General features: G+C 43.4%; 40 protein-coding genes, 3 tRNA genes and 3 pseudogenes. 19 read left to right on the top strand and 27 right to left on the bottom strand.

The annotated features are described in order from the left end of the window. Nucleotides 1-323: 323 nt before the first annotated feature. The gene (locus PseudUWO310_RS13995; protein ID WP_142602273.1) at nucleotides 324-1,943 is read right to left on the bottom strand and encodes an iron uptake porin; all 1,620 of its coding nucleotides are present in this window, start codon (nucleotides 1,941-1,943) and stop codon (nucleotides 324-326) included. Between the two features lie 1,212 nt (nucleotides 1,944-3,155). Here PseudUWO310_RS13995 and PseudUWO310_RS13990 point away from each other — a divergent pair. The 5 genes from PseudUWO310_RS13990 to PseudUWO310_RS13970 all read left to right on the top strand — a co-directional run bounded on the left by PseudUWO310_RS13990 (nucleotide 3,156) and on the right by PseudUWO310_RS13970 (nucleotide 12,127). Further along, a complete protein-coding gene (locus PseudUWO310_RS13990; RefSeq protein WP_142602271.1) occupies nucleotides 3,156-5,477 on the top strand; it encodes a ribonuclease R family protein in 2,322 nt (773 codons plus the stop codon). Nucleotides 5,478-5,626: 149 nt separating this feature from the next. Continuing rightward, on the top strand, nucleotides 5,627-7,666 hold the full coding sequence (locus PseudUWO310_RS13985; protein ID WP_142602269.1) for a chloride channel protein: 2,040 nt from the start codon (nucleotides 5,627-5,629) through the stop codon (nucleotides 7,664-7,666). A 52-nt stretch (nucleotides 7,667-7,718) separates the two neighbouring features. After that, nucleotides 7,719-8,309 (top strand): GUN4 domain-containing protein, encoded by a 591-nt coding sequence (locus PseudUWO310_RS13980; RefSeq protein WP_142602267.1) that lies wholly within the window; start codon nucleotides 7,719-7,721, stop codon nucleotides 8,307-8,309. Nucleotides 8,310-8,510: 201 nt separating this feature from the next. Further along, nucleotides 8,511-9,668: an Hpt domain-containing protein gene (locus PseudUWO310_RS13975; RefSeq protein WP_142602265.1), complete on the top strand. Its 1,158-nt coding sequence runs from the start codon at nucleotides 8,511-8,513 to the stop codon at nucleotides 9,666-9,668. Nucleotides 9,669-10,069: 401 nt separating this feature from the next. Then, on the top strand, nucleotides 10,070-12,127 hold the full coding sequence (locus PseudUWO310_RS13970; RefSeq protein WP_190316029.1) for a DUF3352 domain-containing protein: 2,058 nt from the start codon (nucleotides 10,070-10,072) through the stop codon (nucleotides 12,125-12,127). A gap of 527 nt (nucleotides 12,128-12,654) precedes the next feature. Here PseudUWO310_RS13970 and psaK read toward each other — a convergent pair. The 4 genes from psaK to PseudUWO310_RS13950 form a co-directional block, all read right to left on the bottom strand. After that, nucleotides 12,655-12,927 (bottom strand): photosystem I reaction center subunit PsaK, encoded by a 273-nt coding sequence (gene psaK / locus PseudUWO310_RS13965; protein ID WP_009627858.1) that lies wholly within the window; start codon nucleotides 12,925-12,927, stop codon nucleotides 12,655-12,657. A 365-nt stretch (nucleotides 12,928-13,292) separates the two neighbouring features. Continuing rightward, nucleotides 13,293-14,255 (bottom strand): hypothetical protein, encoded by a 963-nt coding sequence (locus tag PseudUWO310_RS13960; RefSeq protein ID WP_142602261.1) that lies wholly within the window; start codon nucleotides 14,253-14,255, stop codon nucleotides 13,293-13,295. After that, the gene (locus tag PseudUWO310_RS13955) at nucleotides 14,252-15,673 is read right to left on the bottom strand and encodes an AAA family ATPase (RefSeq protein WP_142602259.1); all 1,422 of its coding nucleotides are present in this window, start codon (nucleotides 15,671-15,673) and stop codon (nucleotides 14,252-14,254) included. Before PseudUWO310_RS13955 ends, PseudUWO310_RS13960 begins: the two co-directional genes overlap by 4 nt. Before the next feature lie 154 nt (nucleotides 15,674-15,827). Continuing rightward, entirely contained in the window at nucleotides 15,828-16,559 is a 732-nt protein-coding gene (locus tag PseudUWO310_RS13950; protein WP_142602257.1) for a type III pantothenate kinase, read from the bottom strand. 69 nt (nucleotides 16,560-16,628) lie between these two features. On the opposite strand from PseudUWO310_RS13950, the gene PseudUWO310_RS13945 reads away from it, so the two are divergent. Together PseudUWO310_RS13945 and PseudUWO310_RS13940 are read left to right on the top strand one after the other, a co-directional pair. Continuing rightward, nucleotides 16,629-16,853: a helix-turn-helix domain-containing protein gene (locus PseudUWO310_RS13945; RefSeq protein ID WP_142602255.1), complete on the top strand. Its 225-nt coding sequence runs from the start codon at nucleotides 16,629-16,631 to the stop codon at nucleotides 16,851-16,853. After that, entirely contained in the window at nucleotides 16,854-17,624 is a 771-nt protein-coding gene (locus PseudUWO310_RS13940; protein ID WP_142602253.1) for an LlaMI family restriction endonuclease, read from the top strand. Nucleotide 17,625: 1 nt separating this feature from the next. Here the strand turns inward: PseudUWO310_RS13940 and PseudUWO310_RS13935 are convergent, their stop codons facing one another. Continuing rightward, nucleotides 17,626-18,612: a DNA cytosine methyltransferase gene (locus tag PseudUWO310_RS13935; RefSeq protein ID WP_142602251.1), complete on the bottom strand. Its 987-nt coding sequence runs from the start codon at nucleotides 18,610-18,612 to the stop codon at nucleotides 17,626-17,628. 418 nt (nucleotides 18,613-19,030) lie between these two features. Here PseudUWO310_RS13935 and PseudUWO310_RS13930 point away from each other — a divergent pair, with 418 nt between their 5' ends. Beyond that, the gene (locus PseudUWO310_RS13930) at nucleotides 19,031-19,936 is read left to right on the top strand and encodes an RDD family protein (protein WP_142602249.1); all 906 of its coding nucleotides are present in this window, start codon (nucleotides 19,031-19,033) and stop codon (nucleotides 19,934-19,936) included. Between the two features lie 221 nt (nucleotides 19,937-20,157). Further along, nucleotides 20,158-21,846: an NAD(P)H-quinone oxidoreductase subunit 4 gene (locus tag PseudUWO310_RS13925; protein WP_142602247.1), complete on the top strand. Its 1,689-nt coding sequence runs from the start codon at nucleotides 20,158-20,160 to the stop codon at nucleotides 21,844-21,846. A 168-nt stretch (nucleotides 21,847-22,014) separates the two neighbouring features. On the opposite strand, the gene PseudUWO310_RS13920 is transcribed toward PseudUWO310_RS13925, so the two are convergent. Then, a complete protein-coding gene (locus PseudUWO310_RS13920) occupies nucleotides 22,015-22,908 on the bottom strand; it encodes a tetratricopeptide repeat protein (protein ID WP_055073752.1) in 894 nt (297 codons plus the stop codon). A gap of 225 nt (nucleotides 22,909-23,133) precedes the next feature. On the opposite strand from PseudUWO310_RS13920, the gene psb30 reads away from it, so the two are divergent. Continuing rightward, on the top strand, nucleotides 23,134-23,265 hold the full coding sequence (psb30, locus tag PseudUWO310_RS13915; protein ID WP_071590161.1) for a photosystem II reaction center protein Ycf12/Psb30: 132 nt from the start codon (nucleotides 23,134-23,136) through the stop codon (nucleotides 23,263-23,265). Nucleotides 23,266-23,439: 174 nt separating this feature from the next. On the opposite strand, the gene PseudUWO310_RS13910 is transcribed toward psb30, so the two are convergent. Further along, a complete protein-coding gene (locus PseudUWO310_RS13910) occupies nucleotides 23,440-25,041 on the bottom strand; it encodes a YcjF family protein (protein ID WP_142602245.1) in 1,602 nt (533 codons plus the stop codon). Nucleotides 25,042-25,625: 584 nt separating this feature from the next. Between PseudUWO310_RS13910 and PseudUWO310_RS13905 the strand changes: the two genes are divergently transcribed. The 4 genes from PseudUWO310_RS13905 (at nucleotide 25,626) to PseudUWO310_RS13890 (ending at nucleotide 32,163) form a co-directional block, all read left to right on the top strand. Further along, nucleotides 25,626-26,183 (top strand): shikimate kinase, encoded by a 558-nt coding sequence (locus PseudUWO310_RS13905; protein WP_142602242.1) that lies wholly within the window; start codon nucleotides 25,626-25,628, stop codon nucleotides 26,181-26,183. Between the two features lie 319 nt (nucleotides 26,184-26,502). Next, complete coding sequence (locus PseudUWO310_RS13900; protein ID WP_142602240.1) at nucleotides 26,503-29,157, top strand: adenylate/guanylate cyclase domain-containing protein; 2,655 nt, start codon at nucleotides 26,503-26,505, stop codon at nucleotides 29,155-29,157. Nucleotides 29,158-29,331: 174 nt separating this feature from the next. Then, nucleotides 29,332-31,023 (top strand): CTP synthase, encoded by a 1,692-nt coding sequence (locus tag PseudUWO310_RS13895; protein WP_142602238.1) that lies wholly within the window; start codon nucleotides 29,332-29,334, stop codon nucleotides 31,021-31,023. A gap of 246 nt (nucleotides 31,024-31,269) precedes the next feature. Continuing rightward, nucleotides 31,270-32,163, top strand: a complete 894-nt coding sequence (locus PseudUWO310_RS13890; protein WP_142602236.1) for an alpha/beta hydrolase — start codon at nucleotides 31,270-31,272, stop codon at nucleotides 32,161-32,163. Between the two features lie 193 nt (nucleotides 32,164-32,356). Here the strand turns inward: PseudUWO310_RS13890 and PseudUWO310_RS13885 are convergent. Then, nucleotides 32,357-32,700: pseudogene (locus PseudUWO310_RS13885) on the bottom strand (transposase); the annotation flags it as partial. A 65-nt stretch (nucleotides 32,701-32,765) separates the two neighbouring features. Then, the gene (locus tag PseudUWO310_RS13880) at nucleotides 32,766-33,116 is read right to left on the bottom strand and encodes a hypothetical protein (protein ID WP_411729038.1); all 351 of its coding nucleotides are present in this window, start codon (nucleotides 33,114-33,116) and stop codon (nucleotides 32,766-32,768) included. On the opposite strand from PseudUWO310_RS13880, the pseudogene PseudUWO310_RS13875 reads away from it, so the two are divergent. Then, nucleotides 33,105-33,695: pseudogene (locus tag PseudUWO310_RS13875) on the top strand (group II intron maturase-specific domain-containing protein); the annotation flags it as partial. The gene PseudUWO310_RS13880 and the pseudogene PseudUWO310_RS13875 overlap by 12 nt on opposite strands. Nucleotides 33,696-33,851: 156 nt before the next feature. Here PseudUWO310_RS13875 and PseudUWO310_RS13870 read toward each other — a convergent pair. Both PseudUWO310_RS13870 and PseudUWO310_RS13865 read right to left on the bottom strand, forming a co-directional pair. After that, nucleotides 33,852-35,249: a hypothetical protein gene (locus tag PseudUWO310_RS13870; RefSeq protein ID WP_142602232.1), complete on the bottom strand. Its 1,398-nt coding sequence runs from the start codon at nucleotides 35,247-35,249 to the stop codon at nucleotides 33,852-33,854. Between the two features lie 241 nt (nucleotides 35,250-35,490). Continuing rightward, nucleotides 35,491-36,228, bottom strand: coding sequence for a Uma2 family endonuclease (locus PseudUWO310_RS13865; protein WP_142602230.1), 738 nt, complete (start codon nucleotides 36,226-36,228; stop codon nucleotides 35,491-35,493). A 451-nt stretch (nucleotides 36,229-36,679) separates the two neighbouring features. Here PseudUWO310_RS13865 and PseudUWO310_RS13860 point away from each other — a divergent pair, with 451 nt between their 5' ends. Beyond that, nucleotides 36,680-38,056, top strand: coding sequence for an NAD(P)/FAD-dependent oxidoreductase (locus tag PseudUWO310_RS13860; RefSeq protein WP_142602228.1), 1,377 nt, complete (start codon nucleotides 36,680-36,682; stop codon nucleotides 38,054-38,056). A 31-nt stretch (nucleotides 38,057-38,087) separates the two neighbouring features. Here PseudUWO310_RS13860 and PseudUWO310_RS13855 read toward each other — a convergent pair whose 3' ends face one another. The 5 genes from PseudUWO310_RS13855 to bioU all read right to left on the bottom strand — a co-directional run bounded on the left by PseudUWO310_RS13855 (nucleotide 38,088) and on the right by bioU (nucleotide 42,212). Continuing rightward, on the bottom strand, nucleotides 38,088-39,692 hold the full coding sequence (locus tag PseudUWO310_RS13855; RefSeq protein ID WP_142602225.1) for a TROVE domain-containing protein: 1,605 nt from the start codon (nucleotides 39,690-39,692) through the stop codon (nucleotides 38,088-38,090). Nucleotides 39,693-39,759: 67 nt separating this feature from the next. Continuing rightward, nucleotides 39,760-39,895, bottom strand: a tRNA-OTHER gene (locus PseudUWO310_RS22625). A gap of 92 nt (nucleotides 39,896-39,987) precedes the next feature. Next, nucleotides 39,988-40,108, bottom strand: a tRNA-OTHER gene (locus PseudUWO310_RS22620). A gap of 352 nt (nucleotides 40,109-40,460) precedes the next feature. Further along, a tRNA-OTHER gene (locus PseudUWO310_RS22615) sits at nucleotides 40,461-40,584 on the bottom strand. Nucleotides 40,585-41,231: 647 nt separating this feature from the next. Continuing rightward, a complete protein-coding gene (gene bioU / locus PseudUWO310_RS13850) occupies nucleotides 41,232-42,212 on the bottom strand; it encodes a (S)-8-amino-7-oxononanoate synthase BioU (protein WP_142602223.1) in 981 nt (326 codons plus the stop codon). A gap of 181 nt (nucleotides 42,213-42,393) precedes the next feature. Here bioU and PseudUWO310_RS13845 point away from each other — a divergent pair, with 181 nt between their 5' ends. Continuing rightward, complete coding sequence (locus tag PseudUWO310_RS13845; RefSeq protein WP_055073606.1) at nucleotides 42,394-43,269, top strand: tetratricopeptide repeat protein; 876 nt, start codon at nucleotides 42,394-42,396, stop codon at nucleotides 43,267-43,269. Nucleotides 43,270-43,464: 195 nt separating this feature from the next. On the opposite strand, the gene fmt is transcribed toward PseudUWO310_RS13845, so the two are convergent. The 9 genes from fmt to PseudUWO310_RS13800 all read right to left on the bottom strand — a co-directional run bounded on the left by fmt (nucleotide 43,465) and on the right by PseudUWO310_RS13800 (nucleotide 50,758). Continuing rightward, nucleotides 43,465-44,430 carry a methionyl-tRNA formyltransferase gene (gene fmt, locus PseudUWO310_RS13840; protein ID WP_142602221.1) on the bottom strand — a complete coding sequence of 322 codons (966 nt, stop codon included), beginning with the start codon at nucleotides 44,428-44,430 and terminating at the stop codon, nucleotides 43,465-43,467. 133 nt (nucleotides 44,431-44,563) lie between these two features. Continuing rightward, nucleotides 44,564-44,944, bottom strand: coding sequence for a PIN domain-containing protein (locus PseudUWO310_RS13835; protein WP_142602219.1), 381 nt, complete (start codon nucleotides 44,942-44,944; stop codon nucleotides 44,564-44,566). A gap of 18 nt (nucleotides 44,945-44,962) precedes the next feature. Next, nucleotides 44,963-45,214: a hypothetical protein gene (locus PseudUWO310_RS13830; protein ID WP_142602216.1), complete on the bottom strand. Its 252-nt coding sequence runs from the start codon at nucleotides 45,212-45,214 to the stop codon at nucleotides 44,963-44,965. Nucleotides 45,215-45,305: 91 nt separating this feature from the next. Next, nucleotides 45,306-45,641 carry a ribulose bisphosphate carboxylase small subunit gene (locus tag PseudUWO310_RS13825; protein WP_009626922.1) on the bottom strand — a complete coding sequence of 112 codons (336 nt, stop codon included), beginning with the start codon at nucleotides 45,639-45,641 and terminating at the stop codon, nucleotides 45,306-45,308. A gap of 27 nt (nucleotides 45,642-45,668) precedes the next feature. Then, the gene (locus PseudUWO310_RS13820) at nucleotides 45,669-46,280 is read right to left on the bottom strand and encodes a chaperonin family protein RbcX (RefSeq protein ID WP_142602214.1); all 612 of its coding nucleotides are present in this window, start codon (nucleotides 46,278-46,280) and stop codon (nucleotides 45,669-45,671) included. A 66-nt stretch (nucleotides 46,281-46,346) separates the two neighbouring features. After that, on the bottom strand, nucleotides 46,347-47,777 hold the full coding sequence (locus PseudUWO310_RS13815) for a form I ribulose bisphosphate carboxylase large subunit (RefSeq protein ID WP_009626920.1): 1,431 nt from the start codon (nucleotides 47,775-47,777) through the stop codon (nucleotides 46,347-46,349). 716 nt (nucleotides 47,778-48,493) lie between these two features. Beyond that, nucleotides 48,494-49,255, bottom strand: a complete 762-nt coding sequence (locus tag PseudUWO310_RS13810; protein WP_142602275.1) for a DUF1350 family protein — start codon at nucleotides 49,253-49,255, stop codon at nucleotides 48,494-48,496. A gap of 188 nt (nucleotides 49,256-49,443) precedes the next feature. Next, the gene (locus tag PseudUWO310_RS13805) at nucleotides 49,444-50,133 is read right to left on the bottom strand and encodes a DUF3611 family protein (protein ID WP_142602212.1); all 690 of its coding nucleotides are present in this window, start codon (nucleotides 50,131-50,133) and stop codon (nucleotides 49,444-49,446) included. Beyond that, complete coding sequence (locus PseudUWO310_RS13800; RefSeq protein ID WP_142602210.1) at nucleotides 50,114-50,758, bottom strand: Mo-dependent nitrogenase C-terminal domain-containing protein; 645 nt, start codon at nucleotides 50,756-50,758, stop codon at nucleotides 50,114-50,116. The genes PseudUWO310_RS13805 and PseudUWO310_RS13800 overlap by 20 nt, the downstream gene beginning before the upstream one ends. A 330-nt stretch (nucleotides 50,759-51,088) precedes the next feature. Here PseudUWO310_RS13800 and PseudUWO310_RS13795 point away from each other — a divergent pair, with 330 nt between their 5' ends. Next, nucleotides 51,089-51,439, top strand: a complete 351-nt coding sequence (locus PseudUWO310_RS13795) for a hypothetical protein (protein ID WP_142602207.1) — start codon at nucleotides 51,089-51,091, stop codon at nucleotides 51,437-51,439. Between the two features lie 77 nt (nucleotides 51,440-51,516). On the opposite strand, the pseudogene PseudUWO310_RS23335 reads toward PseudUWO310_RS13795, so the two are convergent. Continuing rightward, a pseudogene (locus PseudUWO310_RS23335) lies at nucleotides 51,517-51,732 on the bottom strand (IS1634 family transposase); the annotation flags it as partial. Nucleotides 51,733-51,824: 92 nt separating this feature from the next. Between PseudUWO310_RS23335 and PseudUWO310_RS13785 the strand changes: the two are divergent. Next, the gene (locus PseudUWO310_RS13785) at nucleotides 51,825-52,268 is read left to right on the top strand and encodes an IS5 family transposase (RefSeq protein WP_142602206.1); all 444 of its coding nucleotides are present in this window, start codon (nucleotides 51,825-51,827) and stop codon (nucleotides 52,266-52,268) included. The last annotated feature ends 124 nt before the right edge of the window (nucleotides 52,269-52,392 follow it).

Genomic DNA, 52,392 nt, shown 5'->3' with positions numbered 1-52,392 from the left:
CGGTGGCGCGGCGGAGCCGCGCCACCGATTCTGGTTTTATATTTGGTACTTCATTAAATCGCAAGTCCCTTACTGTTTTTATACCAATTCATAAAAGTGTTGTCACACTTTCGTAAATTGGTATAAAACCCAAGAAGAGAATTGCAGCGCTTTGCGCTGCAATTCTCTTCTTGGGTTTTGATTTTTTTAACGCGAGTGGCGATCGCTATAAATAAAAAGAGGAGACCTGTAATGTCTCCTCTTTTTAGAAAGTTTTAGGCTAACTAAATGTTATTAGATAAGCAAAAAACTATTAGGTTTAGTTTGTTCTAGCAAATAAATTTTTAGAACGAGAAGGTGGTACGGATTACACCAACGGTAGCAGTTCCGTTAGCACTATCGCTACCTTGGTTGAATACAAAGAATACACCAGGAGTGATGCTGATATTCTTAGAAACACGGAAACGATAGAAGGCTTCCAACTGGTAAGGAGTGCTGGCACTACCTTGAGCAGATCCAGTGACGCTGGTTCTGAGCAAAGGCTGACCGAAGGAGAGAGCAGCAAGGTCGCCTTCACTAAAGATATCTTTCAAGGAAAGCGCAGCTAACCAGCTAGTAAAGGTAGTACCAGCGGTGGTTGTACCCGTGGAGTTAGCAAAGGTGTAAGCGCCCCAAGTGTTGAATGTGAACTTCTTGGTGATATCCCAAATCAAGCTACCTGCAACGGTATCTGAGTTGATTCCACTTACGCCAGGAGCACTTACTCCACCTAGAGAGTCAGCGTTTAGACTAGAGCTAAGGGTATTACCAACTGTATAGGCACGAGCATAACCAATACCGAGAGTAAGCGCATCAGAAGGCTTTGCTACCAACTGAGCAACAATCTTGGTATCTCCACCAGAGATGCCACCTTGACCAGAAGCAGCAGCAGCATTAGAAGCGCTGTAAGCAACTTGTAAACTAGCACTCTTGCTAAAGTTCCAGTCAAAACCAGCTACTGCTAGCCCTGAAGCACCACCACTAGAAGCAATGCGGATCAATGGATTGAAACGACCGAAACGAGAAATAGTGCCTTGGCTATCACTCTCAAGAGGATTAAGAGGATTGATGACATCTTCTACAGCACCGATGGGGGCGATGTAAGCAGTGAATTGATCGCCAACGGGGAACTTGTAATACAAGCGATTGATTTCAAAGTTATTCGCAGAGCTGCCAGTAAATCCATATCCATCAAAGGATAGGCGAGTACTGTTGCTATTTGCCAGTGCATTGTAGTTAGAAGTGTTGCTAGCTTGCAAACGGGTTCTTAATAAATCCTTGCCAGTGAAGCTGGTGTCTAGATTGAGACGAACGCGGTAGCTGAAAGTTGTGTTTGTGCTGCTAACGCCAGTTGAAGAAACGCCGTCGGTTCCAGAAGCAAGACCGAAGATTGCTTCTCCACGTAGTTTGGTGGTGGTGGAGAATTGCTGAGCTTCGAGCTTAGCGGTTTTTGCATCGAGGGCATCTACACGACCGCGAAGAGTTGCAAGTTCAGCAGCAAATTCTTCTTGAAGCTTTTGAAGGGTGGCGAGATCTTGCTTGCTAACCTTGTCAGCCAAACCTGCGGAGATGATTTCGTTAATCTTGTCCAAGCAAGCATTCAAACCAGCAGCAAATTCATAACGGCTAGTTGCTTGTTTGCCACGGAATGTGCGATCAGGGTAACCAGCGATACAACCGTAGCGCTCTACCAAGGATTGCAATGCGGTGAAAGCCCAATCGGTAGGGCGAACATCGCTAAGTTGAGATACTGAAGTAACATTTTGAGCGATCGCATTAGGACGTGCCAAGCTATCGGTACTTACTGAGCGGATTACTTCAGAGTTTTGAGAAGCTTGAGCATTAGCTCCACCACTGATGAGGGCGGATGCAGCAACAGCGGCCGATATGACTACGCTGTAATTTTTCTTGGAAAACTTAGACATTTAGATTACCGTTCCTCACAAAATAACAGTCTTAACACCTGTCTTAATTTAATGTAGCAATAATAGCAGCAAAAAGTTAAGTGTTAATCGATACATTGTTCATGTATTTACAATTCAACCTTACCTTGATTATGTTTTTTTGCGATCGCAAATAATCGCAAATAACTGTAATGAATACCAAAATAAATAGAAAAAGCTAATTCCTAAAAAAGACGGGGATGTGATAATTTTGGGAATCAGAGATGGCGGGCTGACTATGCTTGATCGAGTTGATCGAGATTAGCTGAAGCCCTATTTTTTTCGCCAATGATTACGATTTTGGACATTAATTGGACAGCAGTTATAGTCATGACCTCGATCTTCTGACAATCCCTAATAGTTTACCTTGGCAATTTACCTTGGTAATTTATTATGAGATTGCTTTTATAGCTATCGCCAAATGTACTAGGACATAAACCCCAATAATTGACTGGCGGCGCTTCGCGCCGCCAGTCAATTATTGGGGTTTGATTTGTCCTAATTCAAGTGACTGTAGCTATAAGTTTACTTATGCTGAACTACTTATGAGAGCTCTTATCGCCAGTTAGGGACTTGCGATTTAATGAAGTACCAAATATAAAACCAGAATCGTTGGCGCGGCGGAGCCGCGCCAACGATTCTGGCAAATCTGGATTGGTATCTTATTTCTCTCGCAAGTCCCTTACGATTTCTGAAGTAAAAAAATAATTAATATCCAAAATATTTGCTGGAGCAATTGGGCTAAAATATAAACAGCAGGGGAACACTATACAAGCTAACTTTGCAAATCCTTAAGCCGTCTAAGCCCTGTAATCATGGCAAAAGAGAGCTAAAACCCTACCGAAATCGTTGAAATTTCTTTGGGAATGCATCATAAAAACGGGGCAACCAAAAAATATGCGTTTCGATCCATATTTTTTCGCTATCCCATTTTTCTTGTTCTGTAATGATATCGCAGCGCTATCTGGATCGCCTCTAAAAAGATAAATCAACCTCTTTGGTTTCGTTTTGATAAGTCGAACCTATAGAAGTTGTTTTCCGTGATAATCATCGAAACTTTAGCTTTCGTTGGTTTGTGATATTGATTGCTGTTTGGCTCTCCCTACTGTGGCTTATGTTCGTAGGTTGCTATTTTGTTACCCCCCTCGTTCGATTTAATTTGCTCACCTTAAACAATCGCTTGATCTTCGCCTCATGGAATTCTCGATTAATCAACTGTTAGACAATTTCTCTGATGACAAACTAGTTACACCCAAAGCGATTGAAAAAAAACTTGGGATTGGTGATGACAGCAAAAGCGTGCGTCGACTCCAAGTTGCTCTTGATGCTCTCGAAAAAATTGGTGTCCTTGAAAAAGACAAGGGTCGATACCGACGCATTCACGAAGAGGGTTTGGTTGAAGGTCGTTTACGTTGTTCTAGTAAAGGCTTTTGCTTCGCAATTCAAGATGTTGAGGGTGCTGAAGATATCTATGTCAGAGAAAGTCGTCTGAGCAATGCTTGGAATGGCGATCGCGTTTTGGTGAGGGTAACTAAGGATGGTGTGCGACGGCGATCGCCTGAGGGTGAAGTCCGCTTGATCCTCGAACGCTCAAATCCTACTTTACTCTCAACCGTAAAGTTTACCGACGATAGCTATCGAGCCTTACCCCTTGATGATCGGCTGCTGTTTGAAGTGGAATTAGTCCCAGACGAAGAAACGCCCGATCTGAGTGTAGCGGTGGGGAAACTGGTGCATCTGGAAATGGTGCGGTTTTCTTTAGGCAATCATTTGCCTTTGGGTCGGATTTTGCAAATCTTGGGCGATGATGCGGAATCAACTAACGATATCGATCTGGTCTGCTGCAAACATAATCTACCCCGCAGATTTAGTGCGAAAGCTTTAACCGCCGCCGCAAGCTTACCTCGTGGGGTTAGAAAGGCAGATCTCAAGCATCGTCTTGACTTGCGCAAAACCCTGACGGTGAGAATTGGTAATGCTGCTGCGATCTCGATCGCTGAAGTGGAAACGGGCTGGGAATTAGGCGTGCATATCCCCGATGTCGCGACCTATGTTGCCTCAGGCTCGCCGTTGGATTTAGAAGCACAGAAGCGGTTGCGCTCATTTTTCCTTGGAGACACGGTTTTGCCGATGTTGCCTGAAATGAATGTATTTAATCAACCTGAATATCTAACGATGTCAGTGTTGATTAAGTTAGATCGCGATGGCAATATGCTTTCCTTTGAGATCCAGCCTTCCGCCGTACTAGTGCGGGCTAACTTGAGCTATCAAAGAGCACAGCAGATTCTTGATGGGAAGGTGGCTGTTGATGAAGATGCCCCCAGTCAAGAGATTGATACTGAGGTAGAAGAACTGGTGCATTTGATTGCTAAGGTGGGAACGCTACTGCAAAATCAGTCCAATGCGATCAGACTAGTTTTGCCCCAAATTCCCTCTCAAGAAGCGGATGAGGGAGTCAGGGGCTTAACGGTGATTCCTTTGACTTTACAGATTTCGGGTTCGGTAATGGAGGTAATGATCCTTGCAAATAAAGCGATCGCCTCCCACCTACATTCCCTTGCCGTTCCTTCAATCTATCTGCACCAAATCCCCCCCGATCAAGGCAAGGTCGATGATTGGACTAAGCTCTTGGAGAGCATAGGGATTGCCTCAAAGTTGGAAAATCCTGAACAGCTCCAAATTGCCGATCTGCATCGGATTTTGGGACAGGTAAACCAGCTCGAACAGGAAGCAACTCGCGACATTCTCAAATATTTGTTGCTGTCGATGTTTAAGACCAATGAGTATGTGCTTAAGCCTGCTATGCATTTTGGTCTGGGCTTAATCGACCAACCCTATGTGCATGGTGTGTTTCCTCAAAACCACTATGGCGATCTACTGATTCAACGCATTTTACATACCGTGTTTGAAGAAGGGCGAGATCGTCGTAGCATCAGGATTAAGGATGGGGTGAACCTGCGTAGTTCTAGCTCCCACGGTCAAGTCAATTGGAGTGTGCTGCCTCCTGAAACCGAACGCCAATTAATTGAAGACTTGGAAGCCGTCGTACCGAAACTTAATCAAGCTGACGCTCTATATCACCGTTCGATCGCTGATCTCGATGGATTGCGTAAGGCGGAGTTTATGCGATCGCACACGGGTGGTAACTTCTTCGGCATTATTACCAGCGTCCAGTCCTATGGTTTCTTTGTGGAGATCGAATCGCTATTAGTGGAAGGGTTAGTGCATGTCAGTTCTCTTAAGGATGATTGGTATGAGTTCCCCTTGATTAATGGTAAAGGTCGTGCGAGGGCTTCGACTTTGCTAGTCGGTCGCCGCAGTGGTCGCCAATATTGTCTGGGCGATCGCGTAGAGGTGCAGGTCAAGGGCGTAGATTACTATCGCCAGCAAATTGACTTAGTTGCGGTAGTAAATTCGGAAGGCGATCGCGATCCATCCAATACCACTGAGGCTAACTCAGAATCAGCTTTAGCAGAATTTTCTGAGGCAAACGACGACTCCGAAACTTTAGAATGATTAAATAGCTATTGACTGGAGTTATGCCTCGGTCAATAGCTATTTAATTAACCTTAATTAATCGCTCGTTTTAATTGCTTGTTTTAATTGCTTGTTTTAATCGGGCATTGACGCTAGTTTTATATCCTACTCTCCACGAGTTCTCCACCATGTCGCTTTCCCGCCTATTGGTGACCGTATTAAACCGTCTTCAGCCATCTGCGGAGACGGTTATGCTTATTTCGGCGATCGCTGTTGGCGTAATCAGTGGGACTGGGGTAACCCTATTTCGCAAGCTGATTTTAATCGCCCAAGAATTTTATTGGCATGAACTAGCCTTAGCTTTTATTGCCAAGTGGCATTGGGGCATTGTTTTCATCCCGATGATAGGAGCCGTAGTAGTTAGCATTTTGCGCTTCAAGTTAGATCGAGATGAAGCTAGTACTTCTAGCCGAGAATTAGCATTATCCTATTCACAGGTTCCGCTAAAAACGGTAGCAGCAGCGCTTTCTCTTGGGGCAGGAGCTTCGCTGGGACCTGAGGGACCAAGTGTGGAGCTAGGCAGCAATATTGGCTCTTTGCTCGGTCAAATGATGCAATTTTCTAGCGAAAGGATTAGGTTACTGATCGGTGCAGGGGGCGCGGCGGGTTTAGCGGCTGGGTTTAACGCACCGATCGCAGGTGTATTTTTTGCCCTAGAGGTCTTACTCCGCGATTCCTATCGCACCAATAAATCCAGCCCGAACTCTGATGTTAGTGTTGTAGTTATTGCTTCGGTAATTTCGGCTCTGGTTTCCCAGATCAGTCTGGGGGAAAGACCCGCTTTTAGTTTGCCTGTCTATGAAGTACGCAGCTATTGGGAGTTGCCGCTCTATCTTGGCTTGGGGGTACTAGCCAGTGCCGTTGCGTTAATGTTTACCCGTGCGATTAAGCTGGCAAAGAAGTTTTTTGCAGGGCAATGGAAGATCGCTCCCTTCATGCAAAAGCTGCCGATGCCGATCAAATTATTAATTGGGGGCTTATGTGTCGGCATTATTGCCTTGACCTTTCCTGAGGCGATCGGTATTGGGTATGAGACGGTGGAATCAATCTTGCAAGATACCCCATTCACCATTCCTCTACTGGCGATGCTGTTGGCGATCAAACTCGTACTAACGGCTATCAGCTCTGCTAGTGGTTTTGTCGGCGGAATATTTGCGCCTTCTATCTTCTTAGGAGCTGTATTGGGTAGTTTGTACGGACAGGCGATCGCTAGCTTTTTACCCGCATCGATTCCGATTGCGGCTTCTCCTGCCTATGCTCTAGTCGGTATGGCGGCAGTCTTGGCAGGAACGGTTCGCGCTCCTCTGACATCCGTATTACTACTATTTGAAATGACCCGCGACTATCGCATTGTCTTGCCGCTCATGGCAGCGGTGGGACTCTGTGCTTGGGTACTTGATCAACTCGATACATCTAAAGCCGATCGGATGATGATGCAATGGTCAGACCTGCCCGCCGATATTGAGGTGCTGGAAAAAATTAAAATTGCTGAGGTAATGACCCTCAATCCCGCATCGGTTAAATATTCGATGCCGTTACTACAAGCCGCCCAATTTATTACTAGTGGCTATCACCATAGCGCCTTAGTTCTTGATGACATTAACCATCTACAAGGTATCCTTACCACTCAAGATATCAAACGGCTTTTATCTAACACCGTGGTTGATCGCCCCCTTGAAGAAATGACCGTACAGAATATTTGTACTAAAGAAGTGCTCTATACCTTTGCCGATGAATCGCTTGCCGAAGCATTGAAACGTATGGCAACGAGAGATCTACGACAAATGCCCGTAGTCGATCGCCACCAACCTAAGCGCGTAATTGGTATGGTTGATCGTTTAGCAATTACGACAGCCTATAATACTGCTCTAACAAAACGAGCGATCGCTGCTAGAATTACAGCGACTAAGCCAACCGTAACTATTGCAACCGTTCACAGTAATACTGTAAATAATGGATCTAGTAATGGATCTAGCAATGGATCTAGTAATGGATCTAGCAATAATGCTAATGACAAGAGCAATGATAAAGACAATAATCTAAATGCAAACAATGTAAATAATGTAAGTAATTTAAACAATGCTCTAAGTAATAGCCTAGATAGCGCTTCAAACAATAATTTAAACAGAGAGTCAGATATACATAGTTCTGAGGCGGTTTCCTCTTAAAATTTACGCATAGATTGTCTAAATATCTGGCAAATAGCCCAAAAAGGATGTCATGGATAGCGAAGAAATACTAATTGAATTTGTAGCAAATGGCGATCGCCCCAAAGGTGTGTCGGTAAAATCGATTAGCACCACTAAGATTAAAGACAGTATCCAAAGACTTGCGAATCTAGTGCAGCAACTCGCAACCGACAGTTCTTCAAGTCATGCCAATGGATTAGCTCTAGATGAGGTCGAAATTTCACTGAAGCTCACGGATACGGGTGAGGCAATTTTATTAGGTGATGGACAAAGCAATGGGGCAATGACTTTGCGATTTCGGCGTGTAAGTAGTGCTGCGGCGATCGCCAGTCCTAACAATACTATACCAACGCAATCTCTTACCTCTAGTACGGGGGTCGACTATACTAAGCTGCGTGCTTTGTTAGCTGGTGGTAAGTGGCAAGAAGCAAACCAAGAGACATGGAATGTGATGTGTCATGCGGCGCGTAAGAATATTGGTTCGGTGTTGACATCTGAGGAAATTAAGCAAATCTCCTGTGATGATCTGCAAATCATTGACAAGCTTTGGCAGCAGCATAGTCAAGGACGCTATGGATTTAGCGCCCAAAATCAGGTTTATATGTCATCAATTCTGGGATAAATTCTGGGATAAAGATTTCTAGAAACTTCTAGGATATTCTGGAGATACTTTTGAGGTGTTTCTAGGATGATATTTGCAGGTTAGGTAATGTTGGGGCTTTACAGTGCTTTTCCTGATAAATAGACATTTTATCATTCATCAATTCATACAATCCATACACAATCCATACACAATCCATACTTGAAGGGGTCAGTCAGCATCATGGATCAGGACAAGCAAAAGCAGATTACAGGCTACTTTATTGAGGAAGCCAAGGAACATCTCCAAACTATCGAATCAGGACTGCTGAATTTGCAAACACTGATGGGAGATGCTGAAGCCGTAAATGAAATATTTCGTGCGGCTCATTCAATTAAGGGGGGAGCCGCAATGCTGGGATTTAGCAGCATTCAACATGTTGCCCATAACTTTGAAGATTATTTTAAGGTCATCCGCGAAAACACCAATTTTAAGGTCGATCAGGATCTCCAAACGCTTTTTCTTCAAGCTTTTGATAAATTGCAAGAGTTAGTCGAACATCTCCAAAGCCCCTATGGTTTGACTAAAGATGCGGTGGATGGAGTCATGGCTGGCTCCGATCAAATTTTTGCAAATCTTAAAGCCCATCTCCAAAACCTGATCTCTGGTAAACCCACTGAGAGCCAGCCTAAGAGTGCGATTAAGTCGGGAAGCAAAACGCCTAAGATCGATACAAAAGCAATGCTGACGGCTTTTCAGGCTGAGGTTCCACTCAAATTACGGAATATGCTGGAGCTGTTTAAGCAGCCTGATAGTCCTCGCAGTCGCCAGAACTTGGAATCGATCTGTACTCAGTTACAGGAAATTGGCGATCGCTTTGGTCTATCTCCTTGGTCAGCTTTAATGGAATCGGTACGCATTGCCGTTGCGAATCCCAATAATCAATTTCGTACGCTTGCACCGACTCTAATTAAAGAAATCAAGCAAGCTCAAGAACAGGTGCTGGCTCAGAAAATCGATCAAGTCAAGGCTTCCTCACAATTGCTGCAATTAATACCTGCAAGCTTGGTAGAAAAGGTGGATACCACCATTCCCACTAAAGTTATTAGTAGCAAGCCTGATAATACCTCCGCCGACGAGGTAAGTAAGATCTTTGGTGCGGTGATTGAGGAAGACAAGGCGATGAAGGGCTGGCAAACCTTTAGCGATCGCGTGGGATGGCGACAGAATGGAACTTGGATTGCTTCCAATGCTACTTCACCGCAATCGCCTCCTGAGGGACATTTCCCTACTCCTCTTTGGTTAGCAGCATGGCATCAATCTAAGGATTCTAAAGCAAAGGAGTTTCAGGCTCAGTATGCCGCGCTTTTGGCTAAAATTGCGAACTGTAATATCAATTAAGCAGTTACGCATAATTAAAAACCAAAACGAGAGTCTGCGCTGCCCGCGCAGCGGGCAGCGTAGACTCTCGTTTTATTATTTAACTATTCTGATGTACTTAAAACTGGTCTTACGTGGAAGCTTACAAGACCCTCACCCCTAGCCCCTCTCCCATTATGGGAGAGGGGAACCAGAAATTAGTCTTACTCCCCCTCTCCCATAATGGGAGAGGGGGGCTGGGGGGTGAGGGCGATATTCGTTCCACGTAACATCAGTGAATATACCAAATTAAGAAATGGCTACGCCATTTCTTAATTTGGTATAGCAAGAATGGGCGATACTATGTGTTGTGGGAATTGTCGTTTTTGCTAGTCCGTTCTCATCGCTAAGTCTTGTCATCAATTTCAGAGAGGTTTTATTCAGTGAGGAGTTTGTTTGCAGCTACGATTCTCGCGGTCAATGTCGGTAGCCTATCTACTCCTGCGATCGCCAATACGCTTAATGAGTTACCAGTTCCCAGCCCAAGCTCAAAGCTGAATATAATTGCGGCTCAGCCCAAAGCGATTCTTCAGAATTCAGGCTCCAATCAATTTGCGCGGCGCTCCCTCAATCTTGCTAAACAAATTCCCTCTGATGCGATCGGCTTTTTGATACTTGATATTGATCGCTCCTCTTGGCAAGTTTTAGGCTCTTCTTCCGTATCACCCGTTTTAGCTCTTGATAAATTACTGAGCTTTATAACCCTGTCTTCGGGTTTTTCTATTACTAAGGATGTCCAGCCTTGGTTAGGTAATGAATTAGCGATTTCCCTATGGGGCAATGGTGGCGATAGCGAATTATCGTTTGTGGCGCTTGCACCGATCGCTGATAGCCAAAAATTCGAGCTTTTCTTGCAAAAATTAAAGAAGCTCAACTTACCGAAACCAACTGAAATCCAATATCAAAATGTCAAAATCTTAGAGTGGCAATTTGAGGAGGAGAAGTTTGGTGATAGGAAGCCTGTGCTTTCGCAAAGGTTAAATTCACGAAAATATCTTTTATCGCATCTACAGGATAAAGCTTCAGAGCTCCAGAATGCCGATCTCCAGAATGCGCATCTCAAGAATAAAGATCTCCAAAATAAAGACGATTATCCTCCTAATTCTGGAGACAATGAGCCAATTATTCCTGGTTTTTTTGACTTCAGGTTGCAACGATTGGCGATCGCCCAACTGCCCAGTGGAGTTGCTGTGATCGCAACGGATCGCCAAGCTATTCAGAAGATGGTCGATCTGTCTGCGGTCAATTCCGAGCAGACTTTGCCCTCCTTGGCGGAGAACCCACTCTTTTTGCGATCGCTCAATCATCCGCTATGGGATCGCTCCCTGCTAGCTGGCTATGGAGATTTTAAAGGTTTGGGGCAGATTGCCGAAATCTTAGCGGCGGATCTGCCTGAGACTTCAGAGGTTCCGGGATTAAGCCGTTCCGAATATCTGCAAGGTTTGCAATACACCCTCGGACAGTACAGCAGTTTCGATCTGTTTACATGGCTCGATCCTAAGGGAGTACGCAGTCAAAGTAATAGTTATTTTGCGGAGGTGCGTCCCCCTGTACCTAAGGATAATGGAACTAGCGATCGGCTACTGTCCTACTTGCCCTCAAATATCTATGGCGCAATTACCAGTCGCAATTTCAGTCGCCAATGGCAATGGTTTGTGGAAGAGTCCAAAAAACAGCCTTCCTATAAGATCCTTGTGGATGGATTGCGAATGCTCTCTTCTTCGATTGCTGATCCTAATTTAGATCTAGACATTGAGAAAGATATCATTGCCTTGATGGATGGAGAATATGCCGTTACGATATTCCCCAGCGATCGCTCTCCATTTAAAGAATTTGGCAGTGATATCGCAGCGGGAATGCTCATCCGTACATCTAAGCCCGATGCTGTTAATAAGACATTGGGCAAAGTAACTAAGTACTTTAATAACTTTTTAGTTCCCAAAAACATTGCCCAAGTCAAAAAACGTCAGATTGGTACGACTTTGTTGACTAGTCTGGAGTTTCCTGACGATCGCGAAGTTGGGAAAACACAAAGTGCCTTTGCCTATGGGTGGCGCGATCCCCAGACTCTAATCCTCACAATCGGTTATCAAACCGTTGCGGATTTTATTCCCACGCCCAAGCCTGCCCTTGCGGATTCGGAAATGTTTCGAGATGCGATCACCGATATGCCCAAGCCCAACTTTGGCTATTTTTATCTCAATGCCAATGCGATCGCTAAGCAAATCGCTTTATTCTCTATTGCCTATTTCAGTGAACTTGAGGCTTCACCCAATCCCGAATCTCCCCAATCTGAAACATCAAGCCCCGATCAATCCACAAAAAAGGTTTTACCAGAACTACTCCAAAAAACGATCGATAGATTAGGAGGTGCGGTTTTTGTATATTCCGAAACTAGCGATCGCTTCCAAGCCGATTTCTTCTTGGGCTTAAAGCCATAAATATAGGCAATATCTTGCTATCACTGTGCTCTATAAAAAAATGTGGCGCGAAGTAGTGATAATTAGCTTTTAAAAGCGCAAGAGTAAAAGCCTTGCTAAGCAAGGCTTTTACTCTTGCGCTTTGAGAAAGGGTTTGCTGCGCAAACCCTTTCTCAAAGCCCGTTTCAAATTATCCCGAACTCACGTTTACTAAAAGAGGGCTGCTCAGCCCTCTTTTAGTAAACGTGAGTTATGACTTGATACAGTTGACGGCAGCTATATAATACCTATTCCCAAAAGTGTGGCTACACTTTTGGGAATTAAAAACCAAACCCAATAAGGGTTTTAAAATCACAAAATGGCTACGCCATTTTGTGATTTGGTATAAATTGGTAGTGCTAAATAGGTAAGGATGGGCGGCGCTTCGCGCCGCCCATCCTTACCATATAAATTCTTTCCTTTTTAGGACTGCCAATTATCAGGACATAAAACCCCAAAGAGAGTTGCCGCGCAGAGCGTGGTAACTCTCTTTACAAAACTGGCGGCAGCTATAACAAGCCTGCTTGGGCTAATCCTAAAATCAAACCAGCTCCAAGAACATGACCAAAGCTAGTAACTGCGAGTAATTCTGGCAAACCAAAACCTGCAAATAGTCCTGGAAGCTCTACAGGTAAGCTAGGACCAACACCCTTGACTTGGATACCATAACGAGCAACAACTAATGCAAATAAATTAGCGGTAATCATAATCAGAGCTACGCTGGGAGACCAGACTGGGGTTGTAGGTACGGCTGCTAATAAGTTCAGGGTTAGGTATGTCATAATTTTTTGCTTAAGTCTAATTACCTATAAAAATTTTTTTAATCAAAATAATCCTATGAGGTAATCAGACATCAAAAAATTCTTCTTAAGCTAAATTTATTAAACTTAGCAATCGTTTACAGTTATTCTCTTATATCAATTAACTGAAGTTCACTGAAGCGAGCCAACACTTCAGTTAATTAAAAGACAAATCCAGTAAGCTTTTGAGATTTCAAAAATAGCAACGCCATTTTGGGAATTGGTATAACTGTTTTTGCTAAGTATAGCAACGTAATCCCAAAACACAAGGCTACGCCATTTTGTGTTTTGAAAACCCTTACTGGGTTTGGTTTTTAATTCACAAAAGTGTTGTAATTATCATGCAGCTACCATGCATCAATAATTTTCAGCATGGTTTTTTCCGCAATTCCCTCAACCTTGGTGATATCGAGGATTGATTGGAATTTTTGATCGGGTTGCTGTAACCTTAGTTCGTAAATCGGTCTAGCAAACTTCTTACTTTTGGATTTTAATAGCTTATATTCTAAATCGCCAAAATTTAACGTATTCAATTCCCTAAGAACTTCGATTACTTTCGGGTCGCTTTCCTTGATAGCGGATTTTGTCGGAGATGATCCTGATGATCGAGTCTTGGGCTGATTCGTTCCTGTGGATTTACTGTTTTTCTTGGTTACTGTTTTTAAAGTGGTTTCCATGGGAGGTACTGAAGATTCGGTAATCTGATTGACCGAAGGAGTAACTGAAGGAGTAACTGGTGCTGATAATAGCGATCGCTTGATCTCCGATAAATGCATGTCCAACTGTTGTGTTATCTGGTTCGTTATCTGCTTGGTCATGGCTTGAAAGCTCGAACCAATTTTTTCTTCGACTATGCGCTCAATGGTGGCAGCAATTTTCTGGTCTAAGCGATTGGCAATGGCTCGTTCTATTGTTTGTTCTATTTTCTCTAAGTCGGATTGCCTTTCGCTAGGGTTAATTAGTAAGGAATCTATCTTTTCGTTTGCAGGTGGAGTGGATAGCGATCGCAAAAATTGATACTGATTGAGAATCGCTAACTCGCGATCGGGTGGAACTACATAGGCGCGAATAGCTGTGAATTGATCATCTATTTCCTGTGCTTTCATCGCTGCATAATATTCAAAATATCCTTCCAAAATCTCAAAGGAGATTGGTGAGATTCTCCTTAATATGATTGGTCGGACTGTGTCACCGACTTGTAAAAATAGCTGCGCGAGATGATCAATCTGACTGGCAGGAAATTGCGGTTGATCTTCAGTTATTGGTGGTGCGATCATATCAAGATCGATCGAAGATGTCAGGAGACTCATGGGCGCATTCCTATCTTACTGAGAATCTCATTGGCGAGTTCTTCAAATTCAGCGGCTGATATGGAATCAGGCTTAAAGTCGAAAATAGATTTGGGGTCAGGAGTTTGAATATCTCCTTCGAGTATGAAATTATCAACCGCTCGCGATAAGTCTTCCCGTTGAAAAATGCGAGTTTCTAGAACTGGAAATCCATAGCGTTCTGCGATGACTTTTTCCTGTTTGGGAAGTGTTGCCTTAATATAATTAGCATTTGTGAGTATTTTAGAAGGTAAGACCCCCAACACCTTGATCCCATTTCGGTTGGTATAACTGCGAAATTCATCAATCTCTTGAATAAAGTTTCGGACATTACGCAAACCTTCATTCGCAAATGGTTTTAGATCGGAAGGAATGATTAAATAGTCACAGGCGATTAGGGCGATTTTGGCGTATAGATTGAGTGATGGCGGTGTATCAATCAAAACTACATCGTATTTATCTTTCACAAGTTCCAATTTCTTGACCAATTGAAATTTAGAACTCTCTTGATCGACGAGGGTATTTTCTTGCCAGATCAAATTGATATGGGCGGGAATCACATCTACTTCAGGATAGGTAAAACTTCCTTTTAAGGCAATCTCAGGAATGTAGTTGGAGCGGGGGTAATGGATGACATTGTAAACATTGCAGTCTTTGAGTATATCATCGTCTTCATTGGCAAATTTCATTAACCCTGCTGCATAGGTGGTATTTGCTTGGCTATCAAGGTCAATAATCAATACCTTTAATCCTTTCCGACTCATGGCTGCGGCTAGATTAATCGTTGTTGTGGTTTTACCGACACCGCCTTTATTGTGATAGATTGCGATCGTTTTCATGGTTATAGATTCTGAAGTTACAAGTGAAATAGGTTCCGAAGGTAAAGTTATAGTCTTAATTGGAATCGGAAAATCAATCGATGATTGGGATTGACTAGCTTCTAGTCCTGCTAATTTATCTCTACCAATGATATCTTTGATTTTCGGTATTTTATCAGCTATTTCTGAGCCTTGACATTGAAAAATTAGATTTATCCCATCGCCCTCCAGTTCATAAATCCGAAAATCTTTGCCATTAGTTAAAACTCCATAGAGAACTTGTAGATTGCTTAAATAACGCCTAAGACGACGCACATGAAAATTAAGATTTTGTTTAGGATGTTTTGCCTCCATTACCACGCAAATTTTAGGGAATGCTTTGGGGAATGCTTTGGGGAATGCGTCGGGACTAGCGGGGATAATTGGGGAAATTAATGCTAAAAAATCTAAACGAATACTACCTAGAGCAACTTCCTGATGCCACTTACTCGCATCGTAACCCAGCATGGGCAAAAGATACTGCACAATTAATTTACTTTCGACTTCACTTTCGTTACGACAAAGCTGAGGATTAAAATTCACGATCTAAGTATGATGCTTTTCTGATAATTCTAGATTAAAAGTGATCCTCCTTAATTTTTTCTGGGGTTTTATAGCTACAGTTACTTGAATGAGGACAAATCAAACCCCAAGAATTGACTGGCGGCGCGAAGCGCCGCCAGTCAATTCTTGGGGTTTATGTCCTAGTACATTTGGCGATAGCTATAGTTTTGCGACAGCAATGCCAAATTCCCCAAAAAACTAAGAGTGGGTCGATCGCATCTACTCTTAGCCCCCAAGATTTGAGCCGATCGCCATCGCCACCTGTCAGAATTACTCGACCGTGAGGAAACTGCGATCGCCAATCAGTAATATAAGCTTGCAAACCTGATAAAAATATGTGAGCAATCCCCGCTTGAATTGAGCTAGGCGTATCCATGCCCCAACGATTTGGCAAGGTTTCGGGAATATGGACATCGGGCAAGGCTGCCGTATTTTGATACAAACTCCAAAACTGCGATCGCAGTCCCGCGACAATTGCCCCACCCAATAAAGCCTTATCCGCATCAATCCCCGTTAAGGTAATGGCTGTTCCTGCATCGATCACTAAGACAGGATAGCCATAGATTTCTCCTGCGCCATAGGCTGCCAAGGCGCGATCGCATCCCATCGTCGCGTACAAGCCATGCAAAGGCACATCGCTCGTTTTGATAATTTGGGTTTGCGGTAGATTATGCCAGATGGTGAGCAGATCGGGGACGACGGAAGCGATCGCAATATCTGCAAAATCTCGATCCGTAAGTTTCGTTTCTAAGATTGGTAATTGGTCATGGGTATAAGCATATTCTTCAATAATTTGGCGATCGCCACCAAAAATAACCGCCTTAATTCTGGTGTTGCCAATGGCGATCGCAAGATAATTATTCATACGGCTCTAGATTCAAAATGAGACGAATTGTCCGTTGTTGTTTTGTCTGCATTATTTTAGCTTTATTTCATGGATGATGACTCAAAGCTAGCACTACAGCTTCTAGCAGAACAAATTAAAAAAAGACGGAAAAGCCTTGGATTATCTCAGGAAAAGTTAGCTGAAAAATGTGGCTTTGATAGAACATATATCAGTTTATTAGAAAGATCTGCAAGAAATCCCTCCTACTTAAATTTGAAGAAGCTCTGTAATGGTTTAGGTATCAGCCTATCGGAACTATTGAGTGGGCTATAAATGGAAGAAGGGAAACAAGAAATCATCAATCGTTTTAATAATAATGTAAGAGGTAAAAAACCAGATATATCGAATAGCAACCAACAACATGACGGTAAATCTGGACATTGGCTTGAGCGTCAAATGGGAATTGAGGTTAATAATAGAACCGAAGCAGATTTGTTTGGTTATGAAATGAAAAATCAAACAACTTCTGGTAAAACAACTTTTGGTGATTGGTCGGCAGATTATTATATTTTTAAAGATTCTAAATATTTTACATCTCGAATCATTGGAGTAAATAGAGATAATTTTATGCAAATATTTGGGACATACAAGCCAGATAAAGATCGTTATTCTTGGTCTGGAGAAGTTGTTCCAAAAATCAAAAAAATTAATCGATATGGACAAGAGTTAATAGTTGATGAAAATAAAGATATTATTGCAGTCTACAGTTTTGAGAAAGATTTAAGAAAAGACAAGGCAGATATTATTCCAGTGAATATGCAAATCAATGATTTGATTTTGGCTCGATGGAAAAGCAATTCTATGAAGAAAAAAGTCGAGGCGAAGTTTAATAATAAAGGATGGTTTAAGTGTCTTCAAAATAATTTAGGCGTGTACACTGCTATTCAATTTGGCAAGCCAATTACTTTTGAATCTTGGATTGATCTTGTTGCCGAAGGAGTAGTTTTTTTCGATAGTGGTATGTATCAAGGGAATAATAGACCTTATTCACAATGGCGTGCATTAAATGATTTTTGGGATAGTCTTATAATAGAGACATATTAAACTAGACTAAATAAGTTAGTATACTTTTCGCTAGTTTCTCAATAACAGGCACGGCTACACTATTGCCAAATTGTTTATATGCTTGAGTGTCACTAGGAATGATTTTAAATTCATCTGGGAACCCCTGAAGACGAGCAGCTTCTCTTGGTGTTAATTTTCTTGGATTTTTACTCTTTTGATCAATTAAAATCTCAGAGCCATCCTTATAGTATCTAGCACTAATTGTGCTGGTATAAGATGAGTCAGAGTTAAACAGAGAATATCCAAAGCCATTACCTTTTGCTTGGTGTTCTGCTTTTCTTCTTTGATGTCCTTCCCATAATTTATCTGAAATAGTGTATTTGCTATCAACATTAGCTTCTAAAATATTGCCTAACTTGATTTCTTGATTATCTCCTGTTGGAAATTCAAAATTAATATCTTGATTTTGAAAAGCAATAATGTAAATTCTTTCTCTGTTTTGAGGCACTCCAAAATTTTTAGCGTTTAGAACTTCTGCAAATACTTTATAACCTAAATCATTAAGAGTTCTTTTAACAACAGCAAATGTATTTCCTCTGTCATGATTTTTAAATCCTTTGACATTTTCAAGAAAAACAACCTCTGGTCTATGGAATTCTATGATTTTTGCGATATCAAAAAACAAAGTACCTCTTGTATCGTCAAAACCTTTTTTTAATCCTGCATGAGAAAAAGGTTGACAAGGGAATCCAGCTAGCAAAATATCGAATGCTGGTATCTCGTGAGGAGGAATTTTAGTTATGTCTCCATGAGGAAAATCACCGAAATTACTTTCATAAGTTATTCGAGCATACTTGTCGATTTCAGAGGCAAAAACAAACTCTACTCTTTCTTTAAATGCCTTTTCAAAACCTAATCTTATTCCACCTATCCCTGAGAATAAATCTATTGCTCTATATTGACTTTGTGAAAAAAGTGATATTGGATCAAACAAACTAAATTGCTGATGTTTTATTAATCGCTTCATTTGTTTATAGCTTATCTACTCATCCCAAAACTTAATATTCAACATTGCGTAAATGTCATATCTAAACTGCCATTGCTCAGGAATGTGATAGTCTTTTACCTCATAATCATCGATAACACTTCGCAATGCAAGAGGAAAAGCAATATCAAAAATATCATTCCATATAGTTTTTAAACTAGCAAAAAGTCTGTCTCATATAGAGAGGCATTGAGAGATTTACGAGTTATCGCCTGTGTCATTTTGATATGGCTCCTTTGCTATAAAGTCCAAAGAAACTTTTGGAAGCGCTGCAAAGCTGCGCTTTCAAAAATTTCTTTGGATTTTGCTTCAGCGCTTTGCGCTGTAAGTGCAATTATAAAGGCATAGAATATAACTCTGTGCCTTAATCACGAATCAAGCAATCACACAAGCAATCACAATGGACTTAGAGCCAGCCTACAGCCGCTATCCCCTTGCTACGGTCAATCAACGCCTCGGAGCGCTCATCGTAGACTTTTTAAGTTGTTGGTTTATTTCCGAATTAACCGTATCGATCCTATCGATTGACTCAGCTAATCCTCTGCATCTATTTATATTTATCTCAACATGGTTTGTCTTTCGCGTATTTATTGCTGCACGGGCACAGGGGCAGAGCTTTGGGAGGTGGCTGATCAGCATTCGCGTGATTGATGCGGAATATGGCAAAACGGCTGGACTCGGTGCATTTATGAAGCGCGAGATATTTGTCTTTATTTGCTCCATTTTTCTGATTAAAACGATTACTTCGACCCTCATTGTTTTTGCGTGGATTCCCTTTGTTGCCGATGCAGCCTTTGCGATCGTCGATAATGAGAAGCGCCAAGCTTTTCACGATCGCATTAGTGGCACGATTTCCATTCAAACCCGCAAAGGCTTTGCGATCGATGAAAAATTAGGCAAGCTTTTCAACAAGGCAGGGCAGCAAGCAACGCAACTCTATCAAAGCCGTCAGGAGCGCTCTGCCTATGAAGACGAATATAGCGCCAGCGCCCCTCGCCCTAAACCTAAACGCCGCCCAAGGACAAAATCGCGTCCACCTCAAGATTTTAATTTTGAGCGAGATAGTAATTTCGATCGCTCTTATCAGGATTCTTATCAAGCCCCTTATACCGATCCCTATGCTGAGCCTTTAGATCCACCCAGAAATGTCTACAAAGGTGATGTGGATGGTTTTGACGATTGGGATAAGGATAATTCCCCTGATGGTTTTGGCGATCGCTCGAAGTCCTACGGAAATACCTATGAAAAGCCCTACGAGGATGAACCACCAATTAAGCGATCGGCGCGTCGTCCCAGAAGGAGATAGTTAGCCTTTAGAGATCGCTCATCTTCGTAAGGCTTGGTTAGGACATAAAACCCTAAAGATGATTGGCGGCGCTTTGCGCCGCCAATCATCTTTAGAGGAAGGTTTTGGGGACATATTTTAGTTATTGTGATGATAGGCATCGAAAAGAATCATGCTTAAAACTTTGTAAAGTTTAGTACAATGCTTAACATTCTCCTTGGTAAGTATTTATTCTCATTGACATGACATTAGACCAATTTCCTTGGCTTACCGCGATTGTCCTGCTGCCGCTCGTAGCTTCCCTACTTATACCCGTACTCCCCGATAAGGAAGGTAAAACCGTACGTTGGTATGCATTAGGTGTAGGCATCGCCGATTTCACTTTAATGTGCTATGCCTTCTGGAAAAACTACGATCCGAGCCACGCGACATTTCAACTCGCGGAAAAGTACACTTGGATACCCCAACTAGGACTTAGTTGGGCAGTTTCAGTCGATGGTATATCTGCACCTCTAGTTTTACTTGCTGGACTCGTTACCACACTTTCTATTTTCGCCGCATGGCAAGTTAATATTAAGCCTCGTCTTTTTTACTTCCTCATGTTGGTGCTTTACTCTGCCCAGATCGGCGTATTCGTTGCCCAAGATTTACTCCTTTTCTTCATCATGTGGGAAGTAGAGCTGATTCCAGTCTATCTGCTCGTTTCAATCTGGGGAGGTCAAAAACGCCAGTATGCCGCTACTAAATTTTTGCTTTATACGGCAGCCGCATCTATTTTTATTCTGGTCGCAGGTTTGGCGATGGCGCTCTATGGCAATAACCTAACCTTTGATATGACCGAACTAGCCCTGAAGGATTTCCCTCTTGCCCTAGAGCTTCCTCTCTATGCAGGTTTGTTAATAGCCTTTGGTGTGAAGCTTGCTATTTTTCCTCTACATACTTGGTTGCCCGATGCCCATGGCGAAGCATCGTCACCTGTATCGATGATTTTGGCAGGTGTTTTATTAAAAATGGGAGGATATGGTTTAATTCGCCTAAACATGGGATTGCTTGACCATGCCCATGTTTATTTTGCGCCTGTTTTGGCAATGCTGGGGGTAATTAATATCGTTTACGGTGCGGTGAATTCTTTTGCTCAAACTAATATGAAGCGCCGCCTTGCTTTTTCTTCAGTTTCCCATATGGGGTTTGTCTTGATCGGCATTGCCTCATTCACTGACTTAGGGATTAGTGGCGCGATGTTGCAGATGCTCTCCCACGGGTTAATTGCCTCAGTCTTGTTCTTCCTTGCTGGCGTAACCTACGATCGCACCCATACGATGTTAATGACGGAGATGGGCTATATCGGTAAGGTGATGCCTAAGGTATTTGCTTTGTTTACCGTTGGCGCGTTAGCATCGCTTGCCCTGCCTGGTATGAGTGGATTTGCTAGTGAAATATCGATTTTTGTTGGTATGACTTCCAGTGATGCTTACAGCTCGACTTTCCGCACAGTAACCGTATTTTTGGCTGCTGTGGGTGTAATCCTCACGCCGATCTATTTACTTTCGATGTTGCGGCAGATTTTCTACGCTTCCGATGCTAATCCCACCTGTGACATCAATCCTAGCTGTGATATTTCCGATATCAGTCTCAGAGCACAGGGGCATCAAGATGTAGTTTGTTTTGGTACAAGTTGTGTTTTGCCTAGCGAAGCCGACTTTAGCGATGCTAGACCTCGTGAGGTATTTATTGCCGTTTGCTTCCTAGTGCCGATTATTGCGATCGGTGCTTATCCTAAGCTCGCAACCAATTTCTACGATGCCACCACCGTTGCTATCAATTCCCAAATGCGGATGGCTCACGAGCAATTTGCCCTTGAAAAGAATGCTCAAGTTTTTGCTGAAAGAACTAATTTCCCTACCTTAGCCTTAGCTAGCAAAAAGCTATAGCTACTCGCGTTAGGATAAAAATAAAACCCAAGAAGAGAAGGTTGGCGCAAGCGCCAACCTTCTCTTCTTGGGTTTTATAGCTATAGCCACTTAAGTCAGGACAAAAAGCCCAATAGAGAGTTGCGGCGCGAAGCGCCGCAACTCTCTATTGGGCTTGATTTTTGTTGTTTATCTGCGACGAATTTTAGGGACTTGACGAGTAGAAAGATCACTCTCATCTAAAATTTGTTTAACTTGTGGCTGGGATAGGACTAACTGTACATCGGCAACTAGACGATCGCCCCAAAGATTTTCGACGAGATAAGAGACTTTGCCGTAGCGAGGGTCGATTTTCATTGCTTCGACTGCCAATTGTAAAGCCTTATCGCGATCGCCCTTACGATAAAAAGCCGTAGCTAGAGCAAGGGTTGGTTCGGCAGCGAGAAACTCAACTTTTTCCGCTTGCTTGAGGGAGTTTTGCCATTTGGCGATCGCCTGATCGACATTGCCCCTTTCATACTCGACTAAACCAATGTTATTTGTTGCGGCCCAAAACTTGGTATCGAGGTTTAATACATCGTTATAGATTGATACCGCTTCATCATAACGCTTGGTTAAGAAGTAAGCGTTGCCTAGATCGAACATCGCCGTGGCTGCTTTGGGTTCTAGGGATAGTCCTTTTTTCAGATTGCTAATAGCTTCGGGATAGTTCTTATTGCGAAGGTAGGCTGCCCCTAGACTAAATAGAATTGTGGGTTCGTCTTTTTTGAGATCGTTTGCCATATTCAGAGCAGCGATCGCCTCAGCATATTGCTCCTTACGCAGATAGATACTGCCGAGAATTCCTTGGGTTTGAAAAGCTTTTGGAGCTAATTGCGCGGCTAAGCGGGCGCGAGGTAAAGCCAAATCATACTGCTCAAATTGAGCAAGTTGGGCAGCTTCTCTTGCCAAGTTGAGCGCTTGCTCTTCTAAATTGCCAAAATTGATTCTTGTCGTGTGGGGCAGAAGAGCTTGGGCGCGGAGGGGAGAGGCTCCAACGCTAACAGATGCAAGTATTGCCAGCAACCAAATTCGATAGCGCACAGGTATAACTCTTACCAATTATGAATGTAGTGTGATTGTATTTCAAATGATAGCGCTTCTTTATTAAAACCGATTTTTGGTTTGCCAAAAATCCAGAAAATGAAGCGGGGGAGTGAGGTCGTCCTATCTAATTTTCTAGGTTTTAAAGATTTTTTGAGTAGCGATGCTTGCTAGAATATCTCTAGAATTTTGTTTGATTTATTAATCATATTTAAGAAAACTGCTATGGACTTCGTAACTTCCCTATTCTCCAGCATTAATTTTCAGCTAATTTTTCAATTGACCTGCTTAGCTCTAATTGTTATCTCTGGTCCCGTCATTATCTTTTTGCTATCCGCCAATAGTGGCGACTTGTAATTTCTACCACTGCGTGTAAAACCAAAAGAGACAGCGCTATGCGCTGTCTCTTTTGGTTTTATAGCTGTCGTTGTACTAGGATATAAACCCCAAGAATTGACTGGCGGCGCTTTGCGCCGCCAGTCAATTCTTGGGGTTTGATTTGTCCTATAGCTACATTAAGTTGGTTGTGTTTTAGTTGGCAGCTACCCGACGGGAAATAATATTTGTTACAAAATCCATCACAAAACGATCACTTTGAAATGCCTGAAATGTTCTTTGACATATTTGTTGCAGGTTATCGAGCGAGATGGGAGATTTACGTAGGTCGGATGGCATTTCAGGCTGCTCTAAATATGCCACAAAGCTCATGCCGCCAATATGGGTTAAGTAGGCCGCAGTAACCGCTTGCACTGAACCACCGATCGCATAGGTGACCGCATTGACCTTAAAACAAGAGGCGATCGCAGAAGTAGCAATTTCTATACAGCCGAGCTGCAATAGCTGTTGAGCGATCGTCATTGCGTACTGCTGAGCCTGTTTGAAATTTAAGGGGCGATCGTAGGTTTTGGCAAGATCGATCAACATTTGGGTATTGATGGCGGCTCCCGCAAGGAGATCAATCGCGGGAATTGGGTTGGCAAAAACCGTTGTGGCGGCGATGAATTGATAGCGATTGATAATCGTAGTTGCATCTTGGCGACGTTCTTGCGCGATCGCACCATTGATTGCTTGCCACAAACTTACGATTTGCTGATGGGTATTGGAGATCAGCAAATCCTCCCACTCGTTAGACAGAATTGATTCGATGCGTTCTTTCAAAGCACTGACATCGGGCGGAAGCTCTTCCCACCATTCCTTTGCGACTTCGTTATGCGCTGATATATGGGCTGGCGAATTGGCATGGGCTGAGCTATATTGACGGACTTTGATCGGACTCGGTTGAGCAGAGACCGCCACAATATCCATTTCTGCCAAAAATGCGGCGGTGCGCTGCTTGAGCTTCTTGAGGATGCCTTCGCGATCGCTAGGTAAATATAAATCCGTCTTATTAAATACTAGGATTACCCTTTTACCCAAACCCGTAAGATCTTCGAGGTCGCGATATTCACTATTAGTCAAATCACCTGCGGTGACAAATACCATCAAGTCCGCATTTCGAGCTATTTGTCGCGACTCCAATTCTCGCTGCTGACCCATTGCCCCCATTTCCTGCGTACCAGAGGTATCGAGGAGTGAAATTTGGCGCTTAAGCTTTGATTCCAAATGGCGATCGCTATGGATCGGATTGATACCAACAGGAGAAAAGTCGATCCCCTGATAGGTATATTCTTGACGGTTTGTGGTTGTCCCGATCTCGGCTCCAGTCTTGCCTAGCTTTCGCCCCATTAGGGCATTAAGTACAGAAGTTTTACCCGCCGAACCCGTGCCAAAAATGACGATCCGAAAATGATTTTTTTGGAGATTGCTAGAAATTTGACGAGCTTGGGCATCAAGCGACTCCCGCTCGCTCGGATTGGCAATTTTAGCGATCGCTTTTTGAATTTGTTCTAGTTCTTTAAATAAAAAACTGCGATCAATAACTTGAGATTGCTCGTTCGTCGCAGCAAAACTCTTGCGCACATTTGTAAACAAAAGCGTTCCGCCCACCATCATCGTGGTGATGCTCAGAAGATGCCAATCATGTTCTAGCGAAAACAGCGCATTGGCGATCGCCGCAACACTGATAATCCCTAAACCTAACAGCCATTTTTTGGGGAAACTTTTGTGGGACAAGAATGTGCGATAGTTCAGCATTCACAACGTACTCTTCAAAATTAAATTTTAAATATCTTAGTTAAATATCTTAGACTTATAGCGGTTTTTCGATGGCTGCAAGCTCATTGGCAAGCCCAAAATTAATCTCAATCAGGTTTCTGACTTTTCATTTTGGCGATCGTCAAAATGAAATCCACCGTATAAGTTCCCGACGGGGAATGTGAGGCTGCGATTCCCTTATGATTCGCTCATAACTCCCTATGCATAGGGCATTCTTCTATTACATCCTCACATTTACTCAGAAAGGAACTGATTTTACTATAAACCTCAAGATGGCAATACAAATTTTATAGCAATCTCAGCCCCTCAGACCGAAAAAGTAGAAGTACTTGCCAATTTATATCGTGACAAAACCAAAACCCAAAATAGAGTTGCGGCGCTTCGCGCCGCAACTCTATTTTGGGTTTGGTTTCTTAACCACAATGGCTATAGCTACAACTGACAAGTTCATCAATATTTGGTGACTGAGAAGCCCTAATGCTGTGAGAACATTGCTTTAGTCACTATGGTTAGGAACGACACCTACTGTTCTTAGCTTTTACGAATTTTTAAGATATAGGCAAATGCTCAACGGAACGAATATTTTTTTGGTTGGTATGATGGGTGCAGGCAAAAGTACCATAGGTAAACTTTTAGCGCAGAAGCTAGGCTACAACTTTGTCGATACCGATCCCTTAATCGAACAATGTGCAGGCAAGTCAATAACGGATATTTTTACCCATGATGGGGAAGAGCTATTTCGCGATCTCGAACAACAGGTGCTATCGCAAGTCTCGTCCTATACCCGTCTTGTTGTGGCAACAGGTGGGGGGATTGTCCTGCGATCGCTCAATTGGTCGCACCTCCATGATGGGATTGTCGTTTGGATCGATGTCCCCGTCGATGTTCTGCACGAACGGCTTAAAGCTGAATCTGAACATCGTCCCCTATTGCAAACTGAAAATCCGCTTCAAAAGCTGACCGATATCTACGAGCAAAGGCGCGATCGCTACGCTCAAGCAGATATTTCGATTATGGTCGATGCCTCAGAAGCGATCGAATCCGTGAGCGATCGCCTACTAAGCATGATTCAATCGCGGATCGTACCCGATCGACTTAAGCAAGATACTATTGCAACCTAAGAGATAGCTAGGACGAATCAAACCCCCAAAGATGAGTGGCGGCGCAAAGCGCCGCCACCCATCTTTGGGGGTTTATGGTTTTATATCCTAAGCAACCCTGACGTTGCGATAGCCTCGAAACCTAAATCTGAGGCGGTAATTTGCTCCATCTATACTTTCTGGGTTTGCGATCGGAATCTTAGGGATGCTAAGATATCTCTTTCGATTTGCCTAAAATTGGCATTGCCTAAGCTCATGCATAACCTTGCAGGAACAAGAGTACTTGGATAGGCATCAAGGCTCTTAAAAGTTGGGACTAACCGCAAATCTTAGTGCTGATATGACACCATCATCCCCTTCTCGCATACCATCTATAGATACGAACGCTACGATTGATGTGATTGCAGAGATCGAATCTTCCAGCGAACTTCCTTCTGCTAAGCACAACACCCACCCAGCTTTATCAAATTTTCAAGAAGCTTCAGAGCCTAGCTCTAGTGCTTTAACCGTAACCAAAGGCGGTAATTTTGCCTCCGTACTCGCCCCCCTCACTCCCGAAAAGTTTAGTCAGGTGGTGAACGATGTCGAGCAAAGGTTGCGGATTGTCAATCAAACTCTCGGTATGCTCAACACCGATTTTGATGTGATTCTTGATGAAATGCTACAGGCGATTCGGGGCAAAATCGGCGAATTATTATCCGCAGACCGCACCACAATTTTTTTGTTAGATGCCGATAAAAATCAGCTTTGGTCAAATGTTACCGATGAAAAAGGTAAAAACATTGAGATTCGCATTTCCACCGAGCCAACGAGTATTGCGGGCGAAGTAGCTACCTACGGTCAGATCGTTAATATCCCCTTCGATTTTTTTGACGATCCCCGCTCGGCTCAGGCTAAAAAGCAGTTTGAGCGAACGGGTTATCGTACTTACTCAATGCTCGCTATGCCCCTGCTGAACGATAACGATCAATTAGTTGCCGTCGTTCAGCTCATTAATAAATTACAGGTCACCGATCATTCACTGCCCCTTGAAGAACGTGTTGACAATATTGGGTTTACCGAAGAAGATCAGGCTCTTTTTGCTCAGTTTGCGCCATCGATGCGCTTGATTTTAGAGAGTTCTCAGGCTTTTTATTCGGCCGCCCAAAAACAACGGGCTGCCGATGCACTGATGAAAGCGGCGATGTCTCTCGGACAAAGTTTAGACCTAGAGACCACCCTAAAAAAGGTAATGGACGAAGCTAAACTGCTGATGAATGCCGATCGCAGTACGCTCTGGTTAATTGATCGCGATCGCAATGATCTCTGGACGCAGATCGTCAATCAGGATGGCACAACTAAAGAATTGCGTGTACCGATGGGTGTTGGTTTTGCGGGTAGGGTAGCTATTACGGGCGAAGTTCTCAATATTCCCTTCGATCTGTACGATCATCCCGATGCCGATAACTCCAAAAAATTCGACCAAGCCAATGGTTATCGTACCTGTAGCTTGCTCTGTATGCCAGTTTTTAACTCTAACAAAGAATTGATTGGTGTGACGCAACTGGTTAACAAAGTGCAGCGTGGTGAATTTCCCGAATACGATCCCACAATCTGGCCAGCCCCTCCCGAACGCTTCAAAGCAAGCTTCAATAGTAATGACGAAGACTTTATGAAGGTCTTTAATGTGCAAGCGGGGGTTGCCCTCGAAAATGCGAAGCTATTCGCGAAAGTGAAGCAAGAACAGCAAATGCAAAAAGATATTTTGCGAAGCCTATCCGATGGGGTGATCTCCACCGACAAACATGGCAAAATTATCGCCGCCAACGAAAGAGCCTATGACCTGCTGGGCGTTGACGATACCTTGTTAGAGGGTAAATCGGTTTACGAGTTGATTAATATCGAAACTGCAAATTTCACAAAATGGTTTGACACCAGCTTGGAAGGTAGCGATGAAAAGAGTCGCAAGCAGTATTATCCCGATCAGACGCTGCGCTCTACCGATGGCGAGCAGCATAGTATTAATATCTCCATTAATACTATGTCCGAGGGTGATGAAGGAGAAGGCGTACGTGGCGCTCTCGTCGTGATGGAGGACATTAGCCAAGAAAAACGACTGAAGAGCACGATGTATCGCTACATGACCCAAGAATTAGCGGAGCAGCTTTTAGCAGGTGGTGATGCCAAGATGGGTGGCGATCGCAAAGAAGTTTCCGTCCTCTTCTCTGATATTCGCAGCTACACCACCCTTACCGAGTCACTTGCCGCCGAAGATGTGGTCATGATGCTGAACGAATATTTTGAAACCATGGTGGAAGCGGTCTTTAATTACAAAGGTACGCTTGATAAATATATTGGTGATGCGATCATGGCGGTGTTTGGCTCGCCCTTGCCGATTCCCGATCATGCGTGGATGGCTGTGCAGACGGCTCTTGATATGCGCGATCGCTTGCAAGAGTTCAATATCAAACGCATCGAAAAACTCAAGCCCCAAAATCAAAAAGAACTCGATATGGCAACGATTAAAATCGGGATCGGGATTAACTCCGATACCGTCATCAGTGGCAATATTGGCTCTACAAGGCGGATGGAGTTTACGGCGATCGGTGATGGTGTCAATCTTGGTTCGAGGCTTGAAGGGGCTAGCAAGCAGTATGGTACGGATGCCATCATTAGTGAGTCGACCTATAAGCTCTGTGGCGATCGCCTCTGGGTACGCGAACTAGATCGCATTCAAGTCAAAGGTAAAAATCAACCCGTGAGTGTTTATGAATTAATCGGATTGAAATCCGATCCCCTCAAGGAAGTTCAACATCGGATTATCGAGCATTACCATGCTGGGCGAGAGCATTACCTTGCCCGCAAGTTTAGTAAAGCTGTAGCCGAGTTTGCTGAAGTTCTAGAACTCGATCATCACAACAAAGCTGCCAATATTCACATTACCCGTTGTCAGCATTTCTTGCTCAATCCTCCTGAAAATGAATGGGATGGAGTATGGAGAATGACCGAGAAATAATACCAATTTCCAAAATGGCGTTGCCATTTTGGAAATTGGTATAACATAGAATTTTTCTAAACCAAAATTCAAGGCTGGCGGGGTTTTATGCGGTAGCTAGCAACTGCTATATAATCACTTTGTTAAGCATGGTTTACAAAGTGATAAGCCAATGCATCCTAATAACGAAATTTTATGGCTAAGTATATCTTTGTGACTGGCGGAGTTGTCTCTAGTATTGGGAAGGGAATCGTGGCCGCAAGTTTGGGACGATTACTTAAATCAAGGGATTATTCAATCGCGATTTTGAAACTCGACCCCTATATTAACGTTGACCCCGGTACGATGAGTCCGTTTCAGCATGGGGAAGTTTTTGTCACCGAAGATGGCGCGGAGACCGATCTCGATCTGGGACATTACGAGCGATTTACCGATACCTCAATGTCAAAGCTGAGTAATGTCACCACTGGCGCAATTTATCAAGGCGTGATCAATAAAGAACGTCGTGGTGATTATCAGGGCGGAACCGTACAGGTGATCCCTCATATCACCAACGAGATTAAGGAACGCATCCATCGGGTTGCGAAAAATGGCAATCCCGATCTCGTTATTGTCGAAATTGGCGGTACGGTTGGTGATATTGAGTCCTTACCCTTTATCGAGGCTATTCGCCAGTTTCGGAAAGATGTGGGACGACAAAACGTGGTGTATATGCATGTTACGCTCATGCCTTGGATTGCCTCCGCAGGTGAAATGAAGACCAAGCCCACCCAACATTCGGTTAAGGAATTGCAATCCGTGGGGATTCAGCCCGATATCTTGGTCTGTCGTAGCGATCGTCCTTTACCACAAAATATCAAGGACAAAATTTCCGAATTTTGTAATGTCTTGCCTGAGTGTGTGATTACAGGACAAGATGTGAAGAGCATCTACGAAGTGCCCTTAGCAATGGAACGTGAAGGCTTGGCTGAGCAGGTATTGCGTTTGCTAGGGATGCAACAGCGCCAGCCCGATCTCCGCAGTTGGCAAACCCTTGTGGAGCGTCTTTACCGTTCCGAGCATCATATCGAAGTGGCGATCGTTGGCAAATATGTTCGGTTAACCGATGCCTACTTATCGGTGATCGAAGCCCTCAAACATGGGGCGATCGCCGTTAATAGTAATGTTAATATCCGATGGATTAACTCTGAAGATATCGAAGCCTATGGTGCTGATAAATTCCTCAAGGATGTCCATGCGATCGTTGTTCCTGGAGGGTTTGGTCATCGGGGAGTCGATGGTAAAGTCGCGGCAGTACAGTATGCACGCGATCGCCAGATTCCATTTTTAGGGCTATGTCTGGGAATGCAATGCGCGGTCATTGATTGGGCAAGAAATGTAGGAAAACTAAGCGATGCCAATAGCGCCGAATTTGCCCCAGAATCTCAGAATCCCGTCATTCACCTTCTCCCAGAACAGCAAGATGTGGTAAATCTTGGTGGTACGATGCGCTTAGGTTTGTATGCCTGTCGTCTTGTGCCGAATACGCTCGTACATCAGCTTTATAACGAATCGGTCATCTACGAACGCCATCGCCATCGCTATGAATTCAACAATGCTTACCGATCGCTGTTTATTGAATCGGGCTATGTAATTAGCGGAACTTCTCCCGATGGCAGATTAGTTGAAGCGATCGAACTTCCGAGCCATCCTTACTTCATTGCCTCTCAGTTCCATCCTGAGTTCCAATCGCGTCCCAGCCGTCCCCACCCATTGTTCCAAGGTTTGATTAAAGCTGCACTGGATCTACAAAAACACCGCTTTGACAATGATTCGACATTAGAGAATGCGCCAGTTCTCAACCAAATTAACGAGTCACAAGAGTTCGCTTCCGTAGTTTCTGCTTAGGATTCTTTAGTAAAAATGGCAAAGCCATTTTTACTAAAGAATCACTAATACCAAAGCTCAAAATGTCGTAGCCATTTTGAGCTTTGGTATCAATCCTAAGGAAGAATGGGAATTTTAAGTCATTATTGCAGAAATTCTATTTCTGCTATATTCTAAGTTTAATTTCTGGGGCATCGGTATTCTTAGCATTTAGAGAGCGGTTCTCTCTTCATTTTTTTAGCTCATCTTCTTAATGTATACATACCCATGGCTCATGCATTTAATCTAGGTGGACAGAAGGCTTACTATCATGATGAAGGTGATGAAAGTGGTTATTTTCATACTTACGATGCTTTACAGTTAGATCCTAAAAGCGATCGCCCCCGTAAAGTCCATGTCTTTTTACCGCGTACCTATGGGGATAATCGCGATTATTCCGTACTGTATATGAATGATGGCAATACTGCTTTCTGGGCAGGAGGATTGAGTCCTTATTCATGGGATGTCCCGAATGTAATGAGAAGTTTATACAGTAAGCAAGAAATAGAGCCTGTAATTGTCGTGGCGGTTCATCCTCTTAATCGCTCCTACGAATATCTACATGTAGAAGAGTTTTCTACTCCCTTTAAAAAGGAAGGTGGTGGGCTACCAGAATATGCTAATTACATGGTACGGCTTAAATCTTTTATTGACGTTAATTACAAAACTATTAGCGATCGCAGTTCTACGACTATTCTCGGTTCCTCCCATGGTGGATTGGCAGCTTTTTATACAGGCGCGATTCACTCCAATCACTTTGGTAATATCGGTGCGCTCTCTCCCTCATTTTGGGTGGGCGGTGTTTTTAATCTGCCTAGTTCTCCATTGATGGTGGCTGTTGGGAAATATCTTCGTAAAGATAATCAATATCGTCCCCGTCTATGGATTGATTGGGGAACTAAACGTTCGGGTGGCTTCCATAATTTCGTCATTGAGCAGCAAGCAACTAAATGGGCACGCAGGATGCTAGAAATCCTAGAAAAGGACTATGGGTACGTACTTGGTAGGGATCTATTTAAGTATGAGGATAGGGAAGGAGGTCATGATGAGAGAGCATGGTCTTATCGTTTGGGTTTGCTCCTCAAGCAGTTCTATCCCCAAAATAATAACGTTCTTAAATAGGGCTTGCCGAAAAAAGTGACTAAGCGGAAAGTAGTGGGCAAAGAGGAAGGGGATAATACTTTGAATGTCTACTAGGAAATTGCCAAGAAAAAGAATTAAAGTTAAAGAGCAGTTTCCGAGAGGGAAGAACAAAGAGTTGCCAGCAAAACATAAACCAAGAAAAACCGAAAAAAACAAGCCACTTGAGCAGCGATTCCAAATTCATCACCAAGAAAGTGATAGCGATCGCTGTTTCCGAAGTATTTGCTAACTTGGTCATGACACGATTTAAGCTAAACCGTCGTTTAGCCTGCCCAAACTTACCTTCAGTTTGATTGCGAACCTTAGCATCTTCGAGAGTTTGCTTGCAAATAGCCGCCAAATCATCGGGTACAGGTCTGCCCAAGGTAGAGCCGTAATCCAAATACCCAGATTTCGGCAATAGGCGCGATTGCTGCGAGTGCGATAAATCTGGTCAACGTAAACCACTTCAGGATAATATCCAAAGCGAGATTTAAACAATTCTACTTGCTACTGCAAATCCCCCGATTCATTGAAGTTATACCAAATCACAAAATGGCGTAGCCATTTTGTGATTTTAAAACCCTTACTGGGTTTAGTTTTCAATTCCCAAAAGTGTAGCCACACTTTTGGGAATTGGTATTATCCCAACTGAGATGGTCGAGAAATGCATGGTCATCCACACAACTAACCGAGAGTTTAGCGCCAAACTCCACGGGTGTTCCTGACTTACCTCTGACGATCGGACGTACATGAGGTTGAGTAATACTGACGATGCGGTCGTCTATGCGATGACAACCTTGCTCGTACATCAATTGTTGTTGCCGATATACTTCACTGACGACCAGCAAGTTCCGATAGAGATTCTTCTTCAATTCCGATAGCTTTGCCCCTGCGGCAATTAGGGTATCAATATGGGCAAGATTGCGACGGACATATCCCTTGGTTGGCATTTCAAAGTGCGAAACAACGGAAAGTTTCGATGTGTCCCGTCCGTGGACAACTTCAAAGCTTTTCGTAAGAAGGTAAAATTCATTGTTAATAACTCGAACTATGGAGCCAAAGTCAAGGCTGAGAAATTAGCCCCTCTGGTTAGAGGTTGGAGAGAGTACCATAAATACTGCAAGATGGATGGGTCAAGGAATTCACTTTGGCATATCAATCACAGAGCATGGAAGGTATTTAACAAGGAAGCAAATTTAGATAAGCTCTCAGTTACAAAACTTATTAAAAAAGCTTTTCCAGTGGTTCCTTACTCCGAAAATAGATACAACAATGTCACTGGAACTAAATCTCCCTATGACGGAGACTTAGTTTATTGGAGCGAACGTAACAGCAAGCTCTATAACAGTACGACCTCTAAAGCCCTAAAACGGCAAAACCATTCATGTAACTTCTGCGGACTCAATTTCATCGGAGAAGAAAAAGTGCATTTACATCATCTAGATGGAAATCACGATAACTGGACAACAAAAAATCTTGTAGCAATACATCATTCCTGTCACCAGTATCTGCACATGAGCATGGGGTAATTCCCTCTTATATCTGGGAGCCGTGTGCAGTGAAAGTTGCAAGCACGGATCTGTAGGAGAGGGGCTTGGGGTAATACCCAACCTCGACTCTAACAACTAACCCTACGCGATCACACTACAAGATCAGTGATCGTGCTGACATTGGCTGCTTAATTCTTATTCTGGAGATAAGTTCACTCCTGCGGCTTTAAGTCGATTCGCCAAGTTTTCCCAGCCAGTTTCTTTCAAAACTTCAGAATCTTCTGATTTGTTATATAACCATGAATATTGGGAATGAAGAAACACAAAAAGTGATTTCCAACTTTCACGGAGATCTGGGAGATATTGTTTGTTTTTTTCAAAAAGTTCCTCGAGAATTGCTGGTGTACCAGTAGCATCATATATCTGACTATTTTTCTCTACAACCCTAAGAATGTCTTGGATATTAGCTACAGAGAAGCAGTTAGCCATTGGAAAAATCAATGACTCGCCTAATCTCTCTGCACCTCGATAGTCGCTAGCTTTTGAATATAAAGCGATGGCTTGAGTAGCAAATTCGGGTTGTGGTGTTGCTTTGATTACACTTATTTGTATTTCTGAAGAAAGCTCATTAAATCCCTCAATAATGATTGGCTTTAGATCGTTTACTAAAATGGCTTCAAAAACTGAATTGCGAATACTAGGCTTATTAAGACTTACTTGAGTTACTTCTTTTAAGTGAATTTTAGCAGATTCATCTAACCAATTCCAACATCGTGGATCAGCTCCAAGTAATCGAAAAACATTAGGCAGACAGCCTTCGTCTAAAGATTCAATAATAGTCAACAGTTTTGCCTTCATCCGTTCTTCGTAGATGTCGGGATGTCGATTAGAAATAGCTTGTAAAGTCAAGAGAATCTGTCTTGCATACGTCAATGGTAAATCAGGGACATCTCCACGCAGTATTGCCTTTAAGAGCAGGAATAGAAGATTCTCAGTCAACGACCTTTTTGCACGATCAAAATACCTAGAGTTTAAAAAGATACAGGCTGCGTCTAATGTAGGAGGGAATGAGGTTGTTTTTATATCTCTTACAATTCTTGCAATTGCACTTTTACCTTGTACAGGCTGATGCTGTAAAAGATGTTTAACAACATGTACTATGTGCATCCGAACCCTTTCTGGCTCAGGTTCAAAGAGCATTTCTTCGGATACAAATGCGGGGTGAGCGCAAAGATTACGATCATCTTTTAATCGAGTAATGTCAACCTGCTCCTGATCTGACAAAAACTCGAAATCGATAGTTGCTGTTTTCAGTAAATCTTCTTCAATGTTTTGAAGTTGTCTAATCTGTTTAGCTGCAATAGCTTGATCCAATTTATTTATAAAATCTTGTGCCATTGGATCACCTTGATTTGATAACTCTCTTATTTTTGATATCACATCAAAAGTAACAGCAATCCAAGTGGATACTATTGCTGAACGGTATGCACCTCCTCGATATGCGTCTATCGCTTCCAAGATATAAGACCGTGCTGTTCTATCTCTTACTTTAAGAGCTAGTTCGTCAAGATCTGTAAGGCGAACTTCTTTCATGAATTACAACTTCAGACAGTTAGATTTCGTTCATTATCATACACACTAAATCTTGCTCCTGATGAGACTGGGGCGGCAATAACTATATTGCTTAAGATCCATATCTATAGCAAAAAAATTTAGATTGCATATAAATCCTCTTGAGTAAGGGGTAGACATTCGCTAAATAGGGCTATATTAAACAACTTATCTTGTTTTACAAAAAACATCCCCCTAGCAAAATAGTTGATCGCCTTTTTAATTATTCAGAGATATCACCGAAGCGATCGCGATACTTTTGTAATAATGCCTCAGCTTCAAGTCTAGCCTGACGCTCTAGGTTCGTAAGTTCTTGAGCAGTGAGATATCTCTTACCTGAGCGATCGTACCAATAGACCCATTCGCGTTGCCAACCATCGTAAATACCCTGTTCACAACCAATTCCCAAACCAATCTCAGGAATCCATACCATCTTCCCACACTCTGGCAAAAGCGTCACCGCAGGCAAAAGTTGATATTTTCCATCGACTAACTTGTACACCTCTAAAGATTGATGATCCTTATACAATCGGCGACCAGACGTGGAATTGTACACCACATAGTAGAGGATGCCTATTTCTGCATACTTGGATAACTTCGTGTCGTATTCCCCATTGTATTTTTTAGAAACAACTTCCAAAGCCAGAATTGGCATTACTTTTTCCTGCCAAACCACATAGCTCAAGCGTCCACCTTCACCAGTTTGCTTCGGTACACCCAGAGCGAGAAATCCATCGGGAACGATTGCCTTCGATTTAGTTGGCTCCTCAATATTTGGTTCGTAATATACTCCCATATCCACACCCCAAAACCAATCAGAGCGATCGCTCCAAATTTCTCGCAATAGATTCAATAGAAGATTAGGAATGTCATTTTGGAGTTCATTATCCACAGGTGTTTCATCGGAATCGGGTAGGTCTTCCGCAGTTGGCAAACGGTATTGAGAAGGTACAGTAACCATAGTTTTTTGTACTTTACGTTGCAAATCTCAGTCTAACTGATAAGCCGTAACGATTCTATCATTCGCAGGATTATAGACAGCCATCACACTATTATGTTTTTTAACTGATCAAACGGAGTATGCCACGAAAAATAATTGGGAAGTACAAACCCGAATCCAATAAACGTAGGAACTACAAAAGGATAATAAAAAGGCTCATCATCCACCTCAGTACCACCAAACTGAATTACAAAATTCCCACACCAAAAATACATCCCAACCATTTGGATATCTAAGCTATAGGTTAGTGATCGTAGTTTATCCGACACATTCATAACGAGTATTTGGGATTACTAATCTAAACATTAGCATTCCAGAACAAAAAGACACAAAAAGATATTTTTATTTACATATATAATAACTTTTAAAAGATGCCACCAGCAAAAACATCACACCCAACTTAAAACTTGCCATGTCTCTAAGTACTCAAAATGAAAGCGCACCCCATCATGTTGTTATTATTGGCGGCGGTTTTGGGGGACTATATGCCGCCCAAAAACTAGGCAAATCAAAGGTTCCCCTCAAAGTCACCCTCATCGACAAGCGTAACTTTCACCTCTTCCAGCCCCTACTTTACCAAGTCGCCACAGGCAGCCTCTCCCCCGCCGATATCGCCTCACCATTGCGGGCAGTCCTCGCCGAAAACAAAAATACCAGCGTCGTGATGGGCGAAGTGCTAGATATTGATCCCCAAGCGCAGGTAGTTAAATTAAAAAATCACATAGACATAAACTATGATTCGCTGATCGTTGCCACAGGAGTCAGTCACCATTACTTTGGTAACGATCAATGGTCAGAGCAAGCTCCTGGATTAAAAACCATTGAAGATGCGATTAATATGCGTCGCCGTATCCTAAGCGCCTTTGAAGCTGCCGAAAAGACCCACGATCCTAAGTTTAAAGAAGCATTGATGAACTTCGTGGTTATCGGTGGCGGGCCAACGGGTGTAGAACTCGCAGGAACCTTAGCGGAACTTGCCCATCGCACTCTTAGCGGTGAATTTACGAATATCGATACTAAGAAAGCGCGAATCATCTTGATAGAAGGAACCGATCGCGTATTGCCCCCATACCATGCCGATCTCTCGGCAACCGCAAAGGAATCTCTGATAAAGTTGGGAGTGGAAGTTAAGACTAGTGCGATGGTGACGAATATTGAAGATCATATCGTTACCTTCAAATGTGGTGAACAAGTCGAGCAGATCCAAGCGCAAACGATTCTCTGGGCGGCAGGTGTCAAGGCTTCACCAATGGGTAAAGTATTAGGCGATCGCCTAAATGCGGAACTAGATCGCGTTGGTCGTGTGGTTGTCCAGCCCGATCTATCGATCGCCAATTATCCTAATGTCTATGTGATTGGTGATTTGGCAAACTATCCCCACCAAGGCGATCGCCCACTTCCGGGAGTTGCACCTGTGGCGATGCAGCAGGGAGAATATGTCGCGCATCATATTGAGGCGAAAGTGCAAAAAAAGGAACCCGCAAAATTCAAGTATTGGGATTTTGGCAGTCTTGCCGTAATCGGTCGCCATGAAGCGGTCGTGGACTTCAAGTTCTTGCGTCTGAAGGGTTGGCTAGCATGGTTTATCTGGACATTTGTCCATGTTTACTATCTAATTGAATTTGATAATAAGCTGATCGTGATGATTCAATGGGGATGGAACTATTTCACCCATCGCCGTGGCGCGAGAATTATTACAGGTAAATACTTACAAGTATTAGAAGAAATGGAAGGAATTCGTGCAGGTGGGCTTTCCTTAGAAAAAAGGGAACCAGCCGAAGTTGCCTAATAAAAAAGGAGTCGCTTCGCGACTCCTTTTTTTAGACTTCACCCATTGCTACCATTTGGATCGCACGGGGCATGGCGGGATCGAAACCTCCCATATCCCAAGAATTAGGGTCTTTGGGATCGACTAGCGAGAGCTTGGAAGGAGCCAAGGTCACATAGATTGCTTTCGCATTCGCGTTCACCTTGCGGCGATATTCTGCTAAGGCTTCACTGGGATGACGACGACCTGCCCAAGATTCCGAATCAGTCCAGAAGCAGAACACATCCGCATAGAACTTATTCTTAATCGCCCAATCGTACGCCACCGATGCATCCGTACCACCGAAGTTTTGGTTCGATGCTTTCTGCATTGCCGATGTGAAGGAATCCTTTTTAGTGATTCCCAAATCGCGGAAGTCGGTCGCAAATCCACGGATCGCATAGTTGGTTTCCGCCTTCACCGTTGCCAAAGCCATCGTTGCCGCGATTTCGCAGCAGGTCAAGCCGATGGAACTTACGGTGTGGTAAGACATCGAACCCGAGATATCGATCGCATGGAGGAAAGTCGCACCCGTAGGCGCGATCGCATCGAAGGACATTTCCAGAGCAGTTTCCAGAATATCGACAATGCGAGGAATTGGTTGCCAAGTCTTTTGGCTACGTCCGAGCGCACCACCCGACTGATAGGTCTTGAGAGCTTTCAAGATATCAATGGGGTGAATGCGTCCCTTCTTGAGACGCTCGCGATTGTTCAATACATTGGCGACATGCTTCAAGTTATCCTTGTTCTTCGCAGTCAAGACACCAAGTTCCGTCAAAGAGCCAAGATTCCGCAGCAATGCGCCGATGGGCATTTCGTTAAAGAGCAACTGCCATGCACGCACATCCATCTGTCCGATGGGAGCCGCCATTTCATGGGTGAGTTTACCCTTCGCGATCGCTTCATGGGTCTTGTCAGGGTGACGCTTGAGCCATTCATACCACCAGATTTGCGCCAGCGCATCCGATGGAATCTGCGAAGGAAGTTCATCCCAACCCTTGACCACCCATTGATAGAGCGCTTGTTGATCGTCGGTTTCAGGCTTCACGTGAAACAAACGCAACGCATCACGGTGCGAGAAGCCTTGCCGTTGTTGGTACTTCAACAATTGATAGGCAAGCGCCTTGGTGTCAGGATTGGAGAGCCATGCCTTACCGCTTTCACGAATAACTTTACCGAAACCACGCATGGACTTGGTGTAGTTCATCCATTCATAGAAGTGGCTACCCGTGCGGACAACTTGCGGAAAGATTTCCACGAAGTTCCGTTTCGCCGCTGGGCTGTCACCCATCGATAGCAAGACTAGAGCCAGAATGGGAGCGCTGTTATTCACGGCACGACCATCGCTAGCATAGAGAATTTCGCTCTTCACACGATCGGCATCTTCAGCGACGCATTTCTGCACCGTATTGATGAAATCGGCGGACAGTTCGTGCTTGCCAGCGTAGTAGGTGCTTTGAGCCGTACCAATCAGCAAGCAACGACGCAACATGCGCCAGATACCCGCATCAAAGGCAAAGCCACCTGATCGCCCTTGAATCATTTCAGCTTCACGACCTGCGATCGCTTGAGTCTGAGGAGTACCTTTGGGTTTCTGGAATAAAAATTTATAAGACATGACATTCTCCGTCCCGTCAGGGAAAAAATTAAAGAGAACTTCCTTCGCCTCGACCAAAGAGAAGGAATCGGCAGGGTAGGGCTCGAACCTACAAGACCAATGGTCACCCGACCTTAGATAACCCTCTACAGTTCAGCCTTTGCAGACAAGTAATCCTATAAAGGTTATTTTTCAAGCGCGTTTACCAATTTCGCCACCTGCCGAGAATTTGAACATCTAAAAGCCAATTGCTAAAAGCTAAAAGCTAAGAGCTAAAAGCTAAAAGCTAATCGCTAACAACTAAAAACTTTTAGAGGGGGTGGAATGGGACTCGAACCCACATCTCGCGACAAAGGGGTGAGATCGTTAGAAGCGATAACCCTGAGTCTGCGTCCCTTACGGGCAAAAGTGCGTTCTACCAGTTGAACTATCCACCCCAAGATTGGGGGGTAGAGCTAAAGAAGTAGCGATTTTGAGTAATGAAGTGTCACACTACGCGCAACACGCCATTAATTCTTTAGGACTACCGGTTTGGAATTTTGATTTTTTGCTTTGTTAAGGAAAGCTGGCAATCAGCAGGCAAAACCTCTAGTTTAGGAAGGGATTTTGGGATTTGAACCCAATCACCTCATGGAGGTGATGCAACCAATAGCGATAACCCTCACCAATTCGTCCCTTGAATTAACGTGTGGTGCGAAGCACCACACATTTTTATCTTGGGCAAAGAGAAGTTTCGATTGCGATCGCATAACTATCTCTCCAACACATTACTCAAAATCAAATTCCCAATTGACGGAGAGGGAATCGAACCCCCGACGCTTGGCACCTAAAGCGATAACCCTAAATCTGCGACCTTTGCAGGTAAGTGACGACAAAGGATGTTTTCAATGCTCTACCACTGAGCTACCCGTCAATATATTAAGTTTAAATTTTGCCGTAGGCAAAATTTAAACTGAGAGTTTTATCGAATTTGAATTTTGCCTACGGCAAAATCCAAAATGAGAGTTTTGATTTAGTGATAGATGCTACTTGCGAACAAGTAGCACCTATCTGCGGCAATAACCCTGAATGCTTCAGCCCAGATAGGCAAGTAAGTGCATAAAGGAATTTTCAGCAGTTTGCGAGGCTGCATCTCCTTTTCTAATTGCTACACAAATACTGGAGTAGTTGTAATCGCTATTAGACTAGGCGTTCTACGCGCTTGAACTACGCTGCACTACATTTATACTACACGTACTACAAGAATGCAATAGCGATCGCAAATTTAGTTTTTTATAGCTATAGCTGCCGCCAACTGTATCAGGACATAAAACCCCAAAGAGAGTTGCCGCGCAAAGCGCGGCAACTCTCTTTGGGGTTTTGATTTTGTCCTAACAAAACTGGCGGCAGCTATATATAGCTACAGCCAATGAGGACAAATCAAACCCCAAGAATTGACTGGCGGCGCTTCGCGCCGCCAGTCAATTCTTGGGGTTTATGTCCTAATACACTTGGCGACAGATGTAATACCAATTTCCAAAATGGCGTTGCCATTTTGGAAATCTCAAAACCTTACTACGGTTAGCGCACAAAAGCGGGCATCACTTCGGCGGCAGTCATCAGCCCGTAAATACCGCGTTGGTGGAATTGTTTGCCAGCTTTGAGGTAACCAAAGGCAGTCCCGCAAACATTTGCCGCCATACTGGTTTCATCGCCAAGGGTGAAGGTATGGGTGGAAATTTTGCCCTCAAAGGTGCGCCCTGTAAGCTTCATATTGGTGCTGAGAGGCTTTTTAGGATTGCGCGTATCCACGATACCCCCGACCGTAACCCGATCGCGATCGCAGATGCCAATCCGTTCGAGCATGATGTCGTCAGCATGTTCCATATTGGTCAATTCGATCAACCCATTCGTCTTTTCGAGTAACGCTTCTACTTCGGCATCGGACATAGCTTGGGCGATATCAACGGTATAGCCAGACATATGGGCAATATCTTCGCGGATTGTAGCCCGATAAGCGTTCCAGTTGGCAATGCCAACGCCAAAATTAATCTCGACTTTATGAACTTCAGCAAAGCTTTGAGCGGCGATCGCGGCTGCCGCAGTTAACAATCCTGGAGTTGCACCACAACCAGACATGTAGGTAATCCCTGCGGCTTCGAGTTCAGGGGAAAGGGCAATCATTTGCTCCACGGCACTGGTACGCTTGATCGCATCCACGAGTACACCCTTCCAACCTGAAGCAATAAATTGCTTGGCAACGCTTGCCATGAAGGTATTGGGTAAGTTTGGTAAAGCTAAGAAATAGCCATCAACATCCTTTGCCATAGCGATCGCTTCCGCAATGCTGTTTTGGGTCAAAATGCCATTGTCAAGGTAGCCAAGGGAGCCTTTGCTCTGGTAGACAGAGATTGCCTCGGTTGCCTTCAGCCCTTGGTCATTGTAGGCAAAACCTTCTTTATCGGCTGCTACGACTAGCTGCATTTCCTGCTTAGCACTAAGCAACTTTGCTGCGGCTTGACCTAACCCACCAAATCCTAAAATTCCAACTTTTAATGCCATTAAGTTTAACTTCGTTTATCTAGAGTTACTTTGCAATGATGATCTGATCCTTTAATGTGCCATATTTTGGATCATATTTTTCAGGTGCATTGACCCATTAGAAATTAGAAGTATTGCTTTGCGCCGCCTATAATAACCTCTTGCAGTAAACTATCATGTAATTGGATTTAGGGTAAATATCGTGTCACAACGTACAGCAAGGCAATGGATTATTAACGGTGTTTTAATCGTAGTTACGCTCTCCTTTTTAGGCGTTTCAATCGCCCCATTGATCGGCGGATTATTTGCCCCACCGACGCAGCAAGCCGCTAATAACCCAGCCCAAAACACCTCAGAGCAAGAAAAGATCAAAATCCAGATTGAGGGGTTTGAAGCTGTACTCAAGAGCGATCCTAAAAATCAAACTGCGCTCATTGGGCTAGTCAATCTCAGGAATCAATTAGGAAAAACTAAGGAAACGATCGAACCTTTGCAAACATTAGCCGATACTTTTCCCGATCAGCCTGAATATCGGATGACCCTAGCAAGGACTTATATCCAACTTAAGGATCCTAAAAATGCCTCGGCGGAATACCGCAAAATTTTAACTACTAAGCCTGGATATATCCCCGCCATCCAGAGTTTAGTCAGCATCGAGTTAACCGATAAGCGTCCTGAAGCAGCGATCGGCATTCTCCAAGATACGCTCAAGACTGCGGAAACAGCCAATAAAATCCAAGCAAATACCGTAGATACGAGTTCAGTACGCTGGATATTGGGAGAGGTTTATCGCCAACAAAATCGCATTGACGACTCGATCGCTACCTACGATCAGATGATCAAAGATAATGCTAAAGATTTTCGTCCCTATGTCGGTAAGGCGCAATTAAGGCAGGTTCAGGGTAAAGATGATGAGGCGAAAAAACTCTTTGATAAAGGGCTAGAGCTTGCTCCTGCTGAGTTTAAAGATGAAGTAAAACGCCTTGCCTCCTTGACCCCAGCCAAACAACCATTTACCAATCCCGCTCAAACGCCTAGCTCCACGACAGAGCCAGAAGCTTCACCCAAGAAACCATAGGTTAACGTCAGTTCAGGTTAAACTGGCAAATTTCAAACCCCCAAGGGTAAAAGCCTTGCTTAGCAGGGCTTTTACCCTTGGGGTTTGACAAAGGGTTTGTTAAGACATAAAACCCAGAAGAGTGTTGCGGCGCGAAGCGCCGCAACACTCTTCTGGGTTTTGTTTTTGTTCTAACATAACGGGCTACTGCTATATCTAACTAAAAGCGTCGCTATGCGTCTCTTTTTTGACTATGGATTCCCCGATCGCCATTCTTGCACCATTGACAAAATCCCAACCCGATTGCAATTTTTTACCCGCAGGTTGAACTTCCTTAATTAATAGTAAACCTTTGCCAGTCTGCAAGACAAAGCCTTTGCCTTTACGAATTTCGGCAACTTTCCCAATATTCTCTAAATTGTCCTCACCTTCGACAATTTCCGATTTCGTAATCTTTAACCTCTGTTCGCGAAAATCGGTGTAGCAATTGGGATAGAAGGCACGAATGCGATTATGCAAAGCGATCGCCTCTTTGCTCCAATCTAGTTCCCAATCCTCGCGCCCAATCATCGGTGAATAGCAGGACAAATCATCGTCCTGAGATTCAGGCTTGAGCGTATCTAAGCGGCGCAAAGTATCAATTAATAAATCCGCACCTAAGTTCGCCAATTTTGTACTTAAGGTATCCGTATTATCTTCAGGCAAAATTTCTAACTCCGCCTTGAGTAACATCGCGCCCGTATCAATCCCTGCATCCATTTGCATGGTTGTAATACCCGTAATGCTCTCGCCATTAGCGATCGCCCATTGGATCGGTGCGGCTCCACGATATTTTGGTAAGAGCGAACCATGCACGTTAATGCAGCCATACTTCGGCATATGCAAAATCTTTGGCGAGAGAATCTGCCCATAGGCAACCACCACAAATACATCGGCATTAATAGCGGCTAGTTCTTCAAGTACCTGTTTGTCTTTTTTTAGGCGATCGGGTTGCCAGATTTGCAGGTTAGGATTTTTAGCGATCGCCGCAGCTTTGACGGGTGGCGGCGTGACCTGATTACCACGACCACGCCTAGTATCTGGCTGGGAGACTACGCCCACCACTTCAAAATCTGGTGTAGATAAAAGCTTTTCTAAGGTGGGAACGGCAAAATCAGGAGTTCCAAAAAATACAACACGCATAATTATTGAGCCATAGTAAATGAGCGATCGTGTAACCTATTTCTAGACGACATTTTCCAATTCTTCCACTAAAAGTATGCGCAATTACGCAATTAATACGCCAATTCAAGGATGAAATGCAATGGCTAACTAGTTATCGCTCGTAAGGTTGAATAATTTTTAGATTAGGGATAACCCGATAATGTTTGATATTAAAAGTACAAAGAGTTTTATTTTTGCTCATGGCACAATGAGCAATTAATGCGTCTAATAGCCCTACTCCATCAGAAAGGCAATATTTACTAAAATCTGATAAAACATTAGCGCAATCAGCCTCAGTCAACCAAATTAATGATAAAGGTGCAGTCAGCCTAAAAACTTGATTAACTTCTTGTTTATTTTGACAATTTTGGATTAACTCCATCACCACAAAACCTGAAACACTGGGCAATTCGGATAAGGTGGTAAACCATGTGATCGCAGGTTGATGCCCTCTCAAAACATCGATCAGAATATCAGTATCTAAAACATACATAAAATCAATTTATAAATGTTAACGATGTTCTGCTACATAGCGAATTTGGCGAGCATATTCTTGGCTATCCCTAATCTCAGGACGTGAGTTAATTAGTCCTTCACTTTGCCAATAACTTACTAATTCTGCACCAGTTCTAAGCTGACCCTCTAGAAATTTTCTAACGGCTAGAAGTTGAAGGATATATTCTGGTAAAGACAAACTAATTTTTCCTGCTTCCACAGATAGCTCTTGTTCCAATTCTTGAGGTAAATCTAAAGTAATAGTCATAGTCTTAATTTGGGGATTTGGCATTGCTGTCCATTAATATAGCAAATAACAAAAAAGCCCCGCAATGCGGGGCTTTTTTGTTTTTTAGAGCTTAGTAACGAGCGCTGTTAGGCTTGTGGACAATGAAGCTTTGGACTTGGCATTGCTTGATATTGTCGAAAGCAACTACGCGGATAAAGCTACCAGGATAGCTAGAGCGGCAAGCTTGAACTTCGCTCAAAACTTCTTGAGGAGTTCTGGCGTTGAACAAGGGCAACTTCCAAAGAGTCCAGTAGTGGATAGCAGGATCGGAATCTTCGTTAAATTCGATCGCAGGATAGAAACCTTGCTTCAAGGTGTACTCGATTTGACGAGTGATTTGAGCATCGCTCAAAGGTGGAAGGTAAGAAAGAGTTTCGTAACGACGCTCTTTAGGTAAAGTTTGCATTATTTCCTCGCGATTGAAATTAAATTGCTATTGATTTGATTGAGGGGAAGAGCGATCGCCATCAACATTTGAGTCTGCGGCAACTTCTGGAGGAAATTCGAGAATATCTACAGAACTAACTTCTGGATTTTGATCTATATCAGAAACTAAATTCTCGCATTCCGAATATCCTTCAGAAGCCTGAACGCTCATGATGCGCTCAAAATGTCGACGACGAAGCTGCATATTTGATTGCTGGATGCCAGTCCGAGTCATCTCATCAGAAACTAAATTCTCGCATTCCGAATATCCTTCAGAAGCCTGAACGCTCATGATGCGCTCAAAATGTCGACGACGAAGCTGCATATTTGATTGCTGGATGCCAGTCCGAGTCATCTCTGGTAGAAATTCTAAAATTTCATTTGCCAGATGCTCCCGCACCGTCATTACCCGAAAAGCCATTTCTTGGTGAACCTCAAAGAGGTCTTTAATGTAAAGCTCGCCATTCTGGAGTCTTTCGCGCGTCGAGAACTGATTAAACCAGAGAGCCTTTAACTTATCGGTTTCCTCCAATTGCTCGGCAATAGTCTTGACAGCCTCGAAGGTCAAAAAATTGATCAACATATTGGCTGTGGACTTAGTACTGCGCTTAATATCCATAGGCTGACTTTACCAAGATTTTTTTTGCAAAAATGGGCGTAGCCCATTTTTGCAACGGCAGATCGATTAGAGAGTATCCATTGCTTCAAACTCGAACTTGATTTCCTTCCAAAGTTCAAGAGCAGCATTCAATTCAGGAGACCAACGACCAGCTTCACGAAGAATGTCGCCACCTTCACGCATCATGTCGCGACCTTCGTTACGGGCTTGGATACAAGCTTCAAGAGCAACGCGGTTAGCGGTTGCACCAGGAGCAGCACCCCATGGGTGACCCAAAGTACCACCACCGAACTGTAAGCAAGAATCATCGCCGAAGATTTCCACGAGAGCAGGCATGTGCCATACGTGGATACCACCCGAAGCAACGGGAAGTACGCCAGGCATAGAAGCCCAGTCTTGAGTGAAGTAGATACCGCGATCGCGATCTAGTTCGATGTGGTCTTCACGCATGAGGTCAACGAAGCCCATGGTAATGCCCTTTTCGCCTTCGAGCTTACCAACCACAGTTCCAGAGTGGAGGTGATCGCCACCAGACATACGGAGACATTTTGCCAAAACGCGGAAGTGAATCCCGTGAGTTTTTTGACGGTCGATAACAGCGTGCATAGCGCGGTGAATGTGCAAGAGCAAGCCATTTTCGCGGCAGTACTTAGCAAGAGAGGTGTTAGCAGTGAAACCACCAGTCAAGAAGTCATGCATGATGATCGGTGTGCCGATTTCCTTAGCGAAGGCTGCACGTTCCATCATTTGCTCGGAAGTAGGAGCAGTGACGTTAAGGTAGTGACCCTTGATTTCGCCAGTTTCAGCTTGAGCTTTTTCGATTGCTTCTTGTACGAACAGGAAGCGATCGCGCCAGCGCATGAAAGGCTGAGAGTTAATGTTTTCGTCGTCTTTGGTGAAGTCCAAACCACCGCGCAAACATTCGTATACTGCACGACCGTAGTTTTTCGCAGAAAGCCCTAATTTAGGCTTAATGGTACAACCCAATAGAGGACGACCGTACTTGTTCAACTTGTCGCGCTCAACTTGGATACCGTGAGGAGGTCCTTGGAAAGTCTTCAAGTAAGCGATAGGTACGCGGATGTCTTCTAGACGCAATGCGCGAAGAGCCTTGAAACCAAATACGTTACCAACCAATGAGGTGAGCAAGTTGGTTACAGAACCTTCCTCGAACAAGTCCAGAGGATAGGCGATGTAGGCGATATATTGATTGTCTTCGTTGGGTACTGGCTCGACATCATAGCAACGACCTTTGTAGCGATCGAGGTCGGTTAGCAAATCTGTCCATACAGTTGTCCAAGTCCCTGTAGAAGATTCAGCAGCTACGGCAGCAGCAGCTTCTTCAGGAGGTACGCCTGGTTGAGGCACGAAACGGAAAGCAGCGAGAAGGTCAGTATCTCTGGGAGTATAGTCGGGGGTATAGTACTTTAGTTTATAGTCCTGAACACCTGCATCGTACCCAGCCTTAGCTTTAGACTGTGTTTTTGAGTAAGACATTAATATCTCCTTACTAGATTTAAATGAAAATCGACGAACCACACTAGGCGGCAAAAGAGCGCGGTAAAAAAGCGCGGCAAAAAAACTCAAGAGTCAGAGTCAATAGTCAAATCGAAAATTATAGAAAGATTAAAAATCTATTAAAATCTAATTAGCCCTTTGAGATCTGCTTCTTTGTTGGAATAATTTTTTGCTTTATATAAGTTAATCCTATCAGGAATTCTTCGTGTGAAGTCCTTGAGCGATGTCTTTAATTTAAACATAAAGTGCGTATCCACATTTACTTTTTTTGCAAAAAAAATTTTGAAGCCTACTGTTTCTAGCGCCAAATTGATATAAAAAATTGATATAGCCCTAATAAGCTAGATATATCCTCTGGCTATTGTTTTAGAAATGTATATGTCAATCTAGATACTCAAACCCTTTAAGGATAGGGATGAGAGGATTGTATTATGCCTATGTTTGTATTAAGAAAAACGAGGATATATCGATCTAGTTTTCCAATCATTCGATACATTCCAACCTAAAAACTAATAGGAATGTTTAGTAATCCTAATAAGATTAAAACAATATTAGAAATTCTAATGTCTAGTATACAAATACAAAATCAATCGATTTCGATCTGACTTTGTTGTTAAGTTGCCCGTTGATTTGTTTAGAGTATTTCTACTCATTGCTGTTCCCTTCGAGGCAGATGTATTTTGTGACCTGTTTTTTTAGGCGGTTTGCTTCGCGAGCCATGCTAATAGAACTAGTTCAAGGGTTTGGTTGTTTTTGTGGAGCTCTTGCTTGACCCATTGGGCGATCGCGTCAATTGCCGAGAAGTTAGAACCCGCTTGCCATTTCACATCAATGCCCATAGAGGTGAGGTGCGTACCTTCGAGAGTTTGGAGAATGACGGTTTTGGGAAATTTCTGCTGAAGCAACTGGGCAAGGGTGGAGATTTCGTCAATGTCATCATCAACAAATTTAACTAATAAATTTTGGGTGGTTTGGTAATTGGCGGTAACTATTTGCTCGGTTTCCTTAGGGCTGGGGGTAAACTCCATCGATGACATTTCGGGAATGGTGTTGGCTAGGTTTTTAAAGAAAGGAATTGAGCGATCGGCACTGTAGTTGTTATAGGCGATGTAGATATTGCCAGCACGGGTGGGTTTATAAAGGCTATTAATTAATAAATGGATTTTGCAACCCATACTGTGACCCATGCCAAACACGGGGAAATAATCGAGAAATAGTTTGCTGCGGGCTTTGCGAAAGGAGTTATGGACTTCGCGAGCAATTTGACGATGATCAAACGTGTTGTTCAGGAAGGGGGTAGCGACGATCGCATAGTTATTTTGGGCGAGCTGTTCTAATACGCGGCTATAGGCAACATGGGGCGCAGCCGCAAAAAATGCGCCACCCAAAAAGTGAATTACGCCCTTGGGTTTCTGAGGGGTCAGCACCCAATTTTCTTCGATCTGCTTCCACTCCATTGGTTTCGCCACTATTTACATTTCTTCATATCTATTTATTATAAAGCCAAGCACAGAAACCCACCAAAGGCAGGTTTTATACCAATTCCCAAAATGGCGTTGCCATTTTGGGAATTGGTATAAAACCTGCGGCGCACGCTGGGCGTGCGCCGCAGGTTTTAGGGTTTTATATTTAATTAGGCTCACCTTTATTCGCGATTGGGTTTGTCGGTGGCTTTGTTAAGCAGCCAGAGCGAGGCGACTAAACCCACAAAATGAGCAAAAATAATATTGAAACTTGCCTGAATAATTTGAAAGTCAAGCGGCTGAATGACGGAGTTAAAGCTGCCTGCTCCAATTACTCCTACTTGCCCTTGTCCTGCTCTCAGGGTTAAAGCACCAATAATCGCAAAGGCTCCCAGCAAAGTTACCAACATTCCGAGCAGATTAATAATCAAGCCGATTTTGATTTGAAATACGGTTTGGCTTTTGGTTGGGCGATCGGGCGATCGCAGCTTTTTTGCCATTTGCGTATAACGATAATTCCAGAAAATACTCGCGCCTAATACTGCCACACCGACCCAAGCAAAGCTCAATCCTGGTAATGTCGCGGGACTAGTATCCAATCCCGTTGGGCTAACTGGCTGACCTGTCCTAGGAAACAAAAAAAGTTGGAGTAAGACAACCGATGAAACTACGCACAATACAACCTGTGTCCAGAAAGCAGCCCAGCCCCAGCGTCGAAATGCTAAAACAACGCGCAATACATTGGGCGAAACGTCACTATTATCTTCTTTACTGGCGTTTTTTAATTCTCTGGGCATGACTGTCTGGTAGAGCGATGGTGCATTATGGCTGAATTTAGCATATCCTGAAGAGTTAACAATACTTAGAAACATCTTCGCCCTTATCGGCAAGATAACTTAGCGATCGAAAACGCAAGCCTACCAACTGATCGTAGAGAGGATTAATTTCACACATGGCAGGAATATGCATAATCTTCTTGCCAAACAGGACAATATCTCGTTCAAAGGGGCATTGAGCAGGAACAATCTTGCAGATTAAATTGGCAAGGCGCGAATCGTGAATATCCATGTGATCGAGCCACTCTTTGACTGGCTCAAGGACGCTAGGATGATGTTCGTCGTGATGGGAAGCGGCTTCGAGATTTTGGCGCAGGTCATTGATCGCTTTGACTTCTTGCTTTAGGGTCTTGCAAAATCCTTGAATGACGAGATCTTCTGTATCCGTGTATTTGCCATCGGCAAGAGCCATCATAACTGCCATGCGGAGGAAGTTTTGCCCAACTTCGCGATCGCTACCTAACGCATCGGCTAAATCCTGAGCGTTAATAGGCTCAAAATTATGAATCGTGACCTCATCACCCCATTCCTCACTATGGCTGATTTGGTCAAAAAGTGTACGCTCTTGCTCGCTGTAATCATTGTCAGCGAGGGCAACACTCATGAGTCCTCGCAACCAAGCTGAAATCTGTTCTTGTGTATAAATAGGTTTAGTTTGCATAACAAGTCAGTCTACAGGTTGACTAAGATCATAGGCTGCTTTGTCTTGAATTTCGACTGTTACGGTATTAAGGAATGTTTAATAAATATAGCTGTCGCCAAGTGTACTAGGACATAAAACCCAAGAATTAATTGGCGGTGCGAAGCACCGCCAATTAATTCTTGGGTTTTGATTTGTCCTAATTCAAAGGAACAGTTAGAACTTTTTGGTGTCTTCCTACCTTATTAGCAAATCGAGGGTAGCCCTAAAGATGCAATTTGCTTTTACGGTGAAAGGGCTAGTTCAAGCCGATTAAGCAGTTAAGAATAAGTAAAACCACAAGGTGTAAATATGAAAAGTCAATCGATTCTCATTGGGGCAATTGCCGCGATCGCTACTCTGGGGAGTTCCTTCTCTGCGCAAGCGGACAGCCGTAAAGCCTATTGTCAGTACTTCCCAAATAGCTCCCAAACCGCTAAGGTCTCGATGCCCTGTATTTTTTCTATGCGTCAAGGTGCTATTACCGTGAAATGGGAAGATGGCGTAGGCGACTCCTTTAAGCCCATTCCCGAACGTCCTTTTGTCTATACTGATGAGCGGGGTGGATTGGTGTACCAACAATGGGGAGAGAAAGATATGAATGGAGTTAGAGCGAGAATTTTAAAAATGGAGAATGGAGCGATTTATATCTGGGGAAGTTGATATTCTGTGAAGCCAAAGCCTATACTCTATAGCGGCTTTTATCCCACATTCCGCTCGTAATGGAAGTGGAAAAACAATTATGAAAGAGGCGCAGGAAGGAGATAGTAGCGTTGGCAGGCTGAAGAAAAGAATTTCAAAATATGAAGGCGAGGAGGAGACAAATTAACAACTTGAGTGAGTCCCTGAAAAGAAACTAAATGAACCGCCATAAAACATTGAAAGACCCAACGTAAAGTTGGCGAATTAGTGGGTTTACCCAATTGATTAGGAATAGTATCCTGAGCGATAGCTAAGAGCGTGTTTGAGAAGTTTTTGGCAATAAAAAAAGGTGAAAAAAAGCTCCCAAAGGTATAGTCTGTCAATATACAAAAACAAAGACAGCCTTATGGAAGCAACAAAGAAATCATACCCCACAGACTTAACCAATAACCAGTGGGAACTGATAAAAGACTTGATTCCAGCCGCAGGAACAGGTGGACGAAAAAGAACTGTAGATATTAGAGCGGTACTCAATGGTATTTTCTACATCAATGCTGCAGGGTGTGCATGGCGAATGTTACCCCATGATTTTCCTGTATGGCAAACTGTCTATCATTACTTTCGCCATTGGCGAATTACCAATACATGGCAGGAGATCAACGCTAAACTACAACAATGGTATCGGGTTAGTGAAGGAAGAGAAGCAACACCAAGCGCAGGATGTATTGATAGTCAATCAACTAAAATTGCTAGCCGATTAGCATCACCAGAAGCAGTTGGTATTGATGGCAACAAGTTCGTCAATGGGAGAAAACGACATATTCTTGTGGACACATTGGGTTTGCTATGAGAGTGTAGAGTATTTTGTGTAAAGTCTGGGATATATACAGAGAGACAATCTAGACACACAACTACTAACACCAAAACAGATGAATATACGCAAAGAACTGCTCGATGAATTGTTGCAAGAATGT

This window comes from Pseudanabaena sp. UWO310 (genome assembly GCF_006861605.1).
GTDB lineage: Bacteria > Cyanobacteriota > Cyanobacteriia > Pseudanabaenales > Pseudanabaenaceae > Pseudanabaena.
This window is presented reverse-complemented; position numbering and strand designations above follow the sequence as displayed.

What these genes read in the sequence shown, in the direction of transcription:
- PseudUWO310_RS13995 (WP_142602273.1), bottom strand. Translation starts at nt 1,943, where the DNA reads ATGTCTAAGTTTTCCAAGAAAAATTACAGCGTAGTCATATCGGCCGCT.
- PseudUWO310_RS13990 (WP_142602271.1), top strand. Translation starts at nt 3,156, where the DNA reads ATGGAATTCTCGATTAATCAACTGTTAGACAATTTCTCTGATGACAAA.
- PseudUWO310_RS13985 (WP_142602269.1), top strand. Translation starts at nt 5,627, where the DNA reads ATGTCGCTTTCCCGCCTATTGGTGACCGTATTAAACCGTCTTCAGCCA.
- PseudUWO310_RS13980 (WP_142602267.1), top strand. Translation starts at nt 7,719, where the DNA reads ATGGATAGCGAAGAAATACTAATTGAATTTGTAGCAAATGGCGATCGC.
- PseudUWO310_RS13975 (WP_142602265.1), top strand. Translation starts at nt 8,511, where the DNA reads ATGGATCAGGACAAGCAAAAGCAGATTACAGGCTACTTTATTGAGGAA.
- psaK (WP_009627858.1), bottom strand. Translation starts at nt 12,927, where the DNA reads ATGACATACCTAACCCTGAACTTATTAGCAGCCGTACCTACAACCCCA.
- PseudUWO310_RS13960 (WP_142602261.1), bottom strand. Translation starts at nt 14,255, where the DNA reads ATGAGTCTCCTGACATCTTCGATCGATCTTGATATGATCGCACCACCA.
- PseudUWO310_RS13950 (WP_142602257.1), bottom strand. Translation starts at nt 16,559, where the DNA reads ATGAATAATTATCTTGCGATCGCCATTGGCAACACCAGAATTAAGGCG.
- PseudUWO310_RS13945 (WP_142602255.1), top strand. Translation starts at nt 16,629, where the DNA reads ATGGATGATGACTCAAAGCTAGCACTACAGCTTCTAGCAGAACAAATT.
- PseudUWO310_RS13940 (WP_142602253.1), top strand. Translation starts at nt 16,854, where the DNA reads ATGGAAGAAGGGAAACAAGAAATCATCAATCGTTTTAATAATAATGTA.
- PseudUWO310_RS13935 (WP_142602251.1), bottom strand. Translation starts at nt 18,612, where the DNA reads ATGAAGCGATTAATAAAACATCAGCAATTTAGTTTGTTTGATCCAATA.
- PseudUWO310_RS13930 (WP_142602249.1), top strand. Translation starts at nt 19,031, where the DNA reads ATGGACTTAGAGCCAGCCTACAGCCGCTATCCCCTTGCTACGGTCAAT.
- PseudUWO310_RS13925 (WP_142602247.1), top strand. Translation starts at nt 20,158, where the DNA reads ATGACATTAGACCAATTTCCTTGGCTTACCGCGATTGTCCTGCTGCCG.
- psb30 (WP_071590161.1), top strand. Translation starts at nt 23,134, where the DNA reads ATGGACTTCGTAACTTCCCTATTCTCCAGCATTAATTTTCAGCTAATT.
- PseudUWO310_RS13910 (WP_142602245.1), bottom strand. Translation starts at nt 25,041, where the DNA reads ATGCTGAACTATCGCACATTCTTGTCCCACAAAAGTTTCCCCAAAAAA.
- PseudUWO310_RS13905 (WP_142602242.1), top strand. Translation starts at nt 25,626, where the DNA reads ATGCTCAACGGAACGAATATTTTTTTGGTTGGTATGATGGGTGCAGGC.
- PseudUWO310_RS13900 (WP_142602240.1), top strand. Translation starts at nt 26,503, where the DNA reads ATGACACCATCATCCCCTTCTCGCATACCATCTATAGATACGAACGCT.
- PseudUWO310_RS13895 (WP_142602238.1), top strand. Translation starts at nt 29,332, where the DNA reads ATGGCTAAGTATATCTTTGTGACTGGCGGAGTTGTCTCTAGTATTGGG.
- PseudUWO310_RS13890 (WP_142602236.1), top strand. Translation starts at nt 31,270, where the DNA reads ATGGCTCATGCATTTAATCTAGGTGGACAGAAGGCTTACTATCATGAT.
- PseudUWO310_RS13880 (WP_411729038.1), bottom strand. Translation starts at nt 33,116, where the DNA reads ATGCCAACCAAGGGATATGTCCGTCGCAATCTTGCCCATATTGATACC.
- PseudUWO310_RS13870 (WP_142602232.1), bottom strand. Translation starts at nt 35,249, where the DNA reads ATGAAAGAAGTTCGCCTTACAGATCTTGACGAACTAGCTCTTAAAGTA.
- PseudUWO310_RS13865 (WP_142602230.1), bottom strand. Translation starts at nt 36,228, where the DNA reads ATGGTTACTGTACCTTCTCAATACCGTTTGCCAACTGCGGAAGACCTA.
- PseudUWO310_RS13860 (WP_142602228.1), top strand. Translation starts at nt 36,680, where the DNA reads ATGTCTCTAAGTACTCAAAATGAAAGCGCACCCCATCATGTTGTTATT.
- PseudUWO310_RS13855 (WP_142602225.1), bottom strand. Translation starts at nt 39,692, where the DNA reads ATGTCTTATAAATTTTTATTCCAGAAACCCAAAGGTACTCCTCAGACT.
- bioU (WP_142602223.1), bottom strand. Translation starts at nt 42,212, where the DNA reads ATGGCATTAAAAGTTGGAATTTTAGGATTTGGTGGGTTAGGTCAAGCC.
- fmt (WP_142602221.1), bottom strand. Translation starts at nt 44,430, where the DNA reads ATGCGTGTTGTATTTTTTGGAACTCCTGATTTTGCCGTTCCCACCTTA.
- PseudUWO310_RS13835 (WP_142602219.1), bottom strand. Translation starts at nt 44,944, where the DNA reads ATGTATGTTTTAGATACTGATATTCTGATCGATGTTTTGAGAGGGCAT.
- PseudUWO310_RS13830 (WP_142602216.1), bottom strand. Translation starts at nt 45,214, where the DNA reads ATGACTATTACTTTAGATTTACCTCAAGAATTGGAACAAGAGCTATCT.
- PseudUWO310_RS13825 (WP_009626922.1), bottom strand. Translation starts at nt 45,641, where the DNA reads ATGCAAACTTTACCTAAAGAGCGTCGTTACGAAACTCTTTCTTACCTT.
- PseudUWO310_RS13820 (WP_142602214.1), bottom strand. Translation starts at nt 46,280, where the DNA reads ATGGATATTAAGCGCAGTACTAAGTCCACAGCCAATATGTTGATCAAT.
- PseudUWO310_RS13815 (WP_009626920.1), bottom strand. Translation starts at nt 47,777, where the DNA reads ATGTCTTACTCAAAAACACAGTCTAAAGCTAAGGCTGGGTACGATGCA.
- PseudUWO310_RS13810 (WP_142602275.1), bottom strand. Translation starts at nt 49,255, where the DNA reads ATGGAGTGGAAGCAGATCGAAGAAAATTGGGTGCTGACCCCTCAGAAA.
- PseudUWO310_RS13805 (WP_142602212.1), bottom strand. Translation starts at nt 50,133, where the DNA reads ATGTTTCTAAGTATTGTTAACTCTTCAGGATATGCTAAATTCAGCCAT.
- PseudUWO310_RS13800 (WP_142602210.1), bottom strand. Translation starts at nt 50,758, where the DNA reads ATGCAAACTAAACCTATTTATACACAAGAACAGATTTCAGCTTGGTTG.
- PseudUWO310_RS13795 (WP_142602207.1), top strand. Translation starts at nt 51,089, where the DNA reads ATGAAAAGTCAATCGATTCTCATTGGGGCAATTGCCGCGATCGCTACT.
- PseudUWO310_RS13785 (WP_142602206.1), top strand. Translation starts at nt 51,825, where the DNA reads ATGGAAGCAACAAAGAAATCATACCCCACAGACTTAACCAATAACCAG.